Origin of the sequence: Hymenobacter saemangeumensis (assembly GCF_039541835.1) — a bacterium.
GTDB classification, from domain to species: Bacteria; Bacteroidota; Bacteroidia; order Cytophagales; family Hymenobacteraceae; genus Hymenobacter; species Hymenobacter saemangeumensis.
The window spans coordinates 1-50,329 of sequence record NZ_BAABGZ010000065.1 but is presented as its reverse complement, the minus strand read 5'-3'; the positions used below and the strand labels follow the sequence as shown (position 1 = coordinate 50,329).

The following is a 50,329-nucleotide window of genomic DNA, read 5'->3' as shown; positions in this document are numbered from 1 at the left end:
GGGTTTGCCCTGAAAATTGCCCTCTTCATTTTTGCCCACACCCTCCACCAAGCCGGCCTATAGCCCGCAACTTGGGTTAGCTATGCTATAACCCGTGACGAATTGATTAACCTTATGGAAAACCCTCATTCTAGCCGGATGAGGGTTTTTTATGCCTCAATGGTTGAGGCCCTGCAGTAGGCCGGAATTGAACATTTACCCCTTTTCTACGTGTTAGAAAAAAGCACCAGGGGGGTCAAAAAAAGCTTCAGTTGCGTTAATTTGCCCTTCTGCTACGTATTCTGATGACCAATAAAGAAATTAAAGCCCTTATCTCCCTGCTCGACGACCCGGAAATTGCCCCCCAGATTCAGGACAGAATCCAGAACCTGGGCGAAAGCATCATTCCGTTTCTGGAAGAGTCGTGGGAAGAAACCCTGGACCCCCAGCAGCAGCAGCGGCTGGAAGACCTGATTCACAACCTGCAGTTTGAGGGCCTGCAGCAGCGCCTGCGCGTGTGGCGGGAGGCCGGCGCTACCGACCTGCTCGAAGGCATGTGGCTGCTCAACACCTACCAGTACCCCGACGCCGACCTGCAGGCCCTGAACCGGGCCATTGAGCAGCTGCGCTTCGAGGCCTGGACGGCCCTGCGGCCCGACATGCACCCCGCCGACCAGGTGCAGACCCTGAACCACGTCCTGTTCCGGGTGCACAAGTTCGCGGCCAACACCCAGCACTTCCACTCCCCGGCCAACTCCATGCTGCAGCGCGTGATGGAAACCAAGCGCGGCAACCCGCTGGCCCTTTGTGTGATTTACCTGCTGGTGGCCCAGCGCCTCAACCTGCCGGTGCACGGCGTTAACCTGCCCAACCTGTTTGTGCTCACCTTCCGGCCCCAGCTGCCCGGCGCCGAGCCTTTCTACATCAACTGCTACAACCGCGGCCTGGTGCTCTCGCGTACCGATATCGAGCACTACGTACACCAGCTTAACCTCTCGCCCAACCCCATCTTCTTCGAGCCCTGCACCCACCTCGACATCGTGCGCCGGGCCCTGCGCAACCTGCAGCTCAGCTTCGAGAAGCTGCAGGAGCCGGTGAAGGCCGCCGAAGTAGCCGTGCTGCTGAGTATACTGGAGTAGGTTTTTTGGTAATTAGGTAGAAAGCCGTGTCATTGCGAGCATAGCGAAGCAATCCGTCCTCTAGCACTCAGAAACCTAGTAAACCCAGACATCAAAAAGTCCCAATGCCAATGCTGGCGTTGGGACTTTTCACATTAGCAGGCTGCTCGCTGAGAACAGGACGGATTGCTTCGCTGTGCTCGCAATGACACGGCTTTATCAACTCATTATCGCTTAATCAGACAGCCCGCCGCGCGCTTGCCGTCTACGCCCGCGGGACGGCCGGCCAGTACGTTTTCGAGCACCTGCTTGAGGTAGGGCTCCTTCACGTTGGCAGCCACCTGGGGGTTGTCGTCGATGGCGCCGCGGTAGCGAATGGCGAAGGCGCCGCCATCGGGCTGCAGCACCACGGCTTCGGCGGTTTTGTTTACCCCCAGCAGGTTGCTCACCTGCTGGCTGGCATCGGTGAAGGTGGGAAGCTCAACCTCGCCGGGGGTAGCGGAGCCCGGCGCGTCGAGGTTGATGGGCACGTTGATGAACAGGAACTGCACCCCGCGGCTGCGGTAGGTGTTGCTGATGGAGGCCAGGCGCTCCTGGTAGAGGCGCGAGAAAGCGCAGGCCGGATTGAGGAAAACTACTACAATGGCCTTGTTGCCGGCATAGCTTTTCAGCGACACATCGGCGTTGGCCGCCGTTTTCAGGGTGAAATCGGCAACGCTGTTACCGGTTTGGGCATGAGCCACGCCCACGGCCAGGGTGACGGCCAGCAAAGCGGCGGCGGTCAGGATAGAAATTCGGCGGAAAGACATGGCGGGAAGGTAAGTTAAAAATCAGGAAACTGCCGGTTCCGGCAGGGCGTCCTCGAAGCTATAGGTAAGTACGTAGCCAGGCGCGGGTTGGGAATAGCAAATGCGGTGCCGCGTCCGGCTACCATCCAGAACCAGCGTGGCGGCGAGCTCCCCGCTGAGTGTCTGGCTTTTGGAATGGAGTAACAACTGCTCCTTAAAAATAATGCCGCGCCGCGCCGCCAGCTTGTAGAGGGTTTCCTTGGCGCTCCAGAGCAGACTGAAATGGGCCAGGGCTTCGGCCTCTTCGGCTGGCGCTGGCAGAGCCGCCCACTCGGCTTCCGACAGGTACTTGGAAGCCAGGCGCCGGGCTTTGGCGCGCACCAGCTCGATGTCGATTCCGGCCCGGCCCTGGGTGTTGAGCAGCGCCGCCACCCATTCGCCGGAGTGCGACAGCGACACCACGCTGCCAGCGGGGCTGCCATCGAGCCAGGGGCGGCCGCTGGCTTCGTTGCGCAGCAGCACGGCTGCACTGGCCTCGGGGCCCAGCAGGGTGCGCAGCAGCTCGTGGGCCAGCACCCGCCCGGCCAGCCACTGCGCCTGGCGGGTAGCATCGGCCGTGGGCGGCACCAGCGCCCGGTACTGCGCCGCCTGGGGCAGCAGGGGCCACAGCGTGTCGGGCACCTCCTGCAGCTGCCACAGGCCCAGAATAGCGGTAGGAGAAAGGCGCTGCAGGGAGTAGAGGGGCATGGGCTTGGGGTTTCTGGTTGCTTGTTTCTAGTTGCTAAACGGCACTTTGTGAGGGCTGGTAAGAACGACTGTTGACATCAGCGCAAGCCTCAGCGCTTTCAGCGGGGACCAAAACAAGAAACAAGCAACCAACACGCCACGAAGCTACCTTTGCGCCTGCTTATGTCCGCCACTTTCCGCCCGTCTGTACATAAAATAGCCACCCTGGCCGGGCACCGCGACGCCGTGTACGGGCTGACGGGCGGGGCAGGCGCTACCCTCTACTCTGCCAGCGCCGACGGCATGGTGGTGGCCTGGAACGCCGCTGCCCCCGAGCAGGACGGGGAGCTGCTGGCCCGGGTACAGAATTCGGTGTATGCCCTGCGCCACCTGCCGGCCCAGCGCTGGCTGGTGCTGGGCCACAACTTCCAGGGCCTGCAGGCCATCGACTTAGCGCAGAACCAGCTGGCCTGGGCTACGGCCCTGCCGCCGGTGGCCATCTTCGAAATTGTGTACTCGGAAAGTCGGCAGCGCCTGTACGTAGGCCTGGGCGATGGCACGCTGGCCGTGCTTGCCGGTCCCGACTTCCGCGTGGAAAAGCTGCTGCGCCTGGCCACGAAAAGCCTGCGCACCCTGGCCCTGCACGAAGCCCGGCAGGAGCTGGCCGTGGGCAGCTCCGACCACCTGACGCGCATCCTCGACCTTGACACGCTGGAAGTGAAGTACACGCTGGGGGAAAGCACCAACTCGGTTTTTTCGCTGGCCTACTCGCCCGACGGACAGCGCCTGCTCACGGCCGGGCGCGATGCCCGGATTCGGCAATGGGACGTGGCTGCCGGCTACGAGCTGACCCTGGTGGTTCCGGCCCACATGTACACCATCAACCACCTTGCCTTCAGCCCCGACGGCCGCTACCTGGCCTCCTGCAGCCTCGACAAAAGCATTAAGCTCTGGGACGGCGGCAGCCTGGAGCTGCTGCGCGTGCTGGACAAGGCCCGGCACGCCGGCCACGGCACCTCGGTGAACCGCCTGGTTTGGCCGGGCGCCGAAAACCGGTTAGTTTCGTGTAGCGACGACCGCAGCCTGGCCGTATGGGAGCTTGAGAAGTAGTTGTCAGTTGTTCGTTGTCAGTTGTCAGATTAATCTGGTGAGCTGATTGCCAATGCCTGACGACTGCTGCCCTAGTCGCTGGCAGGCGCTCTGAGCCCAGGCCCCACCCGGGGGGGCTGGCAGCAGCGGCTGACAACAGACAACTGACAACTGACAACCAGAAACATGATGAAACTTACCGCCCTCGACATCCGCCAGAAGACTTTTGAGAAGTCGTTTCGTGGCGTGGACAAAGACGAGGTTCAGGCCTTTCTGACCACCATTTCCCAGCACTGGGAGCGGATGGGCGACGAAAACCGGGAGCTGCGCCTTAAGCTGGAGCATGCCCAGCAGGACGTGCAGAAGATGCGCGAAGTAGAAAGCAGCCTCTACCGCACCCTTAAAACGGCCGAAGACACCAGCACCAGCATCACCGAGCAGGCCCAGCGCGACGCCGACCTGCGCCTGCGTGAAGCCCAGTTCCAGGCCGAGCAGCTGCTCACCGAGGCCCGGCAGCGGGCCCGCGCCATTGTTGACGAGGCCTATCAGCAGGCCGAGAAAACCGTGGCCGAGATGCAGCGCGAGGTAGGCGGCCTGGGGCAGGAGTGCCAGCGCCTGGAGCAGCAGCTCGATACGCTGGTGCGCGACCTGCACCACCTGGCTTCCGATGCGCTCGACAAAGTAGAAAAGGCCCGTACGCGGCCCAAAGGCGGCAGCTCGGCCATCCTTTCCCGGGCCGCCAGCGTAAAGGTGGAGCGGCCGAAGGAATCGGCCGCTGAAACCGAACCTGCTATGAACGTTCCTGCTCCTGCTACGCCGGCTGCCGCGGCCATCCCATCCACTTCTTCGGCGGCGGCATCCCAGCCCGAAGCGCGCCACGAGCCAGCGGCGCCCAGCAGCTACAACCCCAAGCCCGGCCAGCAGCCCGACCCCGGCGCCCCGGCCCAGGCACCCGGCCCCGAGATTGAGCGGCCCGGCGCCCCAGCCGAAAACCCCGGCATCTCGCCCGCACCCCGCATCGACCAGCCCGAGCCCTCACGCGTGCCCGAGCCCACGCCGCCCCACGTGGAGCCCATCGTGCCCGATATCCAGCCCGTAGGCCCCAGCCACCCGGAAATCAACCAGCCCTCGCCCGTGACGCATCCCGGCCAACCGGCCATGGCAACGGCCTCGGCCGCCAAAGCCACACCGGTTGCCGAGCCCGTGGCGGAAAAGTCGTTTTTCGACGAAATCTAGACCGCAGATTTAACGGATTTAACGGATTACACAGATGCTGTTGTCGATTACCGACTTCAGCTGACAACAAAAAGAGCTGTCTCTTGCGGGGTAGCTCTTTTTGTTGTCAGCTGAGTTAGCCAAACAGCTGTTGAATACAACGGGGCAGAGTTGAATGGCGGCTCTTCGCTTGTCATGCTTCATGCTTCAAGGCCCGCCAACGAACAACTAAAAACTTCAACAGACCTTTGCCTGCTGGCTCCTGCGTTTCGCCGCTGGTATTGTTCGATAATTCCCTTGGCACATCAACAATCAGCACATCAATCATCAGCACATCCATCAACAATACTATGGGCCAAATCGCACTCGAAGGCATGGAGTTCTTCGCCTTTCACGGGTATTATGACGAAGAGCAGAAGATTGGCAACAAGTACGGGGTCGACTTATACATCAGCACCGACCTGCTGGCGGCAGGGGAGTCGGACAAGCTGCAGCAGACGGTAAACTACGAGGTGCTGTACCGGCTGGTAGCGCAGGAAATGCAGGCCCCGGCGCGGCTGCTGGAGCATATTGCCCACCGCGTGCTTGACCGCATCATGGCCGAGCTGCCGCACGTGCGCAAGGTGAAGGTGAGCGTATCCAAGTTCAATCCGCCCCTGGGTGGCATCTGCCAGCGGGCCCGCGTGACGCTGGGGCGCAAGCGCTAGTTGCCCCTTTCTCCTGAGCATGGCCACCCGGCAAGGGGAGTGGGAGCAGGCGGCCTTATGTGCGCTGGCCATCATCTGGTAGCCGGCAGTCGCCTTTTTACTACCAATTTACAATGGGTAGGTTAAATTAGTGTTCTGATAATCAGGGTGAAGCAAAATTATAGGGGTTTTATACGAAATATTTCGTAGATAACCCTTGCAACTACGAAGCAATTCGTAACATCTTTGCCTCGTTCTACGAATAAATTCGTACTAACCATAGTCCGACGACCATGAGCAAAGCCCCACCCCCCAAACCTACAGACTCCGAGCTGGAAATCCTAAACGTGCTCTGGCAGCAGGGCCCTTCCACTGTGCGAGCCGTGAACGAGCACCTGAGCCAGCGCCGCCAAGCCGAAGTGGGCTACACCACCACGCTTAAGATTCTGCAGCTGATGCTGGAAAAGGGCCTGGTGCGGCGCGACGCCGCCGACCGCAGCCACGTGTACCGGGCCGCGGTGCGCGAGCAGGAAACCCAGAGCCTGCTGCTCGACAAGCTGGTGGATGCGGCCTTTGGCGGCTCGGCCCTCAAGCTGGTGATGCAGGCCCTGGGCAGCCGGCAGACCTCGGATGAAGAGCTGGCCCAGATTCGGCGCCTGCTCAACGACATAGAAATTCAAAACTCCACCTCTAACCCTGACGACGATGACCACGCTTGAAAACTTCGTGTCGCCGGCCCTTACGCAAGCCCTGGGCTGGACCTTGCTGCACTCGCTCTGGCAGGGCGCCCTGGTGGCCGGCGTGCTGGCCGGCGCCTTGCTGCTGATGCGCCGGCACCGCGCCGAAGTGCGCTACCTCGCGTCGGGACTGGCGCTGGGAAGCATTCTGGTGCTGGCCGGGCTTACGTTTGCCCGCTATTACCAGAGCGCCACCGTGGCGTCGGCGGTGGAGCCGGGAGCTAGCACCACGCCGTTGAGCCCGCCGTCTGTTCGTGCCCGGTTCAGTGCCGCAACGGCTGCCGCCCAGCCCGTGGCGGCCTCCCGGACGAGAGCTGCTGCGCCGCCCACTGCGGCAGAAACCAGCTCCTGGCAAAACCAGGCCCTGCAGTACTTCGACCGCCACCTGCCCGTGCTGGTGCTGGCCTGGGCGCTGGGCCTGCTGGCCATGACGCTGCGCATGCTGGGTGGGCTGCTGTACGTGCAGCGGCTGCGCCGCTACCGGGTGCAGCCCCTGAGCCCGGAGTGGCAGCAGCGGCTGGCATCCCTGGCCGCCCGCGCCGGCCTGAAGCGGCCCATTGCTTTGCTGGAGTCGGCTCTGGTGCAGGTGCCCCTCGTGGTGGGCCACCTGCGGCCCGTTATTCTGCTGCCCCTGGGCACGGTGGCGGGCCTGAGCCCGGCCTGCCTGGAAGCCATTCTGGCCCACGAGCTGGCCCACGTAGTGCGGCGCGACTACCTAATGAACCTGGTACAGACGGCCGCGGAGGTACTCTTCTTCTACCACCCCGCGGTGTGGTTTATGGCGGCCTGCCTACGCACGGAGCGCGAAAACTGCTGCGACGATGCCGCAACCAGCCTGGTAGGGGGTGGGCTGGCCCTGGCCCGGGCCCTCACGGCCCTGGCCGAGCTGGGCCTGCAGCAGGCGCCGGCGGCCCGCCTCAGCCTGGCCGCCGTAGGACCCGACGGTTCCCTGCTGGGCCGGGTGCGCCGCCTGGTGCAGCGCCGGGCAGCGCCCACGTTTGCTGAAGGCTTCCTGGCTGCGTGTGTGGTAATGGCCGGCCTGGGCTTGCTGGGCACGGCGGTTTCGCTGGCTGCGCCGCGGGCTAAACAAACCACAGCGGCTCCCGATAAGGCTCCGACGGAACTGGCCGGCCCGGAAGAGCAGCAGCCGGCGCAGGAGGAAAAGCCAGCTAAACGGAACAAGAAAGGCAGCACCACACAGGTAGTAGTGGTGGAGCCCACGGGGCGCAACAACCCCGGCACCGTCATTATTGAAAAAGATAAGAAAGGGCGGCTGACCGATTTGTACGTCAATGGCCGCCACGTTGCGGAAGCCAGCGACAGCCGCGCGGCCCGCAAGACGCGGAAAGGCAAGTCGGCCGCGGCCGCCGATGCTGCCGAGGCAGGCACCACCTGGGTATGGGCCGACAACAGCGGCCCGGGCAACAGCTACCGCTACAGCACCGTGATGCCGCCGCTGCCGCCCCTGGAGCCCGAGCTGCGCCGCCTCGACCTGTCGTCGCTGGAAAGTGCCCGGGCCAGCCTGCGCAGCCGCCAGGAAAGCCTGCGTACGGCCGAGCGCGCCCTGGCCGCTACTGGCCGCCTCCGCAGCCTGAGTGAGGAAGAGCGTAGCCGCGTGAACGAGAAGCGGGACGGGCTGCGTGAGCAGCTGGCCCGCCTGCGCGAAGAGGAAAACGAGCTACGCCGCCGCACGGCCGAGCTACGCCGCGACGCCAACGCCTTGCGCCGCGAAGTTTCCGTCCAGGAGCGCACCGCCGAGGCCCAGCTCAAGGAAGAGCTGCTGAAGGAGGGCCTTATTTCCGACCTGAAAAACTTCCGGCTAACCCTGAGCAGCAAGGAAATGACCCTGAATGGCGTCAAGCAGCCTGAGGCAGTGCACCGCCGCTACCTGGAGCGCTACGAGCAGCTGAGCGGCCGCAAAATGACGGCCGGCAGCCAGTGGATGGCCATTGAGTCGAACACCTCCGCTTCCGCTGGGATGGAGCCGGAGCCGCCTTTGCCCCCGGCTCCCCCTTATGCGCCCCAGGCCCCGCAGCCCGGCCGGGGCAGCACATCGCAGGCCGAGCGCGACCGCCTACAAGCGGAGCGGGACCGGCTGCAGGTTGAGCGCGACCGGATGCGTGCGGAGCGCGACCTGCAGCGGGCCGAGCGGGATAAGCAGCGGGCCGAGCGTGACCGGGTGCGCAAAGAGCAGTCGGAGCGCACCCAGCAGACCGAAGAACGGATTATCAGCGAGCTGTTGAAGGACGGGCTGGTGAAAGACAAGCAGAACTACCACTTTGTGCTGAACAGCAGCGAGCTGCTGATAAACAGCCAGAAGCAGTCAGATGCCCTGCACAAGAAATACCGGAAGCTGTACGAAAGCGGCACCGGCCGTGAGCTGGGCCCCACGGCTACGGTGGTGCTGAGCCAGAACGGCAACCACATAAACCGCATCTACACCACGCGTTCGGGAGCAGACCGCTTTGTGACGCCGCCCACTCCGCCTGCTCCCCTTGCACCTCCTGCGCCGCCGGCACCCGAACACAGCCGGGCTGTGAAGGTGAACTCCGTAGTGTGGGGCGACGAGCTGCGCCGCGACGGCCTGATTGGGCCCAACGACAAAAGCTACAGCATTGAGCTCAACAACTCCGGCCTGACGGTGAATGGCAAGCGGCAGCCCGACGAGCTGGCCCGTAAGTACCGGGCCCTGGCCGGACATGCGGATAGCAAGTCCTTCAACATGAGCCTGGCGATTACCGAGGATTAAGAAGGGGAGGGTGTTTTCCTGCCGGAGCGAATGGCTTTTTTTAGCGGGCTTGTGCTCCGGCAGGCAACGGTGAGGCAGATATTTTCATCCTTTAGCCCATCATCTACCTTCATTTCATTGGCTAGGCCGGTATGCGCGTTTCTTTACTCGGGTTGCTTTTCGCACTATGGGCCACGGTGGGCAGGGCCCAGACACCGGCGGCCCCGGTAAGCGAAAACCCGCAGCAGGCGGCCCCCAAGCGCCAGCTGGCTGCCGTGCGCGTAGAGGCCGGCAGCGTGAAGCTCGATGGAAACCTCGATGAGGCCGTGTGGCTGACGGCGCCCATTGCCACCGACTTTATCCAGAACCGGCCCAACCCCGGCCCCCACGAAAAGCACCCCACCGAGGTGCGCATTCTCTACGACGACGCCAACCTGTACGTGGGCGCCATCATGCACGACGTGAGCCCCGATTCCATTCTGCGGGAGATGGGCACCCGCGACGGCTTTGGCAACACCGACTTCTTCGGCATCTTCCTCGATACCTACCGCGACAAGCTCAACGGCTACGGCTTTTTCGTGACGCCGGCCGGCGTGCAGATGGATGCGCGCTACTCACCAGCCGGCGGCGAAGACTTCAGCTGGGACGCCGTGTGGGACAGCCGCACGGCCCTGCGCGGCACCGACTGGGTGGCCGAGATGCGCATTCCCTACTCCGCCATTCGCTTCAGCCAGCAGGACGAGCAGCTCTGGGGCCTGCAGTTTATGCGGCAGCGCAAGCGCGAAAACCAGGCTTTCTTCTGGAATGAGGTGCGGCCGGCCGTGGATGGCTTCGTGAACCAGTGGGGCGAGCTTACGGGCCTGCGCGACGTGAAGCCGCCGCTGCGCCTTTCGCTCACGCCCTACGTGAGTGCCTACCTCGACCACTATCCTTACAACGTGGAGGGTGTGCGCAACACCACCTCGCGCTTCAACGGCGGGGCCGACGTGAAGTGGGGCATCAACGAGAGCTTCACGCTGGATGCCACCCTGGTGCCCGACTTTGGGCAGGCGCAGAGCGACAACCGGGTGCTGAACCTCTCCCCGTTTGAAGTGCAGTTCAACGAAAACCGGCAGTTCTTTACCGAAGGCACCGAGCTGTTCAACAAGGGCAACCTGTTTTACTCCCGCCGCGTGGGCGCTACGCCTATCGGCTATTACGGGGTGGAGGGTCGGCTGCGGCCCGGCGAGAAGATTGTGAACAACCCCGACGTAGCTCAGCTTATTAATGCCACCAAGGTGTCGGGCCGTACCCGCAAAGGGCTGGGTGTGGGCATTTTCAACGCCGTAAGCCGCGAAATGCACGCCACCGTGCGCAACGCTGATACCGGTGAGGAGCGGGAGCTGATGACCCAGCCGCTGACCAACTTCAACATCGTGGTGCTGGACCAGAGCTTGCGAAATAATTCCTACCTCAGCCTCATCAACACCAACGTAACCCGGGCCGGGCAGACGTTTGACGCCAACGTGACCGGCGGCCTGTTTCGCTTCGCCAACAAAGCCAATGCCTACGCCGTGGACGGCGGCGTGGTGTACTCGCGCCGCCGCGGCCTGGGCTTCAACTCCGAGCGCCAGGTAGCCCAGCGCGATGGCATGAAGTACAACCTGAGCGTGGGCAAAATCAGCGGCAACCTGACCTGGAACGTCAACCACAGCCTGATGTCGGACACCTACAACCACAACGACCTGGGCCTGCTCTTCAACAACAACACCATCAGCCAGGGCGTGCAGGTGAACTACAACAAGTACAAGCCCTTCTGGAAGGTCAACAACCTCTCTACCTGGGTGGGCGTGTACGAGAACAGCCTGTTCCGGCCCATGCGCTACGCCGAGGCGGAGCTGTACGCGGGGGCCAACACCACCTTCACCAAGCAGTTCCTGACGGTAGGCATCAACCTGAACGCTTCGCCGGGGCGCCACGACTTTTTTGAGCCCCGCACTTCTACCATCGGCGAGTACTACGTGGACGTGCCGGCTTCCTCTAACATCGGCGGCTTTATTTCCAGCGACTACCGCAAGAAGCTGGCCCTGGACGTGAACGGCGGCATGCGCTTCTTCGCCCCTGATGGCGACCGCAGCGACCGCAGGAGCGTCGGCGTCAATATTGCCCCGCGCTACCGCGTCAACAACCAGCTTACGTTCCGCTATAACCTGAACTACAATGTAGCGCAGAATCAGATTGGCTACGTCAATGGCGGCCTTGATGCGAGCCTGCCCGAAGACCGGCCCTTTCTGAACAGCATCCTGCTGGGGCGCCGCCGCGTAACGACCATAGTCAATACCCTGACGGTAAGCTATGTGTTTACCAACCGCATGTCGCTGAACGTGCGCACCCGCCACTACAACAGCCACGTGCGCTACCACGACTTCAGCACCCTGGGCCAGAACGGGGAGGAAACCCCAGCGGCCTACTCCCGCAACCGCGACAAGGCCTACAACGCCTTCAACGTCGATGCCGTGTTCCTGTGGTGGTTTGCCCCGGGCTCCCAGGTGAGCGTGGTCTGGAAAAATGCCGCCGCTACCGAAGACGACGCCGAGCGGGCCACCCCGCTATATTTCGACAACCTGAGCGGTACCCTGGTGACGCCGCACAACAACTCCTTGTCGGTGAAGGTGCTGTATTTCCTGGATTACCTGGCCCTGCGCCGCCACCGCTCGTAGCGCGGAATTTTATGCCGCGGCATTTGTGCTTTTGTCCGGCCTGCTGGCGTCGCGGAATGGAATTCCGCGTTACAGATTGAGCAGCTGCTGGGCGGCGGCAAAGGGGGTTTGGCGGCCTTCGGCTACGGCCTGCTGCAGCATGGGCAGCTCGGCACGCACGGCCTCTTTGGCATAAAACCGGGCTTCGAGCTCCTGGGCAATGGTGTGGTGCAGCCACTGCAGCTGCTGCTGTTGGCGGCGGCGCTGAAAAAAGCCGTTGGCCTGGGTTTGAGCAACGTATTTCTGCAGCATCTCCCAGGTTTCGGGTACGCCGGCGCCGGTTACGGCGGAGGTGAGCAGCACGGGCGGGTACCAGCCGGAGGGAGCGTGCGGAAACAGGTTCAGGGCGTTCTGGTACTCGCCGCGGGCCCGGCGGGCGGCGGCCTCGTTACCTTGGTCGGCCTTGGTGATGAGCAGGGCGTCGGCCATTTCCATGATGCCGCGCTTGAGGCCCTGCAGCTCGTCGCCGGCCCCGGCCAGCATCAGCAGCAGGAAGAAGTCGACCAGGCCGTGCACGGTGGTTTCGGACTGCCCCACACCTACGGTTTCGACGAAGATGACTTCGTGCCCGGCGGCTTCGCACAGCAGCAGGGCTTCACGGGTGGCGCGGGCCACGCCGCCCAGGCTGCCGCTGGAAGGGGAGGGGCGAATAAACGCGTTGGCGTGCGCTGCCAGCTGCGGCATGCGCGTTTTGTCGCCCAGGATGCTGCCGCCCCCGCGCGGGCTGCTGGGGTCCACGGCCAGCACGGCCAGCTTTTTGCCCAGGGTCTGGACCACGTACAGCCCCAGGGCTTCGATGAAGGTGCTCTTGCCCACCCCCGGTACGCCGGTGATGCCGATGCGCAGCGCCTGGCCGGTGTGGGGCAGCACGGCGGCCAGCACTTCCTGAGCCAGGGCCTGGTCGGAAGCCAGGGTGCTTTCTACCAGGGTAATGGCCCGGCTGAGCTGCACGCGGTTGCCGGAGAGCAGGCCGGCGGCATATTCGGATGAGGAAAGACGTTTGGGTGGCAAAATATTGACAAACTGGCGTTAGCTTGCGGCTTCGTAGCAGTGTGGGTATACGCAAACCCGGGCTGCGCCGCAAGCTACAGCATCCTCTTCATTATTCTCTTTCATGAAACGTACGTTACGCGTCCTGCCTTTTGCCGCTCTGCTGGCACTTCCCGCCACGCTCAAAGCTCAGAACGAGCTCAGCAACTTTACCGCCACGGGCCGCGGGGGGGTGGTCAATACCTTCGCCAGCGACTACCAGGCCATTGGCATCAACCCCGCCAACCTGGGCCGCAAGGGCAATGCCACGGTGGCCTTCACCCTGGGCGAAGTTGGCATGGGCGTGGCCTCGCAGTCGCTGAGCAAGACGCTGCTCAAGAAGATGATATTTGAAAGCGGCGAAACCCTGCCAGCGAGCGAGCGGGCCGCCCTGGTAAGCTCCCTGACCAGCGACAACGCCCTGAACCTGAACATCGACGTCAACGCCATTGGCCTGGCCGTGACCCTGCCCAGTGGCTTTGGCGGCCTGGCATTTAGCCACCGCCACCGCATCGGCGTGCACATGGCCCTGAACAACAACGCGGCCGATATTATCGTGAATGGCAAGAACGCGGCCATTATGCGGCAGTACTATCCCAGCGCTACCACCAACACCAACCCCAATGCGCCCAATGTAAGCACCGTGCTGGCCGGCACCGCTTTGCAGATGGCCTGGACGGCCGAGTACAATGTAGCGTATGGCGTGCGAGTGGTCGACAACGACGGCTTCAAGCTGTCGGCCGGCGCGGGCTACCGCTACATTCAGGGCCTGGGCGTGGCCGACATCCGGGTAGGCGATGGCGATGTGACAGCCTATGGGGCAATGTCGCCGCTGTTCAGCATCGACTACGGCAGCATTGCCAACGACCCCAACTTCAACCCCGAGCGCGGCAGCGGGCTGCAGCCCGTGGGCCGGGGCAACGGGTACGACTTCGGTCTGGCGGCCGAGGTGGGGAAAATGATACGCCTGGGCGCATCGGTAGTTGACCTGGGCACCATGACCTGGACGGCCAACGTGCTTACCGCCACCGACCAGAAGCTGCAGGCTACCGCTTCCAACGGCATCGATACCTACAATGTGATTGGGGAGCTGGCCAACCAGTTCGACGCCGACAACCGCTCGCTGTTTACCTACAAAGCGGCTCAGGAACGCAAAGAATCCCTGCCGGGTAAGCTGCGCCTGGGCGGTGGTATTCAGCTCAGCGAGCTGTTTGAGGTTGGCGTCGACATGACCATGCCCCTGAACAAAGTAGCCGGTAACCTGGCCTCGACTTATGTGGGCCTGGGCCTCGACTTCAAGCCCGTGCGCTGGCTGCGGCTGAGCTCCGGCGTAACAGGCGGGGCCGGCTACGGCGCCAGCCTGCCCCTGGGCCTCACCCTCGTAACCGGCCCCTGGGAAGCAGGCTTCGGCACGCGTGACATTACTGGCTACTTCAGCGAAAAAGCGCCTTATTATTCCCTGGGCTTCGGCTTGCTGCGGTTTAAAATCGGCAAGGAATAGCGGTTGATGTGCTGATGTGCTGATTTTTTGATGTGCTAATGAAGTGAAAAGCAATGTCTTTAGCACAGCGATGCAAACGAAGCTCGGTGTAGCCATTCCGCTCCCTAGCATGCAGTAGCCCCGAGATGCAATGCCTAAAAAGCCCCGGACCTATACAGGTGCCGGGGCTTTTTACACTACAAGGCTGGTTGCTAAATGCGGCTAGATAACTTTGGTTTTGCCTGCTAATGACGGATTAGTACATCAAAAGCACATTAGCACATCAAATAATCAGCACATCACCCATTATGGCGCCACCACAAACGTGGGCAGGCCCAGCTTGCTGCGGCGCCCCCCGAGCTTCACGCCGGCGTCGAGGTAGCTGCAGGCTTTGCCCAGGGAGTCGGGGTACTGGATGATGCCCAGGTGGGGGTTGTCTTCGCGGGCCACGTAGATGCGCCGGTCAGGACCTAGCTGCAGGGCGCCAATCTTGCGGTTGGCCGATTTGCCGACCATGGTTTTGGCTTTGGTCTTGAGGTCGAACTGCCAGATTTGGGTTTCGCCGCCGCCCACGCCGTTGCAGGTGCCGTAGAGCTTGCGGCCATCGGGCGAAAACTCTACGCCATAGGCTTCCGCGTAAGGCCCGAAGCTCACGGGGTTGCTCACCTTGCCGGTGGTGCGGTCGAAGTCGTACACCTCAAACTTGTTGGTTTCGCGCCACAGGGCGGCGGCCACCTTCTTGCCGTCGGGCGAAAACTTCAGGGCCCCGATGGCGTTGCGGCCGGGGCCGGCGTTCATGCTGCCCACGTTGCTCATCACCGGCTTAGCCGACTGAATGCCATCGGCCGTGACGAGGTAGGCCACGAAGGCGTTGGAGTTCCAGCGGTGGGCCAGCACCCACACGTCGCGGCCATTGGTGTGGCGCACGGCGGCCAGCTTCTCTGCCACGGGCTGTATCAGCAGCATGTTCACGCGGGGCAGGTCGCCCATGCCGTCGTCGCGGGTCATGTCCACGATGGAGTAGCGCAGGCCGTTGGGCGTGCCCTGGGGCGCCACGGTGAAGATGTAGAAGATGTTGCCCGAGCCGGGGTCGGGCACGATAAGGGCCGACTGCGTGCTGCTGCCGCTGCCCATCAGCCGGGTGCCGTTGGGCATGGGGCGGTGGGCGCGGTTCCACACGGTTTCGCCGTTGGTGTAGAAAAGCAGCTGCCCGCTGGAAGTGGTAGCCACGGCCGAGCCCTCGTAGGTGCTCATCTTGCCATCGTTAAGGGGTTTGGGCTCGTTGCCTTCGGCGAAGCTCAGGCCGGCCTGCTGCCCGAAGTACCACAGGTCGTTGCGGCGCTGGGCCTGGGCAGCTACCGCCAGGGAAAGCAGGGAAAGAAGCAGGAGTATGCGGTTCATAGAAAGAAATAAAGCTGGAATAAGGGCGCTAAAGGAAAAACCGTGCCGGTCGATACCATGCCCTGCCGCTGCACGAGGGCCTGCTGCAACGGCGCGGCTGCAAGTCGATTCGGGCCGAAGCGGCGCATTGGGCTACTCGCTCCGGCCGGCCTGCACCGGGCGGGCTAACAGCAGCAGCAGCACACCGAGCAAGGACAGCGGCATCAGGAAGTACACGAAATGAAGGATGGGCGGGTTGCCCAGGGCCTGGGCCAGGCCATTGAGGGGCAGCAGCAGTGGCAGGAGCAGCACGAGCAGCAGGAGCTGAGCCGAAAGCGCCTGCCGCCGCGCAAAGGCCAGCAATGGCAAGAGCAGCAGGGCGTCGTAGTAAAGATGGTAGGTGGTGAGCAGGGTCAGGGCACCCGTTAGCAGAAACACATACCAGGTAGCCAGGTGGTAGCCCTGCCGGCGCAGCCAGCCCAGGCGCAGCAGGGTACCCAGCCACAGCAGGCCGTGCAGCAAGGGGTGCCAGGCGCTGCTGCCCGGCCGCAGCCACTCCAGCACGTTGCCCAGCTCCAGCCGCAGCGTCAGCCCCTGGGTGAGGGGGTAGTCGGGGTCGGCCGGGTCGAAGGACTGGGCCCGCACCTGCGCCAGCAGCTGCTGGTAGCTGGGCAGCATATCGGCCGGCGCATCGGCCCAGGCAAAGGCCACGGCACTCAAGCCGGCTACTACCAGGGCTGCAACCACCAAGGGTTTCCACTCCTTTCGCCACAGGAACCAGCACACAAAGGGCAGCAGCAGCGTGACTTTGTACGCGGCCAGGCCCAGCAGTACGCCGGCCAGCCAGGGAGCCCAGGGGCGAGCTGGCCAGCGCGTAGCGGCCAGCAGCGCACCCGTGCCCAGGGCCAGCGCCGCAAAGGCCGGCTGGCCCGTGAGCAGGGCCGGCACCGTGCCTTTCAGCGCCAACGCGGCCACCAAAAATTGCCACCAAGGGGTGTTACCCGCTTCCTTGCTGAGCAGCAGGTGCCAGCACCAGACAAGCAGGCCCAGGCTGAGCAGGGCTAGCGCGTACCACAGCGGCCAGGCCAGGGAGTAGGGCAGCTGGCCTATGCTGAGCCCGAACAAGGCCGCCGCCCAGGGCGGGTAGAGAAAGGGCAGGTTGGGCAAGCCGGGCTGGCTGCGGCTAAGCAGCTGCTCCTGCGCCACCAGCTGCTGCCAGCCCTGCTTAAGCGTGGCATCGTCGTAAGGGTTTTGGCCCTGGCGCAGCACGTGCTGGCCCACGTAGCAGGTGCGGAAGTCCATGGGCCGGTCGGGGCCCGGGCGGGCTTCCCGCAGGGGGCGGCGGCTGTTGAACAGCGCCAGCAGGACAAGCAGAACAAGAAAGAAGCGCGGCACGCCGCAAGTTAGCCCACAGCCTTGCCGGGGCCGCTTACTTCTGCGCTATGGTCGGGGGCGGGGGCAGGTCGTGGGTGGTTTCGAAGTGCTGGTAGCCTTTCTGCAGGCCCTTCCAGAACGCATAGTGGGGGCTCATGCTGCGCTTGGCAAATTCGGCCGGCGTGAGCGGGAAAGGAAAGATGTGCACCGGAATTACGGCCTGCCCCGAGGCCCGGGCCATCACGGCCAGCAGATACACTTCCTCGATGCCGGCATCGGTGATGGGCAGGCAGCCTACGGTCACGTTGGAGCCGTGAATAAAGATGTCGCCGCCGGGGTTGGGCTCGCCCAGGGCGCGGTCGGCTTCGTTGGGGTAGTTCAGGCCCAGGGAAAGGTGGTAGTTGCTCTTGGGGTTGAAGCGGTCGATTTCATAGAAGCCCTCGGGCACCTGGTAGTCGCCGGATTTGCGCTTGGGGCCCAGCGTGCCCGAGGTGCCGGCCAGCTCGTAGCTGTGCAGCAGCTCAAACGGGCCGCCGCCCATGTTGCGGGCCCACACTTCCAGCTCAGACTGGGTTTTTATCAGGCGCAGGAATATTTCCAGGCGCTGGGGGTTGAGGTGCTTGGCCCGCAGGCGGGCGTCGACCCGCGGGCCGGTAGTGGCTTTGGCATCGCGCACCCGCGGAAACAGCAGCTGCTCCTGCCAGAAGGCCGGCCCTACGGCGGGCCCGGGTGCAGGAGGCGCTGCGGGGATTTGGGCAAACAGGGAAGCCGATGAAAGGGTAAGAGCGGTGCAGAAGAGCAGGCGGCGCAGCATAAAAGAATAGTCAGAAAAAAGTGCCGCGAAGCTAACGCATTTCGGCTACTCCTATTATCTGAAGAAGCCCGAATCCAAAACTATTTGGGCCGGCCTCTACTTTTGGCAGCGGCTGGCCCCGGGCCCCGTAAGCTGTGCCGGCCGGCTGACCAGCGTCTCTATTGAATCTGCCTCTTGCTCATGCAAATCAAGCCCTTGTTTTCCTTTCTAACCGAGCTATCCAACAACAACGACCGGGCCTGGTTTCAGGCCCACAAAGCCACTTACAATCAGCTCCGCGCGCAGTTTGAGCTGGATGTGGAGTTCTGGGCGCGCGAGCTGGCCCAGGCCGATGAGGCCCTGGCCGGGCCGGGCGCCCGCAAAAGCGTTTTCCGCATCTACCGCGACGTGCGCTTCAGCAACAACAAGGACCCTTACAAAACCCACTTCTCGGCCTTCTTCACCGCCAGCAGCAAGGACGTAGACTCGCCCAGCTACTATGTGCAGCTGGGCCCCAACGGGCAGACGCTGGCCGCCGCCGGCCTCTACCAGCCCGAGAAAGCGCAGCTGGCCGCCGTGCGCCAGGAAATCGACTACAACGCCGAGCCGCTGTACGACCTGCTGGCGCAGCCGGGCTTCCGCCGCTTCTTCCCCGCGATGGGGGGCGACAAGCTGAAAAAGGCCCCCGCCGGCTATCCCGCCGACCATCCCGATATCGACCTGCTCAAGCACAAAAGCTTCGTGGTATCGCACGAGCTGCCCGATGCCGCCGCCCTGGCCCAGGCCGACCTGCGCAGCTACGTAGCCGAGGTGTTTCGCACCGCCGTACCGTTTTGTAACTACCTGCGCGAGGCGCTGGGGTGATTTTGGTGATGAAGTGAGGAGGTGATGGGGTGAAGAGGTAAGGTGGTGATAGGAAAAAAAGAATCAAAAAAGAACGTCATGCTGAGCTTGTCGAAGCATCTCTACCACGAGAGTAAACCCAATCGAGAGGGAATTACTGCCGCAAGCAAGATGCTTAGCCTACGCTCAGCATGACGTTCTTTTTTTACCTCATCACTCCATCACCCCATCACCTCTTCACCCCTTCACTCAATTACCTCAAAACTTCACCACCTCTTCCTCGTGGCCGAGGCGGAAGAGGGCGCTTTGCTTTTTGCTGCCGGCCTCGATGTTCACGATATTGACTTCGTCGCCGAAAAGCTCCAGCAGTAAGGTGTTGCGCAGCTGCAGGCCGCTGAGCGGTGCGGGCACTGCAACCTTGCAGTACAGCCAGTAGCCGTCTTTTTCGGCTTGCATGCCCAGGTACTGCAGGGGCAGGGGAGCCCCGGCCAGGGTTTTCAGCTGCAGGGTGCGCTGCAGGTAGGCCGAGGTGAGCACGAAGGGGCGGGGGCCGGCTTCGCCGAGCGTAACCGGGGTGGCCTGCCCGCGCGACAGCGCCTTCTCGAAGTCGTCGGTGAAGACTTTGATGGCCAGCTCCAGCTGCTTTTTCTCGGCGTTGTAGCGCAGCTCCGTGAGCGTGGCGTGGTAGGCATGCAGGGCCTGGGCCGTGAGGGCCAGCAGAAACACCGCGCCAAAAGCCAGTAGGAAACGCATGGATTTTTTCTGGTCTCTGGTTTCTAGTTGCTGGTTTCTTGTTAGAACAATAACTAGAAACCAGCAACTAGAAACCAGAACCCCATTTAGTTAAACAGCTTCATCACCTGCTTGAAGATGATGACGTAGAACATCAGGGCCAGGATGAGCATGGTGCCGATGCGCTGGGCGCCTTCCATGAACTTGTCGGAGGGCTTGCGGCGCGCAATCATCTCGTAGAGCAGGAACACTACGTGGCCGCCGTCGAGGGCGGGAATGGGCAGCAGGTTCATGAAGGCCAGCACCATACTCAGCGAGCCGGTGAGCGTCCAGAACCGCAGCCAGTCCCACTGCCCGCCGTACTGCTGGGCAATTTCTACGGGGCCGCCCAGGCTTTCGGAGGCCGAGGCCTGGCCGGTGAAAATCTTACCGATGGCCATGCCCTGGGCCCCGATGATGCCGAAGGCCTGCTTGGTGCCGGCCGGAATGGCCTCCACGAAGTTGTAGCTGCGGGTGCTGAACTTCAGGTCGGGCTTTTGCTCGAAGCCAATGCGGCCGCTTTCGCTGATTTGCACGTTCAGCGTCAGGGGCTGGCCGTTGCGCTGCACAGCCAGGGGCGTCAGCTTACCGGCATGGGCTTTCAGGGCCGCCTGCAGCTCGTCGAAGTACTGAATGGGGGTGCTGCCTACTGCCGTTACCCGGTCGCCGGCCTGCAGGCCCGCTTTGGCCGCGGCCGAGCCCGAAATCACGCGGCCCACGGTGAAGGGCGAGCGGGGCAGCACAAACAGGCTGTCGCCCTGCTTGGCCAGCTTATCAAGGAAGTTGTTGGGAATGTTGAGGTCCAGCAGCTGGCCGTTGCGCTCCACGGTGTAGTAGCTGTTGTTGCCGAGCAGCACATCGGGGCGGCGCACGTCGTCGAACTCCTCGAAGGGGCGGCCGTTGATTTTTACGATTTTGTCGCCGGTGCGGAAGCCGATTTCGCGGCCCAGGCCGTTGGGCAGGATGCCGTAGCGGGCCTCGGAGGCGGGCAGGTAGCTTTCGCCGTACTTAAAGGTGAGGGCGGCGAAGATGACGATGCCCGTGATGACGTTCAGGATGATGCCGCCCAGCATCACCAGCAGACGCTGCCAGGCCGGCTTGGAGCGGAACTCGTCGGGCTGGGGCGGGCCGGCCAGGGCTTCGGCGTCTTGGGTTTCGTCCACCATGCCGTGAATCTGCACGTAGCCGCCGAGGGGAAACCAGCCGATGCCGTATTCCGTCTCGCCCACCTTCTTCTTGAACAGCGCAAAGTTGGCGACGTTGGGCAGCGGGAACAGGAAGTCGAAGAAGATGTAAAACTTGTCGACCCGAATTTTAAAGAGCTTGGCGAAAGCGAAGTGGCCGAATTCGTGCAAGCCAACGAGGATGGAGAGGCCCAGCAGCAGCTGGCCGGCCATGATGAGGATTTCCAAAGAAAATTAAAAATTAAAAATTATGAATTAAAAATTAAAAATCAGCGGAATTAAAAAAGAACAAGACCAGGCTAAGCGTCAGCCTAATTTTTAATTTTTAATTCATAATTTTTAATTGACTCGGAGGCGTAGCGGCGCGTTTCGGCGTCGGTGGCCACCAGGTCGTCCAGCAAGGGTTGTGCAAGGTACGACACCTGCGCCAGGCACCCGGCTACCAGGTCAGACATCTGTCGGAAGCCAAGCTGTTCCCGCAAAAACGCGGCCACTGCAATTTCATTGGCGGCGTTGAGGATGCAGGGCGCGTTGCCGCCGCGGCGCATGGCCCCGAAGGCCAGCTCCAGGTTGGGGAAGGCCTCGTAGTCGGGCGCCTCGAAGCTGAGGTTGGGGTAGTCGAGAAAGGAGAAGCGCGGAAACTGGTTGGGCAGGCGCTGCGGATACGCCAGGGCGTACTGAATGGGCAGCTTCATGTCGGGCAAGCCGAGCTGGGCTTTCAGGGAGCCGTCCTGGAACTGCACCAGGGAGTGAATGATACTCTGGGGGTGCACCACCACGTCAATCTGCTCGTCGCGCAGCCCAAACAGCCACTTGGCTTCAATCACCTCCAGGCCTTTGTTCATGAGCGAGGCCGAGTCGATGGTAATTTTGGCGCCCATGTCCCAGTTGGGGTGCTTCAGGGCCTGGGCCTTGGTAACGGTTTCCAGCTCCAGCGCCGAGCGGCCGCGGAAGGGCCCGCCGGAGGCCGTGAGGATGATTTTCTCGATGGGGTTGTGCGCTTCGCCCACCAGGCACTGAAAGATGGCCGAGTGCTCGGAGTCGACGGGCAGCAGGCGCACGCCGTGCTGCTTTACCAGGGCGGTGATGAGCTGGCCGGCCACTACCAGGGTTTCCTTGTTGGCCAGGGCAATGTCTTTGCCGGCCTGGATGGCGGCCACCGTGGGCAGCAGGCCGGCGTAGCCCACCAGGGCCGTGAGCACGATGTTGATTTCGGGGCGGGTAACTACTTCCGCCAACGCCTGGGCACCCGCCAGCACCTCAATCTGGGGCAGGTCGTGCAGGGCCGCCTGGACGGCGCCGCGCAGGCTTTCGTCGCCGATGACAACGGCCGCGGGCCGGAACTCACGGGCCTGGGCCACCAGCAGCTGCCACTGGCGCTGGGCCGTGAGCACCGCCACCCGGAAGCGGCCGGGCTGGGCCCGCAGCACGTCGAGGGCCTGGGTGCCAATGGAGCCGGTAGAGCCCAGGAGGGCCAGGGTAACCGGTGAAGAGAACTCTGAAGCAGATAGCATAAAGCAGTAGGCCAGGCAACGGCCCGGCATAGACTGACAAAGGTAGGACGCCTCCTGCGGTAGGCAGGTGTTTGCGGAGAATAGCGTCCGTTAGATGTAAGGGCTGCATATTTTGAAATAAACTACCTGCTGGAATGTGATTATTGAAAAAATAATGCAAAAATAAGTATGGTGGTATTGTGATGCCTTATCTTTGCAATAATTTGTAATTTGCTGCTTTATAGCAGCTTTTCCAGCCAAAACTGCCAGGGATTTGAGCAGCATGGCTCTGCTTTAAAAGTGATAAAAATTCAACATTAGTTGTAATTTAAACTACCCTCAAACCAGGTTCTGAACGTCCCGACATCAGAGACTGCTTCAATCTTTTTTCTGTGTTTTTCTTATGAAGGCTCCTATACTCTTTGCCGGGCTGTTGCTGGGCAGTAGTGCCTATGCTGCGGCCCCGGTAGCTAACAACGATACGCGCCCTACCCCTTCGAACACGGCGCTGACCTTCTCCATTACGGCCAACGACACCGATGCCGACGGCGACGCCACCCTGAACCTAGCCAGCGTAGACCTGGACCCCGCCACCCCGGGCCAGCAAACTACGCTGACCATAGCCGGGCAGGGCACCTTTGAGGTGAATGCCCTGGGCGAGGTCACGTTTACGCCGCTGACGGGCTTTACCGGCAGCACGCTGGCCTCCTATACCGTGAACGACGCCACGGGCCTGACCTCCAACCAGGCGGCCATTCGCGTAGACCTGGGCCCGGTTACGGCCGACGACGCCGCCTTCGTGCTGCCCAATACGGCTCGCAATATTCTGATTCTGAGCAACGACGTGGACGTGGACGGCATCAATGGCAACTCCGTGGACCTGGACCTGGGCACGACGGGCCGCCAGACCAGCCGGGTGATTACCGGGCAGGGCACGTTTGCCGTGAACACGTCGGGGCGCGTCACCTTTACGCCGGCCGCCAACTACACCGGTACTTCGTCAACCACCTACCGCGTGAACGACGTGACCGGGGCTCCCTCACTGGTAGCCACCATCAACGTGGTGGTGGGGCCGCGGGCCCTTTCCGATGCCGTGAGCGCCGCCTACAACACCTCGCCCGTGTTCAGCATCACGGCCAACGACCTGGATGTGGACGGGCTGGACCTGAGCAGCATCGACCTGGACCCGGCCACCGCCGGGCAGCAAACCATGCGCTTCATCAGCGGGCGCGGCACATTCTCGGTTGATAATGCCGGCAACGTCACCTTTGTGCCGGTGGCCGGCTACCTGGCGGGCACCACTTCCTTCACCTACACTGTGCTGGACGTGCTCGGGGCTATTTCGAACGCGGCCACCATCACCCTGACCACGACCAACGCCGCCCCGGTAGCCGTGGCCGACGTGGCCCTGACCCCGCCCAACACCAGCGTCAACTTCTCGCTGACGGCCAACGACAGCGACAACGAGTCGAGCATCAACCCGGCCACGCTGGACCTTAACCCCAGCGTGGCCGGCCGCCAAACCACGCTGACGGTAACCGGGCAGGGCGTATACACGCTGAACGCGGCCAACAACGGCACCGTGACCTTTGCCCCGTCGGCTAACTTCACCGGCAGCAGCACCATCAGCTACACTGTGCAGGATGCCACGGCCCGCGTGTCGAACGCGGCCAACATCACGGTGCACGTGGGCCCGCTCACGGTGGGCGACGGCGCTACCCGCGCCTCCAACGCGGCGGTGTCGGTGAACGTGGTGGCCAACGACACCGACCTGAACGGCATCGACGCCGCTACGGTCGACCTGGACCCCGCCACCCCGGGGCGGCAGACCTCCATGCCCGGCACGGGCGGCACGTTCACAGTGGACAATGCCGGGGTGGTCACCTTTACGCCGGTGGCGCCCTTCTCCGGGGGGCTGGTGAGCACCGTGAGCTACACCGTGCTCGACCTGACGGGGGCGCCCTCGTCGGTCGCGACGCTCACCGTGACGTCGACCAACGCCGCGCCGGTGCTGGGCAACGACGACACGCAGACGCCGGCCAACACGCCGGTAAGCCTGAACGTGACCACCAACGACAGCGACCCGGACGGCAGCATCGACGTGGCCACCGTGGACCTGAACCCGGCCACGGCACCGCGCGAAACCAGCCGCACCATCTTCGGCGAAGGCAGCTGGACGGTGACCAACGCCGGCCTTGTGACGTTTACGCCGGCGCTCAACTTCACCGGCACGGCCACCCTGCAGTACGTGCTCAACGACAACAGCGGGCAGACGGCCAGCACGCCGGCCACCATCACGGTGCGGGTGGGCCCCCTCACGGTGAACGACGCGGCGAGCACGCCTTCCAACGCGCCCGTTACCCTGAACCTGGTAAGCAACGACATCGACTCGAACGGGCTGGACCTGGCCAGCATCGACCTGGACCCGGCCACGCCGGGCCGGCAGACCAGCATGACCGTGGTGGTGGGCGGCGTTACCTATGGCACCTTTGCCTTGCCGGCCGGCAACGGCATGGTGGTGTTTACGCCGGCCGCGCCCTACGCCAACGGCCGCGTGGCCACCATTAGCTACGTGCTGCTGGATGTGACCGGGGCACTTTCCACGGTAGCCACCATCACGGTGACCACGCAGAACGTGGCGCCCACGGCTGTGGCCGACGATGTGGCCATGCCGCCCAACAGCAGCATCACCTTCAACGTGCTGGGCAACGACTTCGACACCGACGGTGCCCTGGCGCCGGCCACGGTCGACCTTGACCCCAGCACCGTGCCCCGCGACGCTACCCGGGTGGTGAACGGCGAAGGCAGCTACTCGGTCGACAATGCCGGCAACGTCACCTTCACGCCCTTCACCAACTACACCGGCACCAGCACCCTGCGCTACATCGTGCAGGACGCCGCCGGGGCCAGCTCCAACCAGGCTATCATTACGGTGCGCGTGGGCCCGCTCACGGTGGCCGATGCAGCTTACACCGCCATTGGGGCCAGCGTAACCACCAACCTGCTGGCCAACGACACCGACGTAAATGGCCTGGACCCCACCACGCTCGACCTGGACCCCGCCACGCCCGGGCAGCAGCTCAGCTTCACGGTGAGCCGCGGCACCTTCACCGTCGACCCCACCATGGACGGCCACGTGACCTTCGTGCCCTCGCTGCCGTACACGCCCAACATGTCGGCGGTGGTAACCTACGGCCTGCGCGACCTGACCGGCGCGCCCTCGGTGCTGGCCATCTACACCGTTACCAGCGCCGGCCCGCTGCCGGTAGAGCTCACGGCTTTCGCTGTTAAAGCCGTAAACAAGGTGGATGCCCAGCTAAGCTGGCGCACGGCATCGGAAAAGAACAACGCCTACTTCGACGTGGAGCGTAGCCTGAATGGCCGCGACTTTACGCGCATTGCTCAGGTAGCCGGCCAGGGCAGCACGCCCCGTCCTACCGACTACGCCCTGACCGACGAAGGCATTGGCCGTCGGGCTGCCGGGGCGGTGTACTACCGCCTCAAGCAGGTAGATACCGATGGCAGCTTCAGCTACTCGCTGGTGCGCACGGTGACTTTCGACAAAGCCCTGGCTCCTGCCATCGGCCTGTATCCCAACCCGGCCAACAGCTTCACGCCGGCCGTGCTCGACCTGCGGGAGCTGCCCGCCGGCAGCTACCAGGTGCAGCTGCTCGACGCCACGGGCCGTAGCGTACAAAGCCGGACCCTGGAAGCCGGCCGCAGCCATGCCCTTGACCTGCGCGGGCTGGCCAACGGTACGTACCTGCTGCGCGTGCTGGGCCCGGACAGCTCCTTCAGCACCCGCCTGCTAAAGGAGTAGGGGCCGGCGCCCGCGCATGAAAAAGGCCTTTCCCTGCCAGGGAAAGGCCTTTTTTGTTGGCGCTGATGGTGCTGTGGCTATACCCGGGCCAGGGTAGCGGCTACGTATTTGTCGATGGTATCGGCGATGCCCGCGGCTTCCCTGGTCATAGCCGGGGTAAGCGAGGCGGTAGGCGCGGCGGCGGCTTGGTCGGCCAGGGCCTGCAGGCGCCGCAGCTGCCCGCCTATGGCCAGGTAAACGGGGTCCCACAGCTTAAACGAGGAATCGGGCTTGGCGCCCAGGGCTACGCGCAAGTCCAGCAGGCGCATTACCACGCCGGCCAGGGTTTGCAGCAGGGCAGTTTCGGCCGGGGTGAAGGCGCGGGGATGGTGGTCTATCACGCACAGCGTGCCGATGTTGTAGCCGCTGGCTGTTTGCAGGGGGTGGCCGGCGTAGAACTGCAGGTTGAGGGCCGTGGCCACGCTGGGGTCGGTGAGCTCGCAGGGCCGGGCCTTGAGGTCTTCGTACACGGTGGTGGCGTCCTGCAGAATGGCTGCCGAGCACAAGCTCAGGTTGCGGGCTACGCGCTCGGCTTCGGGCAGGCCATGGTTGCCAGGAAAGGTAACATCCTCTTGGTCGACCAGTGAAATCAGGGAGATGGGGGCCTGAAAAAGGCGGGCCGTAAGGCTGGCCAGCTCATTGAAAATACGCTCGTTGGTAGCGTCCAGTATCTGGTAGCGGTGCAGCTCCTGCAGGCGGTCGGCATCGTTGGCCGGAATCAACGAAGGGGGAGAAGTATGCACGGACATAGGCAAAGGGCGTTTCGGGGTCGGCCAGCTACCGCTCGCACGAAGTCGCAAACGGTAAGCGGATAGTAAAGTTTTAATCTTCTCTTACACGAATAGGAGCCATAATGGTTCCGCCCTGCTGCTTTAGCTGGCCGCGGCCAGCTCCTTTTCAACAATGGCATCGGCGTGTTCGCGCAGCACGGCCACAATGGCCTCCGCTTCGCACCGCATGGCCTCCAGCAGCAGCGGGGCAGGCTGCTCGGCCAGGGCCGAAAGCCCTCCGAACAGTCCCGACATCTGCCCGTACAGCGGCTGCCAGTTGTCGAAGCTCTTGCCCGTCTGGCGGCGCAGGGCCAGGCGCAGCTCCACCAGGCCCATTGCCACTGCGGCCATGGCCGCAAGCAACGCTTTCTGTGCCGCTGAGAAGGGGCGGGGCTGGTAGTCGACTACGCAGAGCACGCCGATGTTGTAGCCATCGGCGCTGCGCAGGGGGTGGCCGGCATAGAACTGCAGGCCACACTCCCGGGCCAGCTCCGGGGCCGTAAGCTGACAGGGCTGGGCCGTGTAGTTCTCAAACACGGTGCTGCTGTCCTGCAGCACCGCCGCCGAGCACAGGCTGTAGGCCCGGTTAATGCGTCCCCCGCCCGGCAGCCCGTAGTTGGCTGCAAATTCCACGTCGTCGTGGTCTACCAGCGAGAGCAGGGCAATGGGAACCTGAAACAGCCGGGCGACCAGGGCGGCCAGCTCGTCGAGCACCTGCTCGCCGGCGGTGTGCAGCAGCTCGTAGCGGTGCAGCGCGGCCACCCGCTCGGGGTCGTTGGCCGGGCGCTGGGCAGGCGGGGGCGGCGTGAGGGAAACGGCGGCCGGCTCCAGGCGCCGGGGCCTCACCGGGGCCGGCACCGGCAGGCCATTGGCGCGGGTGGTTTTCACCAGGAGCTGAATGGCTGCCCGGGCCCGCGATTTTACCGTGCCCAGGGGCAGGCCCAGCTCCTGGGCTGCTTCGGCCTGGGTGTAGCCCTGGAAGTAGAGCAGCTCCATGAGCTGCTGGTCGGCTGGGCGCAGCTGGGCCAGCAGCTCGCGCACGCCCACGTGCTCGGGCTGGAAGTCGGTGGGGGCGGGCGTCCAGCTGTTGCTGTGGTCGAGGGGACGGGTGCGCTGGGCTTCGTGGGCGTGGCGGGTGCGCAGGTGGTCGATGGCCGCGTTGCGCGTTATCTGCAGGGCCCAGGTAAAGAGCCGCCCCTTGGCCGGGTTATAGGAAGCAAACGACGTCCAGATTTTTACCAGGCACTCCTGCAGCACGTCTTCGGCCGCGTTGGCGTCGCGCACCAGGCGGCAGATGGTGTGCTTCAGAATCTTGCCGTACCGCTCGTAGAACAGCGCCATGGCGCTGGTATCGCGGGCGTAGAGGCGCTCAACAAGGTCCTTTTCAAATGCTAGCATCGGAGGCAGTGTACACGGTAGAATGGTGGCCCTTCCACCCGGAAGTGCGTGTACGCAGCCCTTATTCTTTCAGTTATCCGGCGCATGGTACAGCTTGGGCCCGGCCGGGTTGGCTCAGCCCACCATAAACGTACGCATGCTGATGCCGCCGTAGCTTACTTCCTCAAACAGGTGCTGTACCGGCTCCTGCCGGCCGGCCAGGCCCAGGGTGTACAGCGTGGGCAGGTAGTGGTCGAGGGTAGGCACGGCCAGGCGGCCGCTGGCCCCGGCCTGCTCGTAGCGCACCAGGGCCCGGTAGTCGCCGCCCTCTACCTGGCTTTTAAACCAGTGGTCGAACTCCGTGGCCCAGGCGTGGGGCCTGGGGTCGCTATTCATAAACCGGGGCATGCTCTCGCGCAGGTTGTGCACGATGTTGCCGCTGCCCACGATGAGCACGCCCCGCTCGCGCAGAAACTGCAGCTGCCGGGCAAAGTCGAAGTGCCAGTCCAGAGGCTTGGTGTAGTCGAGGCTGAGCTGCAGCACCGGCACGTCGGCCTGGGGGTAGAGGTGGTGCAGCACCGTCCAGGTGCCGTGGTCCAGGCCCCAGTCGTTGGTGCTGTGTACCTCCTCCACATGCTCCACAATGGACTGGGCCAGGGTGGGCGAGCCTGGGGCCGGGTACTGCATGTCGAACAAGGCCTGCGGAAAGCCGCCGAAGTCGTGAATGGTGGCCGGCCGCTGGTTGCCGGTGACGAAAGTGCCGCGGGTTTGCCAGTGGGCCGACACCACCAGGATGGTGTTGGGCCGGGGGCCTTCGCGCAGCTGCTGGCCCAGCTGGCGCAGGCGTCGGGTGAAAGCATTGTCTTCCAGCGCATTCATGGGCGAGCCGTGGCCAATAAACAGCACGGGCATGGGCGCCGTCTTCGGAAAAGAGGCTGCAGTAGTATGGAGCTGGGAAAGGTTCATAGCAGTAGCGGCAAAGGGCAGCGCGGCAACAGATTTCAAAAACTGGCGGCGCTGCATTTTTGTGATGAGGTGAGTGGGTGAAGAGGTGATGGAGTAATGAGGTGAGGAGGTAAAAGGAGCCATTGGGTACATCTGGTATCCGCTTGGCTAGCATTGCTCCGGAGCATCATTCCTGCCGCCTGGTGTATAGTGCCAGCAGAGGGCCTGGCTGGGGGCGCCAGACGAGGCCAGTGGGCTGTTTAGCCGGCGGCTGCCTTCAAACAGCACTGCAAATTTCCCCCGTTCCCAGCCCCTGCGCATTGACCTATGGTAAGAAATGCGGCCGTCCGCGCCGAACTTGGGGCCATGAAAGACGACGAGGCCTATGCTGCCCTGGAGGCCTATTTCCAGCAGCGGGTGGCGCTGGGCGAGGAGGAGCGGGCCGCCCTGCGGCGGCTGTTCCGGCCCCGGCACCTACGCCGCCACGAGCTGCTGCACCCGGCGGGCGAAGTAGCCCGGCACGGTGTCTTCGTGCTGCGGGGCTGCCTGCGCGCCTACGTCGTAGATGCCGCTGGCAAGGAGCACATCCTGCAGTTTGCCCCCGAGCAGTGGTGGATTTCCGAGCAGCACAGCCTGCAGCACCACACCCCGGCCCTGTTTGCCATCGACGCCGTGGAAGACTCCGATGTGCTGCTGTTCGACACCCTTTATTTCCTGCACCCCGGCCTGCCCGGGCTGCAGGCTCCCGAGCTGGGGCTGGCCTCGCTCCACAACCGCATCTATGCCATGCAGAAACGGCTGGTGCTGCTGCTCAGCGCGCCGGCCCGCACCCGCTACCTCGACTTTCTCGACACCTACCCCACGCTGGCCCGGCGCCTGCCCCAGAAGCTCATTGCCGCCTACCTGGGCATCACGCCCGAGTCGCTGAGCCGGGTGCGGCACGAGCTGGCCCAGCCCCGGGCTGAACCGTAGAATCTGAACCGCGGCGGGCTGCGTACTTAAGTTCTGGCCGGGCACCTGGTACTAGATTGGAATGCAGCGACGTTGCGTATTTTTCGGCTACCTCCGGCCAGCATCATGCAGAACTATTACCACATCCTGGGCATCTCCGAAACCGCCACCCTGCCTCAGATTTACCAGGCTTACCAGCGCAAGCGTGCCCGCCTGCTGCGCAGCCGCATCGACCCTGCCCGCAAGCACCAGCTGGAAGAGGTAGAAACCGGCTTCGAAATTCTCGGCGACCCCCGCCGCCGCTGGGCCTACGACCAGCTGCTGGCCCAGGAACCCATGGAGCCGCCGCGGATAAATCCGCGCTGGGAGCTGCTGCTGCGCTACGCTCCCCTGGCCCGCAGCGTCAACCTGGCCCTGCTGGCCTGCTGCCTGCTGCTGCTCGTCGACTGGGCCCTGCCGCTGCGGAAGATAGGCGGCGAGCAGGTGCGGTCCCGTATTCCGGTTTCCATCTCCTCTTCCCTTTCCGACCCCCAGCTGGCGTATGTGGTGAGTACGCCGCGCACCCGCTTTCGCATCCATAGCAACCAGGGCTCCCGCGTGCGCGAGGGCCAGCGCGTCACCGTCTGGAAAACCCCGCTGCTGGGCGCAGTGCGCCGCGTCAGCTCCCCCGAGTCGGCCGAGGGGGCCGCGCCGTTTCACCCCTATGGCGGCAACATCTACGGCGTGTTCTCCCCGCTGCTGCTGCTGCTGCTGCTGGTAGCGGGGGTAGGCGCCCTGCCCAACCGCAGCGCCGAGACCTACGTCAATACCGCCGCGGTAAGCGGCCTGCTGGCGGTGCTGGCCCTGGTGGTCATCTTCTGGTTTTAAGCCAGGCGGAAGCAGGTTTTTTAATTCGAATGCCTCCGAGCGTTAACTATAGTGGGGGCTTGTCTGTATAGCATCTGGCACTCATGCCGGCAGATAGCCTCTGCCTAGTCATAACCTGTAAATCATAACCTGCCCAGGATGTCCTTTACCTCTTCCCGGCCCGAAGACCTGTTGTTTGATGCCGCCCGCAGGGGCGATGTCGCCTACCTGCAAGAGCTGCTCGATGCGGGAGCCAGCGTCAACACCCAGAACGGTAAGGGCTTTACCCCCCTCATCGTGGCGGCCTACGACGGCCACCTGGAAGCCACCCAGCTGCTGCTGAATGCCGGAGCCGACCCCAACGTACACGATGCGGCCGGCAACACGGCCCTGATGGGCGTCAGCTTTAAGGGCTACCCCGAAATTGCCCGGCTGCTCATCGCGCACGGCGCCGACCTCAACGCCGTGAATGGCAACAATGGCACCGCCCTCATGTTTGCTACCCTGTTCGGGCGCAACAACCTCGTTCGGCTGCTGGTAGAAGCCGGTGCCGACCAGACCCTGCAGGACGTGCGCGGCCTGACGGCCCGCGCCCTGGCCCTGCAGCAAGGCAACGAGGAAGCCCTGACCGTGCTGCAGTAGCCGCCCGGCCTAAGCCCGGCGGCCGGCGCTGGCACAGGCCGGCCAGCAGGCAGCTGGGCTATGTCTTACCTTTGTGCTTTGATTACCTGAAGGCAGCCCGCTGCGTTGCCTTTCTCTCCCCGCGATTATTTATTCTGTTAACATGACTCCTGCCCCGGATACCGCCATGCTCGAAGAAATCGGTGAGTTCACCGAGATACTGCAACAGCAGGGCGTGCATGCTGCCCTAAAATACCTGAACGGCCGCACCCCGCACCGCTACACCGGCATCTTCCGCTTCGATGGCGACATGCTGCGCAACGAGGCCCTCTACGACCGGTATCAGCCCGACCTGGAGCAGGGCGCCGACGCCCCTATGGCCAATACGTACTGCTCGCTGGTGGGCCGGCAGCAAGCCCCGCTGGAGATTCACGATGCCAGCACCGACCAGCGTGTGAAGGGCTTAATCGACACACCGGTAGTGTCGTACTGCGGCGTGCTCATCCGCGATTCGCACGGCCGGGCCTACGGCACGCTCTGCCACTACGACCTGCAGCGCTGCCAGGAGCGTACCACCGACCTGCCCTTGCTGGAAGCAGCCGCCAAGCTGCTCTTTATGCAGCTTCACCCTACTGGCCTGGGATAATTCAGCGCCAGCCCGGGCTGATTTCGGCTAAAACGCAACACCCCACCTCCCGGGCTAGCCAGGAGGTGGGGTGTTGCTTTAAGAGGCGTCGCCGCTAGCGCAGCAGCCAGGCTTCCGCGGCCTGGGGCGAGTCGAAGTAGCCGTAGGCAAGCGGCAAGTGCAGGCTGGAGCCTACCGCCCGGGCCGCCAGCCGGCTAAGAGGGTTACTGGCTTCTACAATGGCGCAGTGGCTGTAGCCAACCTCCTGAATGGCCCGCGGAATCCACTGCGTAGCCAGCCAGCTTTGCAGCTCCTGGGGCATGGGCGGGCGGTTGTTGTGTAAGGTCATCAGCCGGCTGGCCCCGTGGTGCAGCATGGCGCGTAGCACGTGCTCGTAAATGGCCCGCAGCTCGGTGGCCGTGGCCGGCGTGGGCTGCCAGTCGAGCCGGATGTAGCCGCCTGCCGCGTAGGAGATAGAGGCGGCCGCGTTGCTGAAGTAGTAAGTAGCGGTTGGGTTCACAAACGATTAAATAACACAGCCGAAAAACGCCGGCAGTAGTATGACAAAGATACGGCGCCGCAAGTCGCATTACCTGTGCTATAACCAGCCTTCGCTGAATTAGTTAAAAGTAAAGCGTCATAGCCATTTATCGAGTGCGGTGCCCCTGTAGAAGAAGTTAAAAGTGGCGCGTTAAAAGGCAAGAAGCCGTGCTGGCTTTTCCTTTTAACGCGCCACTTTTAACGTAGTACAGAAACCAGACATCCGCTCTAAAAGCTGGAGGGCCTGCTGGTGCTTGCATTCTTATGCTTAGCGCAGCTCACCCAGCGACAGCTCTTCGCCGGCCTGCAGCGCATGCACGGCAATGCCCGGGTCGAGGTGCTGGCGCAGCTGCTCAGCCGTGCCCGTGAGCGATGGGAAGGTGCCGTAGTGAAAGGGAACCACATGCGCCACCCGCAGCAGGCGGGCGGCATGGGCCGCCTCGCGGGGCCCCATGGTGTACCGGTCGCCAATGGGCAGCAACGCCACGGTGGGACGGTACAGCTCCGCCAGCAGGGTCATATCGCCAAACAGGGCCGTGTCGCCGGCGGCGTAGAGCACGCTGCCATCGGAAAAGCGCAGGACAAAGCCTACACCCTCGTGGGCGTAGCCGGTGCGCCCCCCGGGCAGGTCGACGTGGGCCGCGTGGTGCGCCACGGTCATGGTCAGCTGCAGGTGGGGCAGGGCCACGCTGCCGCCCACGTTCATGGGCTCGCACTGTTCGCTGGGCACGCCCTGCTCAATCAGGAAAAAGCGCACCGGGGCCGGGGCCACCACCCGGGCGCCGGTGCGGGCCAGCAGGGCCGGCAGCTCCGGGTCGAGGTGGTCGTCGTGCCCGTGGGTGATGAGCACCACATCGGCCCGGGCCTGCTCACGCAGGGCTTCGGGCACAAAGGGGTTGCTGCCCAGCCAGGGGTCGAGCAGAATAATGCGGCCTTCGGGCGTGGTGATGCGGAAGCTGGCATGACCCAGCAGCTGCAGGCGGGTAGGGGAGGACATGGTGGCAAGTCAAAGGTTAAAAGTGAAGAGGTAAAAGGCTAATGGGATTTTAACTTTTCGCTTTTAACTGATAATCAGCTTCGCAGCCAGGCATCGGCAGCTTCGGGCGTACTGAAAAACTGGTACTCCAGGGGTTCCTCCAGCGCTGCCGTGACGGTATGTACTACCTGACGGCTTTGCGGCGGGTTGACTTCTACCACCGCGCAGCGGCCAAAGCCCAGCTCGCGGATGGCCCGGGGTACCCACACCTCGCCCAGCCAGCCCTGTATTTCAGCCGGCAGGGGCGGGCGGTTGTTATGCACCGTCATCAGGCTGGGGGTGTTATGCTGGCGCATCGCCTGAAAGGCCTGCTCGTAAATAGCCCGTAGCTCGGCGGGCGTGCTGGCCACCGGCTGCCAGTCGAGGCGGATGTAGCCGGAGGTAGGCAGTGCCGACACATGGCTGATGGTAGCGGCAGGGCTCTGGAAGTAGGGAGAGTCGGGTAGGTTCACAAGTGTTAAAGAATAGGGGTACTGGTATCAGTCGGCAAATAGAATAGATAAGCAGCAAACTACCCGCTTTATCGCCCGGCTGCGGTTCTGCGGCTGGCCTGCTGCCCAGCTTTTTGGGGCCCGAGCTAAGGCCTTGATTCGCTTCGCTCTTGCTACCGGTCCCGGTCGAAATCAGTTTTTCCGGGTTGGAAGAGTGGTTTTGGCTCCTGCTGGCTCCCTATCTTTGCCGGAAACCAAGAGTTATTTATCTTTTTCCTTTTCATCTTTTTTCAAATGCGAATTTTTAACTCCATTTCGTCTGCCTGGCCACGCCTGGCCCTGCTGGCTGGCCTGGGCTTAACCACAGCCCACGCCCAGGCCCAGGCCCCTGCCTGGACCAGCGTACAGCGCAGCTCGTCTACACCGGGTGCTAATACCGGCGCCAACGGACTACAGATTGCCGTAGGCGCCGATGGCAGCCAGTACATTAACGGTTCCTTTGGCGGCGATATTACTTTTGGCAGCATCACCCGCACGGGCATGGGCGGCTTTGTAGCCAAGCGCAACGCGGCCGGTACTGTGTTGTGGATGAACCATCTGCAGCCCGACAGCAACGGCGACTATTACAGCAACGTGGCGGTGGATGCGGCGGGTAACGTGTACGTGACCGGCTACTTCAATACCAGCCTTACCTTGGGTACTACCGTGCTCACCAGCCCCGGCGACGACTCCTACCTGGTGAAGTACGATGCCCAGGGCGTGCTGCAGTGGGTACGACAGGGCGGCTCGCAGGGGAACTACGCACAGGGCATTGCCACCGACGCCGCCGGCAACATCATCATTGCCGGCGACTACGCCGGCACCGTGTCCTTCGGGGGGACTTCCCTGAGCGGAGGCGGTCTGTTTATGTACAAGTTTTCGCCGGCCGGCAGCGTGCTACAGGCCAGCCAGGTGGGTGTTTCGGGGCAAACGGGCGGTAGCCTGGCGCTGGTCAACGACCTGGCCCTGGACGCCGCCGGCAATGCCTACCTCACCGGTACTTTCGCTGGCAGCCTAACGCTGGGCACCTCCACGCTCAGCAGCGCGGGCGGCGACGACATGTTCGTGTGCAAGCTCAACGCGGCCGGCAACAACGTGTGGGCCCGGCGGGCCGGCGGGGCCGACGACGACGGGAGCAAGTCGGTAGCCGTGGACCCCAGCGGTAATGTCGTTATCAGCGGCTTCTCCGACTATACCTTCCTGGGGACCAGCGAAACCAGCAGCATTTACGTGGCCCGCTACTCCGCCCAGGGCGTGCCCGTATGGAGCCGCCAGATTACGCCCACCGTGGACGGCTCCTATAGAGGAGAAGCCGTCGCCTACGACGGCCGCGGCGGCTTCTACGTCACGGGCGGCTTTCAGGGCGCGGCTACCTTCGGCGCCACCACCCTCAGCGCCGTGGGCGAAGAAGCCTTGTTTGTGGTGCGCTACGACGGGCAGGGCAACGCCGTGTGGGCCGATAAAGCCACGAACGCCAATGCCAGCAGCGCCTCCATCGGCCTGGGGGTGGCCGCCGATGCCAACGGCAACGCCTACGTGACCGGCGCCATGCTGGGCACCGTGCAGTTTGGCAGCCTGGCCGCCACTACGGGCGGCATCGACGCCTTTGTGGCCCGGCTGAGCGCCGGTACGGTGCTGGCTTCGGGCCCGGCCGCAGCAACGCTGGCCCTGGAAGCCTATCCCAACCCCGCCACCGGCAGCACCACGCTGCGCCTGCCGGCCGGCGGCGGCCACCTGCTGCTCACCGATGCCCTCGGCCGCACCGTGCGCGAACAGGCCCTGCCCACTGCGGCCGGCGCCTGCCCGGTGTCGCTGGCCGGCTTGGCCCCTGGCCTGTACCAGCTGCGCGCCACCCTCGGCAACGGGCAAACGGCCCGCGCGAAGGTGCAGGTGCGCTAAGCGAACCATTTAGCATAAGACAGATGAGGCCCGGGCTGCTGCCCGGGCCTTTTGTTTGGCTGGATGGCTGCGCGAGCGAGTCAGGCATCAGGCGTACTTCTGCCAGTTCTAAGCGCTTCATATCAAAGAAGAAAGCGGCTGCTCCGCTGGAAGGCCGCCAGCAGATTTGCCTTACTTATATTTGGCAGCGGCAGGCAGGTGCCCGCTGTATCTCAGGTCCTATCCCATGATGAAAACAACTACCCTTCTATCGTCAGTTTCCCGCCTGGGTTTTCTGCTGGCCTGTGGCCTGGCAGCTTCCGGCGCCCACGGCCAGGCGGGCCCCACCTGGACCAGCGTGTGGCGCAGTTCCTCGGCCACTGCCAGCGGCTACGCGGCCGGCCGTAGCATTGCCCTGGCCGCCGACGGCAGCCGCTACGTCAGCGGGCAGTTCGAAGGCCCGCTCACGCTGGGCTCCGTAACGCTGACGCCGGGCAGTGGCTCCAGCCACTACTTCCTGGCCTGCTTCGATGCGCAGGGTGCCGTGCGTTGGGCCCGGCAGGTGGATGGCAGCGGCAGCAGCATCGGCAGCGTGGCCGTGGATGCCGCCGGCAACGCCTACCTCGCCGGGGACTTCTACGGCTCCGTCGACGTGGACGGCGCCACCCTCAGCAGTGCTGCCGGCGATTCGTACCTGGTCAAATTCAACGCCCAGGGACAGCAGCAGTGGCTGCGGCAGGCAGGTACGGGCACCTATGCCGGCAGCCTCGCTGTCGATGCCAGCGGCAACGTATGCCTGGCGGGCTTTTCCGGCAATGCCGCCGTGTATGGCAGCCCACTGCCGGGCGGCCCGGGTATTTTTTTCGGCAAAATATCACCATCGGGCACCGTATTGCTGGCTACCCGGGTGAGCACCGGCTCCAGCAGCTACTCGATAGGAGGCAACATGACACTGGATGCAGCCGGCAATGCCTACCTCATCGGCAGCTTCAATGGGCGACCCAGCTTTGGAGCTACTACACTGGTTCCTGCGGGCGACTCAGACATTTTCCTGTGCAAGCTCGACGCCGCCGGCACCCCGCTGTGGGCCCGGCGCCTGGGCGGCAGCAACACCGATAACCCCGGCGGCGTAGCCGTGGATGCAGCCGGCAACGTGGTGGTGTGCGGCAGCAGCGCCTACGGACTGCCCGGCTCCGGCGACCCCCCCGGCGCTACCCTCTACCTAAGCCGCTTCAGCCCCCAGGGTACGGCCCTCTGGGAGCGGCAGGTGGGCCCCATTTTCTCTTCCTCTAACACCAACCTAATCAATAGCTACGTCGCGGGTGTGGCCTACGACGGGCGCGGGGGAATCCTGGTCACGGGGCGCCTGAACGGAACGGCCTCGTTTGGGCCCAGCACCACGCTCAATTCCTACACTGCCGCCGCATTTGTGGTGCGCTACGACGGCCAGGGGCAAGCCGTGTGGGCCGACCACAGCGTGGCGACTGGCAGCCACGGCGCCGCCGGGGGGACGCCGGCCGTAGCCTCCGATGGCCGCATCTTCCTGGTTGGCACGGCCATGGGCAGCGTCACTTTTGGCAGCGTGGCCACTACGCCCCCCGCCACCGGCCGCGCCGACGTGTTTGTAGCCGAGCTAGCGCCCGGCAGCGTGCTGGCTACCACGTCCGCCGCGCCCCGCCTCGCCCTGAGCGCCTACCCCAACCCCGCTACTGAGGCCGTCACCCTGACGCTGCCGACGGCCGCCCACCTGCGCATCCTTGATGCTCTCGGCCGCGAAGTGCGCGGGCAGCAGCTGCCGGCCGGCCCGTCCACCGTGCCGCTGACCGGCCTGGCCCCCGGCCTGTATCAGCTGGCGGCCCAGCTTACCAATGGCCAAACGGCCCGGGCCCAGGTGGTGGTGCGCTAAAAGGAGTATTTACTGAAAATGACAAGGCCCGGGCTGCAGCCCGGGCCTTGTCGTTTTTGGCGGAAGGATACTTTATGGCAGCACTCCCATTTCCAAGCGCAGGTATCGCTGGCCCGCCGGATGGGGTAGAGCTATGATGGCTCGGCTGGCCTCGCAGGACTATTCCAGCTTCCCCAGAATCTCCTGCGCGGCCAGGGCAATCACCGTCCCCGGCCCGTACACGCCGGCCACGCCGGCATCGTAGAGAAACTGGTAGTCCTGGGCGGGAATCACGCCGCCAGCAATTACCAGAATATCCTCGCGGCCCAGGTCTTTGAGCTCCCGCAGCAGCTGGGGTAGCAGGGTTTTGTGGCCGGCAGCGAGGCTGCTCACGCCCACCACGTGCACGTCGTTTTCGGCCGCCTGGCGGGCCACTTCGGCGGGCGTCTGGAACAGGGGGGCGATGTCGACGTCGAAGCCCACGTCGGCGAAGCTCGTGGCAATGATTTTGGCGCCGCGGTCGTGGCCGTCCTGGCCCATCTTGGCCACCATCATGCGAGGGCGGCGGCCCTCGCGGGCGGCAAAGGCTTCGGCCGCTTCGCGGGCCTTGGCAAATTCCTGGTCGTAGTCCATTTCGCTGCTGTACACGCCGCTCACGGTGCGTGTAGTGGCCTGGTGGCGGCCATACACGACTTCAAGAGCGTCGGAGATTTCGCCCAGGGTGGCCCGGTGGCGGGCGGCCGCTACGGCAAGTTCCAGCAGGTTGGCGCTGCCGTTGCGGGCCGCTTCGGTCAGCGCCGCCAGCGCCTGCTGTACCGCCTCATTATCTCGCGCTTCCCGAATCTGCTTCACCCTGGCCACCTGGCTTTCGCGCACGGCGTCGTTGTCGATGTCGAGCACCTCAATTTCCTGCTCCTCGCTGGGGCGGTACTTATTCACGCCCACAATGATTTCCTTGCCCGAGTCGATGCGGGCCTGCTTGCGGGCGGCAGCTTCCTCGATGCGCAGCTTGGGCAGGCCGGTTTCGATGGCCTTGGCCATGCCGCCCAGGCTTTCCACCTCTTGGATGAGGGCCCAGGCTTTGTCGGCCAGCTCGTGCGTCAGGCTTTCCACGTAGTAGGAGCCGCCCCAGGGGTCTACTACCTTGGTGATGTCGGTTTCATGCTGCAGGTAAAGCTGGGTGTTGCGGGCAATGCGGGCCGAGAAGTCGGTGGGCAGGGCAATGGCTTCGTCGAGGGCGTTGGTGTGCAGGCTCTGGGTGCCGCCCAGGGCCGCGGCCATGGCCTCGATGGCGGTGCGGGCCACGTTGTTGAAGGGGTCCTGCTCGGTAAGGGAGTAGCCCGAGGTCTGGCAGTGGGTGCGCAGGGCCAGGCTCTTGGGGTTGCTGGGGCTGAACTGCTGGATGAGCTTGGCCCAGAGCAGGCGGCCGGCACGCAGCTTGGCAATTTCCATGAAGTGGTTCATGCCGATGGCCCAGAAAAAGCTCAGACGGGGCGCAAACTCGTCAATCTTCATCCCGGCGGCCAGGCCGGCGCGCACGTACTCCAGGCCGTCGGCCAGGGTGTAGGCCAGCTCAATGTCGGCGGTGGCGCCGGCTTCCTGCATGTGGTAGCCCGAGATGGAGATGGAGTTGAACTTGGGCATCTTCTGCGCCGTGTAGGCGAAGATGTCGGCGATGATGCGCATGCTGGGCGCGGGCGGGTAGATGTAGGTGTTGCGCACCATGAACTCCTTCAGAATGTCGTTCTGAATGGTGCCGGCCAGCTTTTCCGGCCCTACGCCCTGCTCTTCGGCTGCTACAATGTAGAAAGCCAGCACCGGCAGCACCGCCCCGTTCATGGTCATGGATACCGACATCTGGTCGAGCGGAATCTGGTCGAACAGAATCTTCATGTCCTCCACCGAGTCGATGGCCACGCCGGCTTTGCCCACGTCGCCCACCACGCGGGGATGGTCGGAGTCGTAGCCCCGGTGGGTAGCCAGGTCGAAGGCCACACTCAGTCCTTTCTGGCCGCCGGCCAGGTTGCGCCGGTAGAAGGCGTTGCTTTCCTCGGCCGTGCTGAAGCCCGCGTACTGGCGGATGGTCCAGGGGTTCTGCACGTACATGCTGGCGTAGGGCCCGCGCAGGTACGGCGCCTGCCCGGCGCCAAAGCCCAGGTGGTCGAGCCCGGCCACGTCGGCCGCCGTGTACACCGGCTTCACCGCAATGCCCTCGGGCGTGGTGATGGCTGCCTCGGCCGGGGCAGGGGTGGCAGAAGGAGCGAGGGCCGCGTCGTAAGGTATGGTGGAGAAGTCGGGCTTCATTTTTTTGAATTAAAAATCATGAATTAAAAATTAAAAATCAAAAACTGGATAGAAGCTCGGTTTGCCGATTGGCCTCTCCAGTTTTCAACTCATAATTTTTAATTTTTAATTAGGCCGCTAGGCCGTCCGTCCCTGCAATCGGGCCAGCACTTCCTCTGTCGTATACCCCTGCACCTTCATTTCCTGAAAGCCGAACACGCGCACGGCTTCCTGCATGGTGGGCAGGTCGGAGCTGAGCAGCACGGGCGGGATGAAGTGCTGCTTGTCGGCCGGAATCTGGTAGATGAAGCGGGCAAAGCGGGTGAACTGCTCCGGGGAGGCGTACATCAGCGTGGCTTCCTCGGGTGAGGAGAAAAGCAGGGAGAAGGTGCCCTCGGGGTGGCTGTTGGCAATTTCGGGGCGCTCCTGCTCCTGCAGGGTGCGCACGAAGGTTTCCAGAATCAGCTGGTTGGTGTTGGTGCCCAGCAGCACCACGGCGGCGCGCTTGCTTTTGCGCTCGCGGCGCTCGAAGTGCATGGCCGTGGCCAGGCGCAGCACCTCGGTGGGGTAAGCCGCCCGGGTGGTGTCGAACTGGGCCGAGCGCAGCAGCTTCTTGGGGTGGAAGCTGAAATGCTCCTGGTGGTTCTGGAAGCGGTTGGTACCCACCATTATCTGCTGGCCGGTGGCAATGCGCTTGAAAGTGGTAGCCGCTACCTCTTTGATTTCCTCCAGCAGCTGCCCACGCTGGGCGGGCAGGCCGCCGGCTGCTTCCACGCGCTGAAACAGCGCCCAGGCCTCCCGGGCCAGCTGGTCGGTGAGCGTTTCGATGAAGTAGGAGCCGGCCGCCGGGTCCTGCACCCGGCCCAGGCCCGACTCTTCCCGCAGGATAATGGACAGGTTGCGGCTGAGGCGGGAAGAAAAAGCGTTGGACTCCGCAAACACGCTGTCGAAGGGGGCGATGCTCAGGGAGTCGGCCCCGCCGAGCACGGCACTCATGGCCTCGGTGGTGTGGCGCAGCAGGTTGGTGTGTGGGTCCAGGGTGGTTTGCGTCCAGGAGGCCGTGGCGGCGTGAATGCGCAGGCTGGCCGCGCCGTCTGCTGGCAGGCCATAGGCGTGCAGCAGCGTGGCCCAGAGCCGGCGGAAGGCCCGCAGCTTGGCAATTTCCACGAAGTAGCTGGGCGAAATGGCCAGGTGCACGTGCAGGGCGCGGGCCACCTCGGCCAGCGACACCTCCTCGTTGGGCAGGTAGTGGAGCAGGGCCGCGGCCGTGTTCAGGCTGAAGGCCACTTGCTGGGTGGTGGTGGCCCCGCGGTTGCCAAAGAAGGCGCCGTTCACGGCCAGGGGCCGGAAGTCGGGCATGGCGCGGGTGAGGGCCACGAGCCGACGCAGGGCAGTGCGGTAGTCGCTCAGCTCGGCGCCCTCGGGCACGGCCGGAGGGGCGTAGCGCAGAAAGCCGCGCAGCATGGTGCCGGGCGCGATTTCCAGCAGGCGGGTCAGCAGCTTGTCGGCACCTTCCGTCACGGTATAGCCGATAAACGTGCGGGCCAGAGGCAGGCGCTCCACGAGGTAGGCCAGGTCGAAGGAGGCGCAGTGGGCCAGCTCGAAGTGGATGCCGTCGGCCCCCTGCTGCAGGGCTTCCAGGGCCTGCTCTATCTGTACGTGCCCGGTGGTGTCGGCCGGCACGGCAATGGTGGGCAGGTTTAGCCAGCCCGGCTGGGCCCGGGCCAGGGGCGCCGGGGCGCCGCCCAAAGCTTCCAGGGCTTCGCGGTGGTAGAAAGGCTCCAGGGAAAAGCCGTCGGGCAGGGGCCAGCGCAGGGTGGCGGGGTCCTGGCCTTTGAGGTCGCGGGCCAGGCGGGCCTGCCACTCGGCCGTGCTCACAGCAGGAAACTCAGCGAAGGAAACAGGCGCGGCAGACGGGGTATCAGACATACGGGAGAAGTCAGCAGGAAAGTGGCCTAAGCCAAAACAGGCCGAAAGATACCGCCCGGCGCGCAACGCTGCGGGGTATTGTGGCTGGCTTTTTAATTACGGCGGTGAAGTACTTTTGGCAGAATTCGCCGGCAGGAAAGAATATCCTCTGGTTGCTTTCAACTTTTTTTCTATGATTCAGCGCTCCGCTACCTTCCTGTTTCTGGCCCTGTTGCTTACTGTAGGCGCAACCCAGGTGCAGGCCCAGAAGAATTTTAAGCCCGGTTACATCGTGCGGCCCGAAGGCGACACCCTGCGCGGGGAAATAGACCAGCGGGGCCCCCAGCGCATGGCCAGCATCTGCGTGTTTCGCCCCAGTGCCGATGCCGCCGCCACCGAGTACAAGCCTAGCATGCTGAAAGCCTATGGCTTGAAAGACGGCGCGCAGTACGAAGGCTGGCAGCTGCCGGCTGTGTTTATACCAGCCAGTACCGTTACCACCACGCTCACGCCCTCAGCCCCGCCAACCGAGGGCTTTTTGCAGGTGCTGGCCCGGGGCCGGGCCACGCTCTACGCCATGCCGGGCAACGACGCCTTTGGCCGGTTCTTCTACAAGCAGGGCGAGAAGTCTCTCACGGAGCTTGTCCAGATAAAGCAGTTCGTGGAGGTGAAGGAAAACCTCGCCGGGCAAGTGATTACCAAGCGGGTGGAAGCCCGGGACTACCCCTTCCGCAAAGAGCTGGCTACTGCCTTTGCCGACTGCGCCGAGGTGCTGCCCCTGATTAACAGCGCCGAGCTAACCGACTCGCGCCTGGTGAAGCTGTTTACTGTGTACAACAACTGCAGCGCCGCCGCCCCTGTTCCGGTGATGTCGGCCCCCCGCACCACGCGCCGGCAGTGGAGCTTCATGGCCGGTGCCCAGCAGGGCAGCCTGGAGTTCAGCGACCGCGGCACCATGAGCCTGAAGTCGGGCTGGGGTGCGGTGTATGGGCTGGGCCTGTATTTAAATCCGGCCCGCTTCAACAGCAACCTGGGCTTTCGCCTGGAGGCGCTGTACCAAAGCCAGGCGTATGGCGTGCAGTACAAGCGCACCCACCCGGTAACCGGGAACAGCGTGTCGCACGATGCGCAGATTAGCCAGAGCACCCTGCGCCTGCTGGTGATGCTGCGCTACACCTTGCCCGGCAGGAAGCTGCGCCCTTACCTGCAAGGAGGGCTGGAAGTAGCTTTTGCCCTTAAGCAGCAAGCCCGCATCACCGCTTCCGACGACGTGCCGGTGGGCATTCCTACGGCCAGCTCCCGGGAGCTGGACCTGCGGGGCTATGGCCTGGGCCCCATTCTGGGGCTGGGGCTGCAATTCCCGCTGGGCGAGAGCAACAGCCTGTTCCTGGAAGGGCGCTACAACCAGCAGCTCGGCAGCACCGCCCGTGATATCAACACGCTGAATAGCCCGACCACCCTTTCCCTGCTGCTGGGCTTTAGCCTGGGACGCCTGTACTAAGGTGGGCAGCCAGTAGCGCGAAAACCTGTTTCGCGAGGCGCGGCAGGCACCGCCGTGGCAGCCGCGCGCCGTACCGCCGGCGTTGCGGCGCTGACCGGACTCTTATTCGAACCCCTTTATCATTCCGGCTGTTGCGGGCTCCCGGCCCTCCGGCTGCCTTAGGCGCGGCGGGCATACAAGGGCTGTGCCGTTACCTTTGTATTCCGCCTTACTACTAAACAATGCGTTTTCGCCAAATTCCAGCCCTTGCGCTGAGTGCGCTTCTGCTGCTGGGAGCCTGCCAGCGCGGCAGCTACGTACCCAGCGCCAAGTTTGCGCCCAGCACCAGCCAGAACGTGGGCAAAGCGCAGCCCGAAGACCCGGCCGTGGCCGCCCTCATTGTGCCTTACCGCGAAAAAGTAACCAGCCAGATGCGCGAAGTGCTGGGTACCGCCCCCCTGCCCCTTGCAAAAACCCCGGGCGAAAACCCCCTGGCCAACTTCGTGAGCGACCTGCAGCGCAGCAGCGCCAGCCAGGCCCTGGGCGAGCGAGTCGACCTGGGCGTGATGAGCAACGGTGGCCTGCGCACCGCCCTGCCCGCCGGCCCCATCACCATGGGCTCGGTGTTCGAGCTCATGCCGTTTGAGAACGAGCTGGTGGTACTCGACGCTTCCGGCGACGTGGTGCAGCAGCTGTTTGAGTACGCTGCCCGCATCAAGATGGGGGTTTCCGGGGCTACCTACGCCGTGGGCACCGACGGCAAGCCCCGCGACATCCGCATCGGCGGCCAGGTGTTCAACCCCAGCCAGGACCGCATGTGGACCATTGCCATTTCCGACTACCTGGCCGGGGGCGGCGACAACATGGTGTTCTTTAAGTCCATCAAGCCCCGCCCCACCAGCCTGCTGCTCCGCAACGCCATTGCCGACCACATCCGCCAGCTCACCAAAGAAGGCAAGCAGGTAGAAGCCCGCATTGACGGCCGGGTGAAGGGTAATTAAAAATTAAAAATTATGAATTAAGAATAAGCTAAGCCAGGCTTTTCCTGATTCGAAAAACACCCCAATTTTTAATTTTTAATTCATAATTTTTAATTCAACGAAATGAAGCGCCGCGAATTTCTCCGTAACTCCCTGCTGGGCACCGCCGGCCTCACCGTGCTGGGCAGCCTGGGCCGTACCGCCGAGGCCGCCAAGGGGCCGGTGCGCCTCACCATCCTGCACACCAACGACATGCACTCCCGCATCGAGCCTTTTCCCGACAACGGCGGGCAATGGGCCGGCATGGGCGGCATGGCCAAGCGGGCAGCGCTTATCAAGGACATCCGGGCCAAGGAAGCCAACGTGCTGCTGCTCGACTCCGGCGACATCTTCCAGGGCACGCCCTACTTCAACTTCTTCGGCGGCGAGCTCGAGTACAAGCTCATGACGCAGATGGGCTACGACGCCAGCACCCTGGGCAACCACGACTTCGACAACGGCCTCGAAGGCCTGGCCCGGCAGCTGCCCCACGCCGGCTTCCCCTTCCTGATTGCCAACTACGACTTCTCCAAAACCCCGCTGGCCGGCCGCTTCCAGCCCTACAAGGTGTTTGAGAAGCAGGGCGTGCGCATCGGCGTGTTCGGCATCGGCATCGAGATGGCCGGGCTGGTGGCCGACAAGAACTTCGGGCAGACCCAGTACCTCGACCCCATCGGCACTTCCCGGAAAATGGTAACGCAGCTGCGCGGCCCCGAAAAGTGCGACCTGGTGATTTGCCTCTCGCATCTGGGCTACAAGTACGAAAGCGAGAAAATTGATGACCAAAAGCTGGCTGCCAGGGTGGCTGGCATCGACCTGATTCTGGGCGGCCACACCCACACCTTCATGGAGGCCCCCGAGCCGATTGAGAGTCCCGGCGGCCACAAGACCTTAATAAATCAGGTAGGCTGGTCGGGCATTAACCTCGGCCGTCTCGACTTTGAGTTTACGCCCGGCAGCCGCCGGCCGGGGCTGGCAAGCTCAGCGGTGGTACCGGTGCAGGGTGCCTGCTAAAAGCACGACAAAAACAAGTGAGAAACCGCTTTTTTTCCTGCTGACTTTTCCACAATTTTGTGCCCCCCTAACTAAATCGGCCAGCTAACGGGGGCCGATAATTTACCTTCTATTGCTCCCGGCCAGCCCCCGGATGTTGTCTCACTGCTCTCATGCTCAAGGATTTTCGCACGGTTTGGGCTGGCTGCTTGCGCACCATTGCGGCTGAAATCGGCGAGCAGAGCTTCCGCACCTGGTTTCAGCCCATCGTGCCGGTAGAGCTCAAGGGCAACGTGCTGACGATTCAGGTGCCCAGCGCCTACTTCTACGACTGGCTGGAAGAGCACTACGTGGACGAGCTGCGCCGCGCCCTGTTTCAGGAGCTGGGACCCGAAGGCCGCCTGGAGTACAGCGTGGTGGTGGACCAGGGCAACGAGCAGGCCCGCCCCAAAACCCTGCACCTGCCGCCCACGCGCAAAGCCGCGGCGCCTGACCCGCGCGACCGCCCCGCCGTAGCGCCCGCGCCCAACCCGCTGGCCGGCAGCGCCCGCGCGGCCTCGGCCCGCTACGTGGCTTCGGGGGCTATGGCCCGCAAGCCGGCCGTAGTAGGCAGCGGCTCCGACACCAACACCCTGCTGCGCAACCCCTTCGACACGGCCAAGCCCATGGACGGCAACCTCGTGCCGTCGCAGCTGAACGGGTCCTACACTTTCGACAACTACATCGAGGGCGACTGCAACCGCCTGGCCCGCTCGGCCGGCCTTGCCGTGGCCAACAAGCCCGGCACCACCTCCTTCAACCCCCTGATGGTGTACGGCGGCGTAGGCCTGGGCAAAACCCACCTTGTGCAGGCCATCGGCAACCACATCAAAGCCACCTCCCCCGAGCGGTTTGTGCTGTACGTGTCGGCCGAGAAGTTCACCAACCAGTTCATCGACAGCGTGCAGCGCACGGCTGTGCAGGACTTCGCCAACTTCTACCTGCAGGTAGACGCGCTGATTCTGGACGACGTGCAGTTTCTGGCCAACAAGGGCAAAACCCAGGAGATGTTCTTCCACATCTTCAACCACCTGCACCAGTCGGGTAAGCAGATTGTTATGACCTCCGACCGGCCGCCCAAGGACCTGCAGGGCCTGGAAGACCGTCTGCTCAACCGCTTCAAGTGGGGCCTGACGGCCGACGTGCAAAGCCCCGACTTTGAAACCCGCGTGGCCATTATCCGCAACAAGATGGAGCAGGACGGCATCGACATTCCGCCGCCCCACGTGGTGGACTACCTCGCCAACTCGGTGCACACCAACGTGCGCGAGCTGGAAGGCGTCATTGCCTCGCTGGTGGCACAAAGCAGCCTCACCCGCCGCGACATCGACCTCGAAATGGTGAAGCAGGCCCTGCGCCACATCATCGAGGAAGTAGAAGCTGAGGTGAACCTGGACTTCATCCAGAAAACCGTGGCTGCCTACTTCAACATCCCGGTGGAGCTGCTCAAGGACAAGACCCGCAAGAAAGAAGTGGTGACGGCCCGGCAGGTGGCCATGTACTTTGCCAAGCACCACACCAGCCACACGCTCAAAAACATCGGCTTCCACTTCGGCGGCCGCGACCACACCACCGTCATGCACTCGGTGCAAACCGTGTCGGACCTAGTGGATTCGGATAAGAAGTTCCGCGAGCAGGTGGATGAGCTGCGGAAGAAGTTTGCCAAGTAGGCCTACCGGCCCGAAAAGCAAAAACCCGGCTGCTGCGCGCAGGCCGGGTTTTTTTTATGGTCGGTGGGGGAGGGCTGCTTAAGCCGATGCCGACTCGCGCAGCTCCACGTTGTGCTTGGCGGCGAAGGTGCGCACCTGCTCGCGGAAAGTTTCGCGGCGGCGCGGGCCTTTCACCTCGCGCAGGTTCAGGGTGTAGATTTCGCCGTCCTTCTGCCGGATGCGCAGCTGCAGGGGGCGCAGCTCGATGGCCGTCATGTTCTCGGTGGCAAACACCTGCTTGGGCCGGAACAGCCCGTTCTTGTGCACAATGTAGCCGGGCGTGAACTCCAGGTAGCTCTGGGTACCGAAAATGGGTGCGTTATGAACCAGCACGTAGCCAATGTACACCAGGGTAAACACCAGAAACACCCAGTGCAGGAAGTGGTAGTCGTTGGCGTTGGAGTCGCCCCACATCGAAAACAGCACGTAGGCCAGCCAGAAGGCGCCAATGGCGAGCTGGCCCCAGAATGGGATGCGGGAAGTGTTGGCGGGGCGAAGACGGATACGGTTGGTAGCAGTAGGCATAGGGCAAAGTTAGTTGTCAGTTGTTAGTTGTCCGTTGTCAGTCCCGTTCCAAGGGCTGCTTTACTAGAACGAGCTAACAACGGACAACTAACAACTGACAACTGTATACTACCCCAGCTTGGCTTCCAGCGTCATCTCGCCCACGGCGCCCAGGGCTTTCGACACGGGGCAGTTGGCCTTGGCGTTTTCGGCGTATTTCTGGAACTCTTCGGCCGAAAGGTCGGCTACTTTGCCGGTGGTCGTTACGTGGATTTTGGTGATGACCGGAGCGCCGGAGCTCAAATCCAGGGTCACCTTCGACTCGGTGCTGATTTGCTCTACGGCCTTGCCGTCCTTGCTCAGGATGCTGTTCAGGAACATGGTGTAGCAGCCGGCATGGGCGGCGCCGATGAGCTCCTCGGGGTTGGTGCCTTTCTGGCCTTCAAAGCGGGCGCCTACGGAATACGGGGCGCTTATTACGCCGCTCTGGGTGCTGATGGTGCCGCTGCCTTTGATGTCGCCGTTCCAGACGGCTGTGCCACGTTGATTAATCATGGGTTGGGGATGAGGTGATGAGGTCGATGTTGAAAACGGTGGCAAGCTAGAATGGTTTGAGTGGAGTGGAGCGGCTTTCTCGGCCAACGTATCTTCGCTGCCCGGTCAAGGGCCACTTTTTCTATCTCGTATATGGGCCTCAAATCTTTTTTCAGTCGTCCCCTGGCGGCCTATGTGGCCAGCCGCTACCGCCGGTGGCAGCAGCAGCCCGAAGCTACCCAGCTGCGCCTGCTGCGGGAGCTTGCGGCCACGGCCGCCGGCACAGCCTTTGGCCAGGCCCACGACCTGGGTGCCGTGCGCACCCCCGCGCACCTGGGCCGGCAGGTACCGGTGCGCGACTATGAAGGCCTGAAGCCCTGGTTCGACCGCACCCAGGCCGGTGAGGCCGACGTGCTCTGGCCCGGCCGGCCCCTGTACCTGGCCAAAACCAGCGGCACCACCTCCGGCACCAAGTACATTCCCATCACCCGGGCCAGCATTCCCAACCACATCAACGGAGCCAAGGATGCTTTGCTGCACTACATCCACGCCACCGGCAACAGCCGCTTTCTCGACGGCAAGCTGATATTTCTGTCGGGTTCGCCGGCGCTGGAGCAGCACCACGGCATTCACACCGGCCGCCTCTCGGGCATTGCCAACCACCACGTGCCGGCCTACCTGCGCCGCAACCAGCTGCCGGGCTATGAAACCAACATCATCGACGACTGGGAGGCCAAGCTCGAGCGCATCGTCGACGAAACCCTGGGCCAGCCCATGACGCTGATTTCGGGCATCCCGCCCTGGGTGCAGATGTACTTCGACCGCCTCACGGCCCGCACCGGCCGGCCCATCAAGGACATCTTCCCCGACTTCAACCTCTTCGTGTACGGCGGCGTCAACTTCGAGCCCTACCGTGCCAAGCTCTTCGAAAGCATTGGCCGCCCCGTCGACAGCATCGAGCTGTTTCCGGCCTCCGAGGGCTTCCTGGCTTTCCAGGACCAGCCCGGCAACCCCGGCCTGCTCCTGCTGCTGAACAGCGGCATCTTCTTCGAGTTCATTCCGGCCGAGCGGTTTTTCGAAGACAACCCGCCCCGCCTGAGCATCGCCGACGTGGAGCTGGACCGGCAGTACGCCGTGGTTCTTACGTCCAACGCCGGCCTCTGGGGCTACAGCCTCGGCGACACCGTGCGCTTCGTGAGCCTTGCGCCGCACCGCGTGGTGGTTACCGGCCGCATCAAGCACTTCCTCTCGGCCTTCGGCGAGCATGTGATAGGAGAGGAGGTAGAGCAGGCCCTGCGCGAAACCATGGCCCTTTTCCCCGAAGTGGAAGTGGTAGAATTTACCGTGGCGCCCCTGGTGAGCGAAGATGCCGCCACACCCTCCCGGCACGAATGGCTCGTGGAATTTGCTCGGGCGCCGCAGGATTCATTGGCCTTTGTGGAAAAGCTGGATATGGCCCTACGCCGCCGAAACACCTATTATGACGACCTGCGCCGCGGCAGCATCCTGGCCCCGCTGCAGCTCACCGCCCTACCCGCCGGCGCCTTCCAGCGCTACATGAAAAGCCTGGGCAAGCTGGGTGGCCAAAATAAGGTGCCGAGGTTGAGCAACGATAGGGGAGTGGCTGAGGGGCTTAAATAGACAAAGAGAAACTATGGCGGAACTACTTAACTCTACACAAGCTTGGCTTGAACTGTTAAAGAAGTTTAGTCAGGAAATACTCACCGACCCGGAGTTTAAGGATGGAAGTGATAACCTGGCACAATTTATTTCAGATGAGCAACGCATTAGTGGGTGGCTGGGCTCCCCGGGGGCTACTGAAACTAGAGGGTGTTAATGACTTATTGAGGAAATTCGGGGATGAAAAAGCCCCGACCAGCCTATCCAAGTGACGTTACGGACGAGG

41 protein-coding genes are annotated in these 50,329 nt (G+C 63.4%); 21 read left to right on the top strand and 20 right to left on the bottom strand.

Annotated elements, in window-relative coordinates; all coding sequences use genetic code 11:
• Positions 1-284 precede the first annotated feature (284 nt).
• Positions 285-1,118: a transglutaminase-like domain-containing protein gene (locus tag ABD919_RS15600; RefSeq protein ID WP_345236963.1), complete on the top strand. Its 834-nt coding sequence runs from the start codon at positions 285-287 to the stop codon at positions 1,116-1,118.
• Positions 1,119-1,324: 206 nt separating this feature from the next.
• Here the strand turns inward: ABD919_RS15600 and ABD919_RS15595 are convergent, their stop codons facing one another.
• Both ABD919_RS15595 and ABD919_RS15590 read right to left on the bottom strand, forming a co-directional pair.
• Positions 1,325-1,906: a redoxin domain-containing protein gene (locus ABD919_RS15595; RefSeq protein ID WP_345236961.1), complete on the bottom strand. Its 582-nt coding sequence runs from the start codon at positions 1,904-1,906 to the stop codon at positions 1,325-1,327.
• A 21-nt stretch (positions 1,907-1,927) separates the two neighbouring features.
• The gene (locus ABD919_RS15590) at positions 1,928-2,632 is read right to left on the bottom strand and encodes a 4'-phosphopantetheinyl transferase family protein (protein WP_345236960.1); all 705 of its coding nucleotides are present in this window, start codon (positions 2,630-2,632) and stop codon (positions 1,928-1,930) included.
• Positions 2,633-2,794: 162 nt separating this feature from the next.
• On the opposite strand from ABD919_RS15590, the gene ABD919_RS15585 reads away from it, so the two are divergent.
• Both ABD919_RS15585 and ABD919_RS15580 read left to right on the top strand, forming a co-directional pair.
• Positions 2,795-3,721, top strand: coding sequence for a WD40 repeat domain-containing protein (locus tag ABD919_RS15585; protein WP_345236959.1), 927 nt, complete (start codon positions 2,795-2,797; stop codon positions 3,719-3,721).
• 165 nt (positions 3,722-3,886) lie between these two features.
• Positions 3,887-4,936 (top strand): DivIVA domain-containing protein, encoded by a 1,050-nt coding sequence (locus tag ABD919_RS15580; RefSeq protein WP_345236958.1) that lies wholly within the window; start codon positions 3,887-3,889, stop codon positions 4,934-4,936.
• Positions 4,937-5,108: 172 nt separating this feature from the next.
• Here ABD919_RS15580 and ABD919_RS15575 read toward each other — a convergent pair whose 3' ends face one another.
• Complete coding sequence (locus tag ABD919_RS15575) at positions 5,109-5,255, bottom strand: hypothetical protein (RefSeq protein WP_345236957.1); 147 nt, start codon at positions 5,253-5,255, stop codon at positions 5,109-5,111.
• A 10-nt stretch (positions 5,256-5,265) separates the two neighbouring features.
• On the opposite strand from ABD919_RS15575, the gene folB reads away from it, so the two are divergent.
• From folB to ABD919_RS15555, 4 genes are all read left to right on the top strand, one after another.
• Positions 5,266-5,622 carry a dihydroneopterin aldolase gene (gene folB, locus ABD919_RS15570; RefSeq protein ID WP_345236956.1) on the top strand — a complete coding sequence of 119 codons (357 nt, stop codon included), beginning with the start codon at positions 5,266-5,268 and terminating at the stop codon, positions 5,620-5,622.
• A gap of 272 nt (positions 5,623-5,894) precedes the next feature.
• Positions 5,895-6,320, top strand: coding sequence for a BlaI/MecI/CopY family transcriptional regulator (locus tag ABD919_RS15565; RefSeq protein WP_345236955.1), 426 nt, complete (start codon positions 5,895-5,897; stop codon positions 6,318-6,320).
• A complete protein-coding gene (locus ABD919_RS15560; protein WP_345236954.1) occupies positions 6,307-9,087 on the top strand; it encodes a M56 family metallopeptidase in 2,781 nt (926 codons plus the stop codon). Before ABD919_RS15565 ends, ABD919_RS15560 begins: the two co-directional genes overlap by 14 nt.
• A 131-nt stretch (positions 9,088-9,218) precedes the next feature.
• A complete protein-coding gene (locus ABD919_RS15555) occupies positions 9,219-11,765 on the top strand; it encodes a DUF5916 domain-containing protein (protein ID WP_345236953.1) in 2,547 nt (848 codons plus the stop codon).
• Positions 11,766-11,834: 69 nt separating this feature from the next.
• On the opposite strand, the gene meaB is transcribed toward ABD919_RS15555, so the two are convergent.
• Positions 11,835-12,815 (bottom strand): methylmalonyl Co-A mutase-associated GTPase MeaB, encoded by a 981-nt coding sequence (meaB, locus tag ABD919_RS15550; RefSeq protein WP_345236952.1) that lies wholly within the window; start codon positions 12,813-12,815, stop codon positions 11,835-11,837.
• Positions 12,816-12,918: 103 nt separating this feature from the next.
• Here meaB and ABD919_RS15545 point away from each other — a divergent pair, with 103 nt between their 5' ends.
• The gene (locus ABD919_RS15545; RefSeq protein ID WP_345236951.1) at positions 12,919-14,334 is read left to right on the top strand and encodes a DUF5723 family protein; all 1,416 of its coding nucleotides are present in this window, start codon (positions 12,919-12,921) and stop codon (positions 14,332-14,334) included.
• A 285-nt stretch (positions 14,335-14,619) separates the two neighbouring features.
• Here ABD919_RS15545 and ABD919_RS15540 read toward each other — a convergent pair whose 3' ends face one another.
• The 3 genes from ABD919_RS15540 to ABD919_RS15530 all read right to left on the bottom strand — a co-directional run bounded on the left by ABD919_RS15540 (position 14,620) and on the right by ABD919_RS15530 (position 17,881).
• A complete protein-coding gene (locus tag ABD919_RS15540) occupies positions 14,620-15,714 on the bottom strand; it encodes a TolB family protein (RefSeq protein ID WP_345236950.1) in 1,095 nt (364 codons plus the stop codon).
• Positions 15,715-15,846: 132 nt separating this feature from the next.
• Entirely contained in the window at positions 15,847-17,088 is a 1,242-nt protein-coding gene (locus ABD919_RS15535) for a glycosyltransferase family 87 protein (RefSeq protein WP_345236949.1), read from the bottom strand.
• A gap of 34 nt (positions 17,089-17,122) precedes the next feature.
• Positions 17,123-17,881: a L,D-transpeptidase family protein gene (locus ABD919_RS15530; RefSeq protein WP_345236948.1), complete on the bottom strand. Its 759-nt coding sequence runs from the start codon at positions 17,879-17,881 to the stop codon at positions 17,123-17,125.
• A gap of 180 nt (positions 17,882-18,061) precedes the next feature.
• Here ABD919_RS15530 and ABD919_RS15525 point away from each other — a divergent pair, with 180 nt between their 5' ends.
• A complete protein-coding gene (locus ABD919_RS15525) occupies positions 18,062-18,724 on the top strand; it encodes a DUF2461 domain-containing protein (protein WP_345236947.1) in 663 nt (220 codons plus the stop codon).
• Between the two features lie 237 nt (positions 18,725-18,961).
• Here the strand turns inward: ABD919_RS15525 and ABD919_RS15520 are convergent, their stop codons facing one another.
• From ABD919_RS15520 to ABD919_RS15510, 3 genes are all read right to left on the bottom strand, one after another.
• The gene (locus ABD919_RS15520; RefSeq protein WP_345236946.1) at positions 18,962-19,456 is read right to left on the bottom strand and encodes a DUF6702 family protein; all 495 of its coding nucleotides are present in this window, start codon (positions 19,454-19,456) and stop codon (positions 18,962-18,964) included.
• Between the two features lie 86 nt (positions 19,457-19,542).
• The gene (gene rseP, locus ABD919_RS15515; protein WP_345236945.1) at positions 19,543-20,886 is read right to left on the bottom strand and encodes an RIP metalloprotease RseP; all 1,344 of its coding nucleotides are present in this window, start codon (positions 20,884-20,886) and stop codon (positions 19,543-19,545) included.
• An 83-nt stretch (positions 20,887-20,969) separates the two neighbouring features.
• Complete coding sequence (locus ABD919_RS15510) at positions 20,970-22,172, bottom strand: 1-deoxy-D-xylulose-5-phosphate reductoisomerase (protein ID WP_345236944.1); 1,203 nt, start codon at positions 22,170-22,172, stop codon at positions 20,970-20,972.
• Positions 22,173-22,554: 382 nt separating this feature from the next.
• Between ABD919_RS15510 and ABD919_RS15505 the strand changes: the two genes are divergently transcribed.
• Entirely contained in the window at positions 22,555-25,971 is a 3,417-nt protein-coding gene (locus tag ABD919_RS15505; protein ID WP_345236943.1) for an Ig-like domain-containing protein, read from the top strand.
• A 77-nt stretch (positions 25,972-26,048) separates the two neighbouring features.
• Here ABD919_RS15505 and ABD919_RS15500 read toward each other — a convergent pair whose 3' ends face one another.
• The 3 genes from ABD919_RS15500 to ygiD all read right to left on the bottom strand — a co-directional run bounded on the left by ABD919_RS15500 (position 26,049) and on the right by ygiD (position 29,123).
• On the bottom strand, positions 26,049-26,759 hold the full coding sequence (locus ABD919_RS15500) for a GAF domain-containing protein (protein WP_345236942.1): 711 nt from the start codon (positions 26,757-26,759) through the stop codon (positions 26,049-26,051).
• Between the two features lie 123 nt (positions 26,760-26,882).
• Entirely contained in the window at positions 26,883-28,178 is a 1,296-nt protein-coding gene (locus tag ABD919_RS15495; RefSeq protein ID WP_345236941.1) for a sigma-70 family RNA polymerase sigma factor, read from the bottom strand.
• A 114-nt stretch (positions 28,179-28,292) separates the two neighbouring features.
• The gene (gene ygiD, locus ABD919_RS15490; RefSeq protein WP_345236940.1) at positions 28,293-29,123 is read right to left on the bottom strand and encodes a 4,5-DOPA-extradiol-dioxygenase; all 831 of its coding nucleotides are present in this window, start codon (positions 29,121-29,123) and stop codon (positions 28,293-28,295) included.
• 345 nt (positions 29,124-29,468) lie between these two features.
• Between ygiD and ABD919_RS15485 the strand changes: the two genes are divergently transcribed.
• From ABD919_RS15485 to ABD919_RS15470, 4 genes are all read left to right on the top strand, one after another.
• Positions 29,469-30,074, top strand: coding sequence for a Crp/Fnr family transcriptional regulator (locus ABD919_RS15485; RefSeq protein ID WP_345236939.1), 606 nt, complete (start codon positions 29,469-29,471; stop codon positions 30,072-30,074).
• 105 nt (positions 30,075-30,179) lie between these two features.
• The gene (locus ABD919_RS15480) at positions 30,180-30,920 is read left to right on the top strand and encodes a J domain-containing protein (protein WP_345236938.1); all 741 of its coding nucleotides are present in this window, start codon (positions 30,180-30,182) and stop codon (positions 30,918-30,920) included.
• A gap of 138 nt (positions 30,921-31,058) precedes the next feature.
• Positions 31,059-31,541, top strand: a complete 483-nt coding sequence (locus ABD919_RS15475) for an ankyrin repeat domain-containing protein (protein ID WP_345236937.1) — start codon at positions 31,059-31,061, stop codon at positions 31,539-31,541.
• Between the two features lie 142 nt (positions 31,542-31,683).
• Positions 31,684-32,166, top strand: a complete 483-nt coding sequence (locus tag ABD919_RS15470; RefSeq protein ID WP_345236936.1) for a hypothetical protein — start codon at positions 31,684-31,686, stop codon at positions 32,164-32,166.
• A gap of 94 nt (positions 32,167-32,260) precedes the next feature.
• On the opposite strand, the gene ABD919_RS15465 is transcribed toward ABD919_RS15470, so the two are convergent.
• From ABD919_RS15465 to ABD919_RS15455, 3 genes are all read right to left on the bottom strand, one after another.
• Entirely contained in the window at positions 32,261-32,665 is a 405-nt protein-coding gene (locus ABD919_RS15465; RefSeq protein WP_345236935.1) for a hypothetical protein, read from the bottom strand.
• Between the two features lie 288 nt (positions 32,666-32,953).
• Positions 32,954-33,682, bottom strand: coding sequence for a metal-dependent hydrolase (locus tag ABD919_RS15460; protein WP_345236934.1), 729 nt, complete (start codon positions 33,680-33,682; stop codon positions 32,954-32,956).
• Between the two features lie 74 nt (positions 33,683-33,756).
• On the bottom strand, positions 33,757-34,173 hold the full coding sequence (locus tag ABD919_RS15455; protein ID WP_345236933.1) for a hypothetical protein: 417 nt from the start codon (positions 34,171-34,173) through the stop codon (positions 33,757-33,759).
• 273 nt (positions 34,174-34,446) lie between these two features.
• Between ABD919_RS15455 and ABD919_RS15450 the strand changes: the two genes are divergently transcribed.
• The gene (locus ABD919_RS15450; protein WP_345236932.1) at positions 34,447-36,090 is read left to right on the top strand and encodes a hypothetical protein; all 1,644 of its coding nucleotides are present in this window, start codon (positions 34,447-34,449) and stop codon (positions 36,088-36,090) included.
• A gap of 229 nt (positions 36,091-36,319) precedes the next feature.
• Positions 36,320-37,975, top strand: coding sequence for an SBBP repeat-containing protein (locus ABD919_RS15445; protein ID WP_345236931.1), 1,656 nt, complete (start codon positions 36,320-36,322; stop codon positions 37,973-37,975).
• Positions 37,976-38,134: 159 nt separating this feature from the next.
• Here the strand turns inward: ABD919_RS15445 and scpA are convergent, their stop codons facing one another.
• Both scpA and ABD919_RS15435 read right to left on the bottom strand, forming a co-directional pair.
• The gene (gene scpA, locus ABD919_RS15440; protein WP_345236930.1) at positions 38,135-40,258 is read right to left on the bottom strand and encodes a methylmalonyl-CoA mutase; all 2,124 of its coding nucleotides are present in this window, start codon (positions 40,256-40,258) and stop codon (positions 38,135-38,137) included.
• 117 nt (positions 40,259-40,375) lie between these two features.
• Positions 40,376-42,166 carry a methylmalonyl-CoA mutase family protein gene (locus ABD919_RS15435; RefSeq protein WP_345236929.1) on the bottom strand — a complete coding sequence of 597 codons (1,791 nt, stop codon included), beginning with the start codon at positions 42,164-42,166 and terminating at the stop codon, positions 40,376-40,378.
• Between the two features lie 172 nt (positions 42,167-42,338).
• Here ABD919_RS15435 and ABD919_RS15430 point away from each other — a divergent pair, with 172 nt between their 5' ends.
• From ABD919_RS15430 to dnaA, 4 genes are all read left to right on the top strand, one after another.
• Positions 42,339-43,646: an outer membrane beta-barrel protein gene (locus ABD919_RS15430; RefSeq protein ID WP_345236928.1), complete on the top strand. Its 1,308-nt coding sequence runs from the start codon at positions 42,339-42,341 to the stop codon at positions 43,644-43,646.
• Positions 43,647-43,867: 221 nt separating this feature from the next.
• The gene (locus tag ABD919_RS15425) at positions 43,868-44,626 is read left to right on the top strand and encodes a 5'-nucleotidase C-terminal domain-containing protein (protein ID WP_345236927.1); all 759 of its coding nucleotides are present in this window, start codon (positions 43,868-43,870) and stop codon (positions 44,624-44,626) included.
• 102 nt (positions 44,627-44,728) lie between these two features.
• Positions 44,729-45,658: a bifunctional metallophosphatase/5'-nucleotidase gene (locus tag ABD919_RS15420; RefSeq protein ID WP_345236926.1), complete on the top strand. Its 930-nt coding sequence runs from the start codon at positions 44,729-44,731 to the stop codon at positions 45,656-45,658.
• 152 nt (positions 45,659-45,810) lie between these two features.
• Positions 45,811-47,346 carry a chromosomal replication initiator protein DnaA gene (gene dnaA, locus ABD919_RS15415; RefSeq protein WP_345236925.1) on the top strand — a complete coding sequence of 512 codons (1,536 nt, stop codon included), beginning with the start codon at positions 45,811-45,813 and terminating at the stop codon, positions 47,344-47,346.
• A gap of 78 nt (positions 47,347-47,424) precedes the next feature.
• Here dnaA and ABD919_RS15410 read toward each other — a convergent pair whose 3' ends face one another.
• Both ABD919_RS15410 and ABD919_RS15405 read right to left on the bottom strand, forming a co-directional pair.
• Positions 47,425-47,910: a hypothetical protein gene (locus ABD919_RS15410; RefSeq protein ID WP_345236924.1), complete on the bottom strand. Its 486-nt coding sequence runs from the start codon at positions 47,908-47,910 to the stop codon at positions 47,425-47,427.
• Positions 47,911-48,018: 108 nt separating this feature from the next.
• Complete coding sequence (locus ABD919_RS15405; RefSeq protein ID WP_345236923.1) at positions 48,019-48,444, bottom strand: OsmC family peroxiredoxin; 426 nt, start codon at positions 48,442-48,444, stop codon at positions 48,019-48,021.
• Positions 48,445-48,576: 132 nt separating this feature from the next.
• Between ABD919_RS15405 and ABD919_RS15400 the strand changes: the two genes are divergently transcribed.
• Positions 48,577-50,064 carry a GH3 family acyl-acid amido synthetase gene (locus tag ABD919_RS15400; RefSeq protein ID WP_345236922.1) on the top strand — a complete coding sequence of 496 codons (1,488 nt, stop codon included), beginning with the start codon at positions 48,577-48,579 and terminating at the stop codon, positions 50,062-50,064.
• Positions 50,065-50,329: the final 265 nt, after the last annotated feature.

Bases quoted from the DNA above. Each gene is read 5' to 3' on its own strand.
- ABD919_RS15600 (WP_345236963.1), top strand. From the start codon at position 285: ATGACCAATAAAGAAATTAAAGCCCTTATCTCCCTGCTCGACGACCCG.
- ABD919_RS15460 (WP_345236934.1), bottom strand. From the start codon at position 33,682: ATGTCCTCCCCTACCCGCCTGCAGCTGCTGGGTCATGCCAGCTTCCGC.
- ABD919_RS15590 (WP_345236960.1), bottom strand. From the start codon at position 2,632: ATGCCCCTCTACTCCCTGCAGCGCCTTTCTCCTACCGCTATTCTGGGC.
- ABD919_RS15505 (WP_345236943.1), top strand. From the start codon at position 22,555: ATGAAGGCTCCTATACTCTTTGCCGGGCTGTTGCTGGGCAGTAGTGCC.
- ABD919_RS15475 (WP_345236937.1), top strand. From the start codon at position 31,059: ATGTCCTTTACCTCTTCCCGGCCCGAAGACCTGTTGTTTGATGCCGCC.
- ABD919_RS15425 (WP_345236927.1), top strand. From the start codon at position 43,868: ATGCGTTTTCGCCAAATTCCAGCCCTTGCGCTGAGTGCGCTTCTGCTG.
- ABD919_RS15400 (WP_345236922.1), top strand. From the start codon at position 48,577: ATGGGCCTCAAATCTTTTTTCAGTCGTCCCCTGGCGGCCTATGTGGCC.
- ABD919_RS15435 (WP_345236929.1), bottom strand. From the start codon at position 42,166: ATGTCTGATACCCCGTCTGCCGCGCCTGTTTCCTTCGCTGAGTTTCCT.
- ABD919_RS15470 (WP_345236936.1), top strand. From the start codon at position 31,684: ATGACTCCTGCCCCGGATACCGCCATGCTCGAAGAAATCGGTGAGTTC.
- ABD919_RS15450 (WP_345236932.1), top strand. From the start codon at position 34,447: ATGCGAATTTTTAACTCCATTTCGTCTGCCTGGCCACGCCTGGCCCTG.
- ABD919_RS15445 (WP_345236931.1), top strand. From the start codon at position 36,320: ATGAAAACAACTACCCTTCTATCGTCAGTTTCCCGCCTGGGTTTTCTG.
- ABD919_RS15595 (WP_345236961.1), bottom strand. From the start codon at position 1,906: ATGTCTTTCCGCCGAATTTCTATCCTGACCGCCGCCGCTTTGCTGGCC.
- ABD919_RS15580 (WP_345236958.1), top strand. From the start codon at position 3,887: ATGATGAAACTTACCGCCCTCGACATCCGCCAGAAGACTTTTGAGAAG.
- ABD919_RS15420 (WP_345236926.1), top strand. From the start codon at position 44,729: ATGAAGCGCCGCGAATTTCTCCGTAACTCCCTGCTGGGCACCGCCGGC.
- scpA (WP_345236930.1), bottom strand. From the start codon at position 40,258: ATGAAGCCCGACTTCTCCACCATACCTTACGACGCGGCCCTCGCTCCT.
- ABD919_RS15410 (WP_345236924.1), bottom strand. From the start codon at position 47,910: ATGCCTACTGCTACCAACCGTATCCGTCTTCGCCCCGCCAACACTTCC.
- ABD919_RS15480 (WP_345236938.1), top strand. From the start codon at position 30,180: ATGCAGAACTATTACCACATCCTGGGCATCTCCGAAACCGCCACCCTG.
- ABD919_RS15510 (WP_345236944.1), bottom strand. From the start codon at position 22,172: ATGCTATCTGCTTCAGAGTTCTCTTCACCGGTTACCCTGGCCCTCCTG.
- ABD919_RS15560 (WP_345236954.1), top strand. From the start codon at position 6,307: ATGACCACGCTTGAAAACTTCGTGTCGCCGGCCCTTACGCAAGCCCTG.
- ABD919_RS15405 (WP_345236923.1), bottom strand. From the start codon at position 48,444: ATGATTAATCAACGTGGCACAGCCGTCTGGAACGGCGACATCAAAGGC.
- ABD919_RS15430 (WP_345236928.1), top strand. From the start codon at position 42,339: ATGATTCAGCGCTCCGCTACCTTCCTGTTTCTGGCCCTGTTGCTTACT.
- ABD919_RS15500 (WP_345236942.1), bottom strand. From the start codon at position 26,759: ATGTCCGTGCATACTTCTCCCCCTTCGTTGATTCCGGCCAACGATGCC.
- ABD919_RS15495 (WP_345236941.1), bottom strand. From the start codon at position 28,178: ATGCTAGCATTTGAAAAGGACCTTGTTGAGCGCCTCTACGCCCGCGAT.
- dnaA (WP_345236925.1), top strand. From the start codon at position 45,811: ATGCTCAAGGATTTTCGCACGGTTTGGGCTGGCTGCTTGCGCACCATT.
- ABD919_RS15540 (WP_345236950.1), bottom strand. From the start codon at position 15,714: ATGAACCGCATACTCCTGCTTCTTTCCCTGCTTTCCCTGGCGGTAGCT.
- ABD919_RS15565 (WP_345236955.1), top strand. From the start codon at position 5,895: ATGAGCAAAGCCCCACCCCCCAAACCTACAGACTCCGAGCTGGAAATC.
- folB (WP_345236956.1), top strand. From the start codon at position 5,266: ATGGGCCAAATCGCACTCGAAGGCATGGAGTTCTTCGCCTTTCACGGG.
- ABD919_RS15585 (WP_345236959.1), top strand. From the start codon at position 2,795: ATGTCCGCCACTTTCCGCCCGTCTGTACATAAAATAGCCACCCTGGCC.
- ABD919_RS15545 (WP_345236951.1), top strand. From the start codon at position 12,919: ATGAAACGTACGTTACGCGTCCTGCCTTTTGCCGCTCTGCTGGCACTT.
- ABD919_RS15520 (WP_345236946.1), bottom strand. From the start codon at position 19,456: ATGCGTTTCCTACTGGCTTTTGGCGCGGTGTTTCTGCTGGCCCTCACG.
- ABD919_RS15555 (WP_345236953.1), top strand. From the start codon at position 9,219: ATGCGCGTTTCTTTACTCGGGTTGCTTTTCGCACTATGGGCCACGGTG.
- ABD919_RS15575 (WP_345236957.1), bottom strand. From the start codon at position 5,255: ATGGATGTGCTGATGATTGATGTGCTGATTGTTGATGTGCCAAGGGAA.
- ABD919_RS15530 (WP_345236948.1), bottom strand. From the start codon at position 17,881: ATGCTGCGCCGCCTGCTCTTCTGCACCGCTCTTACCCTTTCATCGGCT.
- ABD919_RS15485 (WP_345236939.1), top strand. From the start codon at position 29,469: ATGAAAGACGACGAGGCCTATGCTGCCCTGGAGGCCTATTTCCAGCAG.
- ygiD (WP_345236940.1), bottom strand. From the start codon at position 29,123: ATGAACCTTTCCCAGCTCCATACTACTGCAGCCTCTTTTCCGAAGACG.
- ABD919_RS15525 (WP_345236947.1), top strand. From the start codon at position 18,062: ATGCAAATCAAGCCCTTGTTTTCCTTTCTAACCGAGCTATCCAACAAC.